Source organism: Halalkalibacter flavus, from assembly GCF_036663575.1.
GTDB lineage: Bacteria > Bacillota > Bacilli > Bacillales > Bacillaceae_D > Halalkalibacter > Halalkalibacter flavus.
In genome coordinates this window covers 173,015-225,877 of the sequence record NZ_JAWRVK010000003.1, presented here as the reverse complement: position 1 = coordinate 225,877, position 52,863 = coordinate 173,015, and the positions used below count along the sequence as shown (strand labels likewise).

Here is a 52,863-nt window from a genome sequence, read left to right as displayed (position 1 = left end):
TGGTTTTTCTTGCGATGAGCGGAGCCACCGTTTCTTTTAAGCCCTTTAGGGGTGGGGTTCTCCTAAAGGGCGCACGGCGCGCGGAGCCATTGCACTCTCCCTCGATTCACCACAAAAAGGCGCTCTTCCTTTTTGTGGTTTTTCTTGCGATGAGCGGAGCCACCGTTTCTTTTAAGCCCTTTAGGGGTGGGGTTCTCCTAAAGGGCGCACGGTGAGTGGAGCCATCGCACAAACTTCCTCTAGCCACTCCAAAAGGCGCCCTTCCTTTTTTGAAATCTAAAATAAAATTTCCCGCCCATTTCTCATGAAACTGGGCGTTTTACTTCTTTTTTCTGACTATTCTACATATGATATAGCAACCATAACCTTATCAATGCGAAGCTGTCAAAGGAGTGTGTGTCCATATGATGAGAGATTCGTTTGTTGAAGTGGAGTTTTCCGATGTTTATATCGAACTATCCAAACCAGCACTGCATCAGTTTATCAAAAGAATGATGAGCCAACATTACTCTCTCTTTTGGCGCTATGATGCAAAAACTATTTACCTCATGATTGAACTAGAGGATTCAGTCCACGAACTCCCTTTTATTCGAAATACTGAATTTCTCACCCTTTCAGCTGACAGTCTTCATGTTTATGATGATGTGTTAGCAAGTTCACTTGAAAAACTACTTCAACATGAAAAAGGCAATGGCATTGTCAAACGTTCCACAGAAGGTCCTCTCTATATTACTTCATACCAATCCGGTGATATTGAGTCGATGATCGAAATTGATGGGAGTGAAAAGGTCATGATGAACCGAAATGGATCGATGATTCAGTACAAAGATGATGGGAAATCACTTGAGCCACGTACCATATACAATATGATGAATTTAGAAATTGACTATGTCCTAATGGAACTACATGAAGCTTTGATTGACTCAGACGAATGGCTAATTGATTCTCACAAAAAGAAATTAAAGAAGCTACTGACTAGACGCGAGCAAGTGGAACAGCTACTATAACTAAATATAAGATAGAAATACTTGTTTCGCTGTTCGTTGTACAGCGAAAAATGCAAGCACCCCTGACGTGCTTGCATTTTTTCGGGACTCCCTCCACCTCTCCCCTGCCCAAACCATAAATATTCTTTTTAATTCTTCCACTAAGATAAATGAAATTACTTGTTGATAGACGGACTTTAACATACAATCGTATTGTTAATATTCTCCATTTAAAGGGAAGTTTTTTTATAAGAAAGGGAAGTCGCTATGTCAACAACTGTATTATCCAACCAAAAAACCCCGTTTGCTCGTGGGTTACTAGCTGGTTCTAGTATTGCAATTGGTTATTTACCAGCTGCTTTAACATTCGGTTTGCTGGCCAAAAGTACTGGATTAACATTTTTAGAGACGATGGCCATGAGTTTATTCGTTTATGCGGGTGCCGCTCAATATATGGCCTTAAACTTAATTGCAATTGGTACAGGAGCGTTTGAAATTATCTTTACTACATTTATCGTTAATATTCGTCATCTTCTCATGAGCGCCTCTGTCCGTGAGCGAATTGATGACGATCATCCGATTATCAAAGCTCTTTATTCATTTGGAATTACAGATGAAGTATTTGCAGTTACAACAACTCAAGAAGGCCACGTAAAGACAGGATTTATTATTGGTGTTTCAACAGTAGCTTACATAAGTTGGGTCATAAATTCAGGAATAGGTTACTTTGTCGGTACGATCTTACCACCTACCCTCCAACAAAGCATGGGGATTGCATTATACGCTATGTTTATAGCACTATTAATGCCATCACTAAAAAAGCATCGGAAAGTCGTATTTTTAGCCGTCAGCGCCGCTCTATTCAACAGTATTTTTTCGTTATTTCTCCCTAGTGGCTGGTCTATTATTTTAGCGACATTGCTATCCTCAGCAGGAATTGAATTTTTCTATAGAAATGGTGGTGACAACACATGAGCATGAATATGATGCTTATCATCTCAGGCATGGCCATTGTTACATATATTCCGAGAATGCTTCCTCTTGTATTTTTAGATGTAGAACGAATTCCTTCTTGGGTTCAAGCTATTTTACGGAATGTCCCCTATGCTGCTCTAGGTGCATTAATCTTTCCGGGTATTCTTACGATCAATGAAAACATATGGTACGGGGTTATTGGAGGAATAACTGCGATAATAATTGCCTATTTAGGTGCGAATCTTATAATAGTAGTGTTAAGCAGTATTGTTGCCCTTATGCTTTTGTCATTCATTATTTAACACATTTCATAGGCTTTCACAAAAGGTCAAACAACGGACCTTTTGTGAAAGCCTTTTTTATTGAATTCTGAAAAAGGAAATTCCTCTCTAATTTGTGTGTTCGCTTTTCTTCTCTACCTGAAAAAGATACAATGAAAGAATGGAATTTTCGAAATAGAGGTGAGACTTTTTATGAATAGCTCGCTTTTTCAAGAAGAGTCAGAGTTATATCAAGAAGTGGAACAAGATATTAGCCATACATACCATTTATTGACATCCTCAAGATATGTCAATAACCGTAACCTGGAATTAGTCTGTTCTGATGCCAAAACACGAGTAAATAAATTACGCAAAGATGATCCATTATCATACCTGCTTGTATATATGAATGGGGTTTATACATTATCTCTAAAAGCCAATAATCTTCATGAGTACGAACGTAGATTCAATTATTTTTTCCAATCAATAAGTCATGAAATTACTGAGTATTTGCTTACAATACAATCGAACGTGTACCGGCAGTTTCTCACTAAGTTGTTAGCGCTTGTTATTAAAGATCAACATGATCAATATGCCCCTTGGCCTTCCTTGCTTTTCAAAATCCTACACGAAACTCAGGCAGAGCATATTAATTATATATATGAACACTTGTCAAACGAAGTTGTTGCCGCTTCTTGTTCTCGTAAATTAGCTCATACCTACAGCTATGTAGCTTTACTCGCTGGAAAAGAGATCACTTCACTAACGTTACTTCAAAAAAACGTCGTAGCACTAAGTGAGCAAGATGTGACTTCCCATTTCCAAATACTGAAAGAACGAGGACGCTGGCGGACCATGAAACAATGGTTCCACGCATTGTTCCCTCAAAAGAAAAATGGCCATTATGGTTCGCTACAAAAGTTTGTAGATGAAATGAATTCTGCTTTACCAGTAAGTCCAAAAGAGCAGGAGTTAATTTGGGAAAGGTGGTTACAGTCACCAAATTTTCAAAGGTTTCAAATGTATATTAAACATTTATCAGAACAGCAACAACTTGCTTTAGTCGAACGGTTATTGCCCGAACTTGAAAAACGCCTTCACCAAATAGAAGCAGCAAAAACATATGAGAAGTTACTTCTTAGCTTTGAAAAATATGAATTGGCTGTTAGATACTTATTAAAACATGAGTGTGATCCTCTTAGATTACGTGAAGAAAAGTTAGAACTATTAAAAGCTGTAACGTCTTATGACATGGTACTGGCAAGACCTGTTTATCATCAATTTATTGTTAGGCTAGTCGAAAAGAAATCCCGGGTTTATTATGAGCAAGCTGCTCTATACTTAAAGGATCTTCAAGCATTGTATGTATCCGAACAAGATCAACTATTGTTTATGGAGTATGTAACTAGATTAAAGAAAATGTACCGAACGTACCGAGCGTTCGTTGAGGAGTTGAAGCGAATTGACCTCTAAAATTATTATACACGGTGGATGGCTACATGAATCTTTCTTCATATGGGGAGAGCGCCCACCCACATCTCGCTTTGACCAAATTGTTAATTTTCAATACCCTTTTTTGCATTCACCATTTAAACTCAAGCTTAAATTGTTTCAATTTGATCAATTATCATTTTACGGAACGTTTATTGATACAGAAAAAGCCATCATTGATGTCCCAATTCATAAAAGAGTGTACTCTTCTTTAGCTGGTGAGATGACTGTTTATCAGGCTCAGGAAAATATGAATCAATATTCTTTCCCAATAGAAGGGCTTGTTTTTCCTATAGATACTCTCATCACTTATTTTCCTTTATTTCAAACGTGGAAGGAAGAAGAGGACATCGAGCTAGCACCAGATTTTTTAAAGTGGATAGAGCTTTTTGAAAATGTCCAGGAATTTATAGTTGATGGCGCCTTTTCACCTACTCCATCAGGCCAATGGCAGTTAGAGCAGTTTCCGCACGAAGCATGGCTCGATTATATTCCTTTATCTGGAAGGTCCATTCGGGAAAATACGAGTTATATACAAAATAAATCAACTGGCATTCATGAAGCTTCGCAAATTGAAAATATCGTCACATTACTATCAGATGCCATGATTCGTCTATTACTACAACAGTCTCAAGTTCAGCATGAGTATTTCAATTGGCAAAATTCCTTAAACGAAAAATGGTTTCCACTTATCTCCCAGCTAAAAGAATCTGGTAAGCTCGATACAACCCTTTCAAATGAAGCATTTCAACAGCAAATTGGTTTGCTTCAAGCGAAGCCGTTTATTTCCGGTTTAGCATTGCAAGAACCTGATTCTAAAGATGGTGACTGGAAAGTGTCTCTTTGTATGGTCGACCGAAAGCGGCCTTCACTAATGGTTGAAATGGATCAATTGGAAAGAGGAGAACATCCGTGGCGCGAAAATCCAATTGCCCAACTCAAAGTTGATCTTAAAAAAGCACAAGACATACTTGATGTTTTAAAACCATTACGAATTTCAGCACCTACTTTGTTTCTAGAAGCAGAAGAGGCCTATGATCTATTTACAAGCTCAGATGATGTACTTGAACAAATAGGATTTCATTTGATAGTGCCTCGTTGGATGACAGAAAAGAAGAAACCACGTGTCAAACTAACGATGCAACAACAAGAGAGAAGCAGTGCTTCGAGTGAGCCCCTTCTTGATTGGCAGAGCGTTGCTTCATTCACTTATGATGTTGCTCTTGGAGACCACAAAATTAGTAAAAAGGAATTCGAGGAGTTTGTTGACGGACAACGCCCCTTCCTTTATTCAAATGGAGAATGGATGTCATGGGACCGGTCTTTAGCTGATAAATTATTAGACTATTTAGAAGGAATTCAAAAGGGAGCTTCCTTTTTAGAGGCTTGGCGTCTTGACCAACTTGATGACGAGGCAGAAATGGATTCAGATATTGATTGGGATGTTTCTTGGGGAAAAGAATTAACGCAGTCTATTAAAGAACTCTATACGTCTTCCCCTTCTTTAATAAACGTTCCTAGTGAATTACATGGAGAGCTTAGACCTTATCAACATGAGGGAGTCTCTTGGCTTGCTCACTTAAGAAGAACTGGGTTTGGCGGTTGCTTAGCTGATGATATGGGACTTGGGAAATCAATACAAACGATCGCATATATTCTCTATGTTCTTAAAGCTCAGCAAGATGCCGGGAAATCAAGTACGCCTTTTTTACTCATTTGTCCAACCTCTCTACTTTACAATTGGGTTCTTGAATGTGAGCAATTTGCTCCATCTCTACGGGTGTTTGTTCACCATGGGCCTACACGACTAGATGAGAAAGAGTTACAATCGTCGCACTGGGATATCATTATTACGTCCTATCAATTGGTCGTTAGAGACACTGAACTCTTTCAACAATACATGTGGAATGGGCTTATTCTAGATGAAGCACAACATATTAAAAATGTCGAAACAAAACAGCGACGAGTAATAAAAAGGCTTCAAGCCGTACATCGAATTGCATTAACCGGAACACCTATTGAAAACCGTTTAAGAGAACTTTGGTCATTACTTGATGTTTTAAACCCATCTTATTTAGGGTCATATCAGGATTTTCAGGCCAATTTTATGAGGCCAATCGAACGAGATCAGGATGAACGTCAGCTACGGAAGCTGCAGAAATTAATTCATCCACTCATTTTAAGACGAAAAAAGTCAGATCAATCTTTGCAACTCGGGCTCCCAAAAAAAGAGGAAAAAATTCATCATGTTCATTTATCAATAGAACAGGCAGCACTGTATCAAGCTGTTGTCGACGACATCGTGACAAAGCTAGCTGAGGTAACAGCATTCGAAAGACGTGCGCTCATTCTAAGAAGCCTTACTAAATTAAAACAGATTTGCAACCACCCTGCCCATTTCTTGAAAGAGCGTTCGATTAACGAACATGAATCAGGAAAGTGGGATGAGTTCTTAAAGCTGATTGAACGTCTTTCTGCAAACAAGGAAAAGGTCCTGATATTTTCTCAATACAAGGAAATGGGAGCGCTGTTAGCCAATGCTCTTGAAGAACGTTATAATCAAATGGTTCCCTTTTTGCATGGAAGCTTGACGAGAACTAAGCGCCAAGAAGCAATAGAAGCTTTTCAAACGAATGACAATATCAACTTTTTTGTACTCTCATTAAAAGCAGGAGGCGTTGGATTAAATTTAACCGCTGCGACAAACGTAATTCATTACGACCGTTGGTGGAACCCTGCAGTTGAAAACCAAGCAACCGACCGCGCTTATCGAATTGGGCAAACGAAGGATGTAACTGTTCATAAACTTGTGACCACAGGTACTCTTGAGGAGCGAATAGATCGAATGCTGTTGCAAAAACAAGAATTAGCCGATCAAATTTTAGCAGCTGGAGAACAACGTGTAACTGAATTATCTAATGAAGAAATCATTGAACTTATTCAACTTACTATTCCAGTGCGAAAGGAGTAAGCTGAAATGAAAGTACAAAATAAATCAACGTCATCCTATTGGTATGGAAGTGATATCAACGTTAACCTAACTAAACGACCTTCCGTTGCTATATCAAAAAACGAAGAATATAAAGCCTTAAAAAGAGCAATCCAAGAAGAAGCAAGAAAGAAATGGGGCAGACACGACACCCCATCTAAATAAAGAAAAGCTGGCTTAGCAGCCAGCTTCTTTATTTATTTAATTTCGATATCAACTTGTTTCTGAAACGTCCCATCCTCTGACCATGCTTTACCATCTATAGCTGCTAGAATGAGTTGCGCTTTTAATGTATACACACCCTCAGGAATGTCCTCAACGTTAATTCTTTCTTCAAATTCTTTTGATTCACCAGGTTCAAACGTCTCATGTATAAGAGCCATCGTAAACATTTTTCCTTCTGAATAACGATATACTTCCGTACCAGCTTCATCAAGTAAAACAAGTTCATATTTTTGGCCAGAAGAAAAATCAATCGCAGATGCTTCTTCCTGGTTATTTGTAACAGCAAGTTTTACTAGTAACTTATTGTCCGTTTGATCTGTCTCAACTGTAAAGATCCAATTTGAATCTACCAATTTCTCATCTCCTTCACCATTTGAAAGAGGTGCATTCGCCCCTTGTCCACAAGCACTAAGCAACATAAGTACCGACAAAAGCCATATCCATTTTTTCATTTATTTCACCTCTTTTATTCTTTTCGAAAGAAACCAAAAATCCCCGCAGTTTCGACTATGTTCGTAAAAGCATGAGGATCTACTTCTTGTATCACTTTCTTCAATTCATATAATTCATAGCGAGTAATAACAATCATTAATATCTCTTTATCTTCATACGTGTAGCCGCCTTTTGCTGGAATGCGCGTAATGCCCCGAGTTACTCGTTCATGAATAGCCTCTCTTAAAACTTCGGCTTGTTTTGTGACAATCATTGCAGTTAATTTCACATGACGAGTATAGATGGCATCAATGACTCGTGAGGAGACATACAAGGCAACTAGTGTATACAGAGCTTGTTCTGGATCAAATAGCAATCCGGCAGTAATGACGATAATACTATTTAAAATAAGAAAGTAGACGCCAACAGGACGGTCACTCACTCTTGATAATATTAACGCAATAATATCAAGTCCGCCAGAGGAAGCGCCCCATTTCAAAGTTATACCAGCTCCAAATGCCAATATTACTCCACCAAATACAGCATTTAGCAAAATATCTGGTGAAAATGCCCAAACAGGCAAAACTTCTAGGAAAAAGGTCGTTAGCACAACATTGACAAAACTGTAAATGGTAAAGCTTTTTCCAATCTTCAACCATCCTAAAATCGCAACAGGGATATTCAGGATAAAGAGCATAATCCCAGTTGAAAGTGGAATAACTGTAGCAAGCAATTGAGCTACCCCAGTAAACCCGCTTGCAAATACATTAGCTGGTATTAAAAAGAAGTTTAACCCTGCAGCCAAAAACAAGGCCCCAACTACAATAACAACAATCTTTTGAATTTCTTGTAGTGTTCTTGATTTCATTTATTAGGAAGACACCTTTGTTTGTAAATGCTGATTAAACCAATCAACCGATCTCAATACAGCTCTTCTCGACACTTTATGGCCAATTTTTTCTTCCGCTAACAGCTGAAGTTTGTCTGGGGTGTCTTCGTAATTAGCTAAAAGCTCATCATATAGCTTTTCGGATAGTGTATAAGGGACGACTTGATCGTCTTTCCCATGCCAAATAAACAATGGTCTACCTTCAAGTTTATCTAACTGCGTAGATAAATCAAACGGTTTTATCTTCCTTAAAACTTCTTCTTTCATTTTCTGTTCAATCATTAGACCGCGATTCTCAGCCGTCTTAATTAATCCATGAGCAAAAGCTTCATAATAGGCTGTCCCCATAAATGAAACAGCAGTTTTAATCCAAGGGTATTGAGTCAATGCCCCAAACATAGTAATTGCTCCCATAGACGTACCTATTACGCCGATTCTGTCTCCCTTTATTGTTCCACTTTCTTCTAATTCTTTTTTCATGAATCCTAACTCGTGAATAGATGTTAAAATAATCTCCCAAAAAGCTAAGTCTCGTTCGACCTTTGATTCTGCTTCACTACGTTCCCCGTGATACAATGCATCCGGTAATATAACTCTAAAACCCTTTTCAGCTAGTAAATAGGCTACATGTAAGTTATGTTCTTTTGCACTTGTAAATCCGTGAAAGAAAAAGATAGTTGGAACTTCTGGCTGTAAACGTTCTGATTCTTTCACTACATGTAACGATGGAACTTGTGCAATGGTTTCATTTTTTATTGTAATCATCTATTTCCCCATCCTTTTTCAAACAATTTATCTATTTATAGCATGTCCAATTTTTGTTAATTCACTTTACCAAAAACTAAGACATCATACAACTGATTAATCTCTCTATATTTATTTAGGCTCTTTTCGTAAAGATTGTTGCTGTGAAGAAATGTGTTGTTTTCTCGTAGTGAAATGGAGCGGAAGTCACTCGACTCCTGCGGGATGAAGAGGGAGGCCACTGAAAAACTTCCGTTTTTCGTGCTAATGAGAATTTGAATTAAAAAAACAGGCAATTTCCCTCCGTTATTGGATGAGAAATTGCCTTTTCCTTTTCTATTTATTACTCTTTCTCGTTTAAAAGCTTTAGTATTCTCTTGAGATTCACCGCAAATATCGTGGTAGCTGCTTGAATTTGCATACCAAACAGACCCGAGGATGATGCAATTTTTAACCCGTGTCGATGTTTTAACTCGCTATTTTTTGCTTCTATTTTATAACGTGACTTCGCCATTTGTTTAAACTCTTCTGTTTGTTGAAAGGCTTCTTGATCAGAATGTTCCTCTGATTTAATGGTCACATAATATGACTTTGTTTTTGCGCCTTTTTTATAACACCCTTCTTGAAATGGACAGATTTTGCATTTCTCAACATCAAATAGGTATCGAATTCGAGGATTAGTATCTTTCCCTTTTCGTTGATCATATTTTTTGTGAGTTGCCATATGTCCAGCTTTACAAACATACATACCGGCATCTTTATTGAATTCGAATTCATCATTTTTCCGTGTTCCGTGTGTAACGATAGGATGTAGTTTGGACACAAGATTCATGTTATTTGTTTTCGCAAATTGAATGTTATCTTTTTCAGAGTAGGCTGTATCTCCAATGAGTGTATCAATTTCCAAGCCAGTTTCTTGGCTTTTTTGAACTAATTCCTGTAGGTATTTCCCATCGCTTTTTTCCCCAGAAGTGACCATTGCTGCTGTAATAATTCGTTCTTCCGTCATAGCGAGGTGTGTCTTGAATCCAAAGAAAGAAGAGTCCTCTGCTTTGTGTCCAAGCCGTGCATCTGGGTCATTTGAATAACTGAGATGCTCTGTATAATCTTCTACTACTTCTTTTAACACATTTACTTTCTCTTTAATCGCTGGAATCTGAGCGATTTGCGGTTCTTTTTCCACAACAGAGATGACTTGGCGACAATACTCCAATTCATCCGCAACATCATTAGATGTTGTTTTAGCTGGAAACTTCTCCTTCATGGACTCATTAATCTGATAGACAGCTTTTCGAACATTTTTTGATTTTTCTTGTAAAAATTCCTGTGGGGATATTTGATTATAACGAGCTTTTGTATGTGTGGCATCCACGATGATGCTTTTACTCTTTATAATCTCCTTTTCTAAGGCAATCTCGACTGATTTTCGAATGAGCATATCTAATAAAGCCTCGTCTTTAAGGCGAAGCCTTCTGAATTTGGTTAGCGAACTTGGATCAATAACCGATTCTTCAGGTGCCATATTGAGAAAATATTTAAATGACATATCGTACTTAGAACGTTCAACTAAATCAACATCCGATAAATCATAAATCACTTTTAGTAATAGATATTTGAACATACGAACAGGCGGAATTGCATTCCGACCATTATCAAGGCAATAATTTGATTTTAACTCGTTTAGTATGAATGAAAAATCAACAAGTTCATTGATCTGACGAAGCATATTATCTTTAGGGACAACTAGTTCATAAATTCCCATATATGGACTGAGTGTTATTGTTTCTTCATTTGATATCATTAGATTCACCTACATCTATGTAATACCTAAATTATAAAATAAAATGACAGTGAAATGTTTGATGAAAATTAAACTTCAGACTGTAGACAAAGGCCTTTGAGTTTCATTTCTCAAAGGCCTTTTTACGCTATTTCTCCTATTTCTTTTGATCGTTGAAGAGTAGGGAATTTCTATCTTTCCGCTCAACAAAGCGGACGGGATGGGAGGGCCGACTCCTGCAGGAGGGAAGGGCAGGTTGAAATCCACCGGCGCAGCCGGTTAGTTCAACGCCCGCCTGCGGAAAGCGTGCCCCCCATCCCGGGAACGAGGTCGAAGCTCCTTTTCAAGTCCGAAATAAACGAGCACTTTTTCAGTGGCCTCATGAAGAGGTAGGGTCGAGACCCCACAGGCGCAGCCGAGGAGGCTCGACACCTCCTTGCGGGTGCGAGTGCTGGAGCGCAATGGAACGAACAATGTGGAGAACGCGTACCCTATAAAAACAACAAAGATGCGAAAACAGCCTTTTTTAAGAACAAATTTTTCTTACAAAAAAAGCCTGCTATGAACGTTCTCTCATAACAGGCTAAGCGTCATTTTCACCTTTGTTACAGAAGCTTTCTATTAGCTGTGGCTCTTCTGCTGCTTTTGATTGTAATGCTGTATACTTGTTAAGGCTCCTTCATCAACCATTTTATTATCTTCATAATCATACGGATGTGAATGTCCTATTTTCACTTGAGATTCTAAGTCTTTTTTACTTTTTCTTCCCGTTACTTTTTCATACATGCTGTGAGAGGCTTGAGTAATTTTGGCCCGTATGTCTCTTTTTCTGAGTAAAATTGTCGTTGCGCAAGCTGCCGTTGCGACTGCAATAATTGACTTCTTTGCCATTGTTATCTCCACCTTTTTTGTATGTTATAGAACTTTACCCGAAGTATTAATAACTAAACCTCGTTCATAACCGTCTTTCTTTTCGGACAATCTAAAGAAGAACAATGATGAAAGAGGTGAAGCTTCGTGTCTCGTACCGGTGACAATAATAAAAAGAAAAAAGATAACAATGCATTAAATCGTCAAAAAAATGAGCAAGCCCATGCAAACGCCGAACGTGGCAAGCATTCTTATTCCAAAACAACGGATCATCTGTAGGAATCAAAATTCTGCCATGGGGTGTCTCAAAAGGTCTGTTTTTTACCTTTTGAGACACCCCCAATGTAGAGGGCAAAAAAAGACCGCCTTTTACAGAGGGAAAAAACCTTTGTTAGCCCCCTCCATCGTCAGCGATCTTTTGACTTACTTCAATTCTTTTACATCTTTTACAATCCATTCTGAGCCGGACTTAACTTCGCCATCCCAAGCTAACATTCCACCAAAATAATTTTGTACGTTGGTAAATCCCTGATTTTGAAGATACAAAGCCACATTTTGACTACGATTTCCACTTCTGCAAACAAATAAATACGATTGCTCCTTATCTAATTGATCCATTACCATTGGAATGGTCTGCATTGGAATTAATGGCAAGCCAGGTATATGAGCTTCTTCATATTCTTCCACTTCACGAACATCAATAATAATCGGATCCTTCGAATTGCTTTTTATTAATTCTTTTAATTCTTCTACTTCAACTTGTTTAATTCCATCTTGTTCAAATGCCATAAAATCACCTCATACATTTTTCTTTACATTATCATAATTCAGTTTAGTCAATAGTGGTATTTCTTAATAACCACAATCGATAAATGTGTAACACTAATACTTTACAAACAGCATAAGTTGGTACAGCAATTAATAGTCCTATTAACCCAGCAAACCTTCCAGCAACTAGGAGCAAAAAGATAATCGTCAAAGGGTGTATTTGAAGCTTCCTTCCCATAACCTGAGGAGAGATTAAATTGCTCTCAATTTGCTGAACAATGACAACGACTCCAATCACTAACAGTGCCATCAGTGGAGAGTGCAAAAGTCCAACTACAACGGCCGGAATCGTTCCAATCCACGGGCCGATAAAAGGAATGACATTCGTAAACATGGCAACTAAAGCCAATACGAGCGGATAATCTAACCCAATAATTAAAAAAGCAATGTAAGCTAGGATACCAACACAAATACTCACAATGATTTGTCCTTGAATATAGGAACTCAAAGCAACATCCATTGCTCTAAGCACTTCTCGGCCTTCATTTTGTCTTTTTTCTGGCAGCAATTTAAGGAGTTGATTCGGTGCCTTCTCTCCCTCTTTTAACATATAAAACAACACAAATGGAATAATAACAATAATAAGCAATGCATTTGCTATAAACCCAATAAATGTTGCAATGTTATGACCTAAATTCGAAACGAAGTTATTTAAGTAATTTGCAAATTCCATCGTAATTTCTTCTAAAGAGAAATTTTCTCCCTCCTGAAATCTTGACACATATTCATTTGCTTGAAGATTAATAAACATATCACGAATTTCATTAATGAAAATAGGCATATTTCTAGTAAAGCTATGAAATTGCTTTTGTAATTCAGGGCCAATAAGTAACACTAACGCTGTTATTAGGCCAACCGCCCCAAGATAAAGAATCAAAATGGCGATCGCTCTTGGCAATTTCTTTGCTAATAAGTTTACAAAAGGACGCAGCAAATAATAAAGAACTCCGGCGAGAATAATTGGAGCAAACAATGTTTGAACTAAAACAACGATCGGACGGAACACCCAGTCAATTAAGGTGCCTAAATAAATGATAATAAATATAAGCGCGATTCCATACCCAATACGGAAAGCTTTCGTTTGTGGCATCAGCAAAATTCCTTCCTCATTAATCTTCCAATTATTGTACCATTTTTTTCTTCAATCTTCATTTCAAGCACTTTTTAAAAAGGTAAATCAAACTTTTCCTAGAATATACCTACTTCTCTAGCCTATTTTACCTATGTCGAAAATAGTCATTGAATTTCAACATGAATGATGTAGAATTTAATTGATAGAATTTTGATCGTGTTTTTACGAGAACAAGGAGGAATGAATATGAAAAAGAATTGGATGTTTCTTATACTACTAGGGTTATTCATCCTTATTCTTAGTGCATGTGGACAAGGTGCAGCTGGCAACGAAGAACTTCAAACCACTGATGGAATTGAAGCAGAAGAAAGCACTGATTTGGTAGAAGAAGATACTACCATTGAAGACAAGCAAGAAGAAGTGGAAACGGAAGAGCCGGCTGAATCCATTGAACCAGAAGAAGAAGAAGTAACAGCTTCTGAAGATGAAGAAGTCATTGAGGAAACGAAAGTTACTCCAATTGAGCTAGTTTTTTCTGATGACCAAGTAATGGACATGTATAGAGTCGAACGTCAATTAGAAGTAAGTGATGAAGAGCTTTTTAAAGCTACACTTGAAGCTTGGGTAGCTGGGCCAACAGAAGAAGGACTTGCCTCTCTTCTCCCAGAGGGAGTGGAAGTACTATCTGTTGAAGAAATTGAAGGAGTTGCTCATGCTTCTTTTTCTGAAGAATTACTACAAGCTAATGTAGGTTCTGGTACAGAGTATATGCTACTACAGCAAATTGCTCTAGCAATGAAACAGTTTGGCTTTAATGAGACACAAATTCTTGTCGATGGAGAAATCCATCCAGAATTGTTCGGTCACATTGATACGAGTGTACCAATTGTAGCAGAAAGCCTAGAAGACTACGAAAAATTAAATTAATCGCCAACAAGAATCACTCAGCGCTCGCTACATTGATTCAGGGGTACCCTAAAAGGTCAAAAATCTTCTAGGGTACCTTTTTTGTGCAAATTTTCCCTAATTTAAGTTCAACTGTGAATTGTGGTATGATACAGTACGTAATGAAAGTAGAGAATTGAGGGGTACAAAATGAAAACCGTCGTCACGACGTTGAATGCAAAATATATTCATACATGCTTAGCCTTACGTTGTCTAAAAGCGTATGCAGAACCTGATTTCCCAATAGAAATGGTCGAGTATACAATTAAAGACCCAGTCATGAACATCGTTTCTGACCTTTATGACCGAAAGCCAGATGTGATCGGATTCAGTTGCTACATTTGGAACATTGAAGAAACGATAAAAGTAATTAATATGTTAAAAAAAGTGATGCCAGAGACTAAAATTGTCCTTGGTGGCCCTGAAGTTTCTTACGATACAAAAGCGTGGTTAGAAACTCTTGAAAATATCGACTTTGTCGTTATTGGAGAAGGCGAGGAAACATTCAAACACTTGCTAGAAGAAATAAGCAGTACCCAAAAATACCATATGGTGTTTGGCCTTGCCTATCGTAAAGACTCAGAGGTTATCATTACAGCACCAAGACCAAAATTAAAACTCGATGACATACCAACACCTTATCGGTTTGAGGAAGATTTAGACGGCTTAACAAAGCGAGTCACTTATTTTGAAACGAGTCGCGGCTGCCCTTACAGTTGTCAATTTTGCCTATCTTCAATAGAAGTAGGTGTACGGTATGTAGACATTGAGAGAGTTAAGTCGGACCTTCTCTTTCTAATAGAAAGTGGTGCAAAACTTATTAAATTTGTTGACCGCACCTTTAATATTAAAAGAGATTATGCACTTGAGATTTTCCGTTTCTTAATTGAAAATCACCAAGGCTGTGTGTTTCAATTCGAAATTACAGCAGACATTATGCGACCAGAGGTCCTCTCTTACTTAAATGAGCATGCGCCACCAGGGATTTTCCGCTTTGAAATTGGCGTCCAATCAACGAATGATGCTACGAACGAACTTGTTATGCGCCGACAAAATTTTGAGAAATTAAAACGAACGGTGACTATGGTAAAAGAAGGCGGAAAGATTGATCAACACCTCGATCTAATTGCTGGTTTACCAGAAGAGGATTATCAATCTTTCAGGAACACGTTTAACGACGTATTTGCGATGCGCCCAGAAGAATTGCAGCTAGGGTTCTTAAAGATGCTTCGTGGAACAGGACTCAGGCTTCGTGCTGATCAACATGATTATGTATATATGGATCATTCTCCATATGAAATATTACAAAATAACGTCTTAACCTTTGACGAAATTATTCGTATAAAGCGAGTGGAAGATGTGCTTGAAAAATATTGGAATGATCACCGAATGGATCTTACCGTTGAATATTTAGTCGAACAAGAATTTGAATCTCCGTTTGATTTCTTTCAAGAGTTTGGTGACTATTGGGACAAACGAGGATGGGCACGAATCGGACATCAATTAGAGGACTTATTCAAAAGACTAGACCAGTTTTTGAACGCCCGTAAAACAAAAACAAAGGTAATGATAATACGCTCTTTTATGATGGTCGACTATTTTGAAAACCATAAGCATAAACCTCGTAAAACATGGTGGGACTTTTCGCTAACAAAACAAGAGCAATCTCACTATTTAAAGGTTTTGGCTGAGAACCCATTGTTAGTATCTGAAGATTTCGCTTCTCTCAAACTAACTGAGAAAGAATTACACAAACATACAATGATTGAAGCAATCCCCGTTCATTTTACAAATGGTACTTTTACAGAAAAATCCAGTTTACTGATTGCTTATTTTAATCCGAAAGCGAATCAATCAACGGTATTTACGGTTCCTCTTGAAAAGCTTGCATTAGCCATATCAGGAAAGTAGTACATTACTGGAGGGTCTCAAAGGCCAATAACAGGAGGCCACTGAAAAAGGTCGATTTTTACCTTTTTCAGTGGCTTCAATAACATACTTTTGAGACCCTCCCTTTTATGTTTATCAGCAATTAATTTATGTTCTCAAGAACCCTTTACTTTATTCAATAACTCGACAGCTGCTTTTGTCGGGCTAATCTGACCTCCTACAACTGCCTGTGTTAACAATGGTAACTCACTCTTCACCTTATCGTTTTCATAAAAATTTCTAAGAAGCTGTTCCTCTAACAAAGAATAAAACCAATTTGTTGCTTGTGCTTTTCTTCGTGCGTCAAATTGATTTGATTCCTTCATAAACTGAATAAACACTTGAACCGTATTCCAACATTCTTCAATGCCTTTACCTGTTAGTGAAGAAACCGTTTGGACTTTTGGTTCCCATCCTTCTGTCATTTCAGGTAACATATGAAGAATCCTGCTTAATTCTATTTTTGCTTGCTCCGCTTTTTCCAAATTGCTTCCGTCTGCCTTGTTAATGAGCAATAAATCTATTAATTCCATCAGGCCTTTTTTCATCCCTTGTAACTCATCACCAGCACCAGTTAGCATTAAAACTAAGAAACAATCAACCATTGAGCGGACGGACACTTCACTCTGACCAACCCCGACTGTTTCAACGATAATAATATCGTATCCAGCTGCTTCACATAGGAGTAGTGTCTCCCTTGTTTTTCTAGCTACTCCCCCTAATGTCCCTCCAGCAGGCGACGGACGGACAAAGGCGTTAGGATGTTTGGATAAACGCTCCATTCTTGTCTTATCTCCAAGTATACTCCCTCGAGATACCGAACTTGAAGGATCAACAGCTAATACAGCCACACGATGCCCCTTTTCACAAAGTATCATTCCCATGGCCTCAATAAAAGTCGATTTTCCAGCACCTGGAACACCTGTTACCCCTAGTCTTATCGAATTACCTGTTTCAGGGATAAGGTCTGTAAGAACATCTTGCGCAAGAGAAAAGTGCCTTTTGGCATTGCTTTCTATAAGGGTAATAGCTCTAGCTAAAATCGCTCGATTATTTCTTTTAACTCCTTCAATATACTCTTCTTTTGAAAGGGCACCACGCCTTTTATATTGCTGATCCATAAATCCTCCTCTCTACAATACAAAGGAGGTGTCCTTAGAAGCCACTACTTCGTTTGGACACCTTTATAAATTTTCCTTTCTATACTGGGGTTATTCCAACCAAACCTTTTGGGATAACCCTCTAGCTAGTTGTCTTCCTCATACCCCAACCGCCTGTTTAATTCAGTCATAATTTGTTTAGCAGCTACAGGAATGACAGTCCCTGGTCCAAAAATGGCAGCTGCTCCCTTGTCTTTTAAAAATTGATAGTCTTGAGCTGGTATTACACCACCAATAATGACAAGAATGTCTTCTCTCCCTAACTTCCAAAGCTCCTCTACTACTTGAGGAAGTAATGTTTTGTGTCCGGCAGCTAATGAGCTTACACCAATAATATGAACATCATTTTCGACTGCTTGCATCGCTGCTTCTTCTGGTGTTTGGAATAACGGTCCAATATCAACATCAAATCCCATATCAGCAAAAGCAGTTGAGATCACTTTTGCGCCACGATCATGCCCATCTTGCCCCATTTTTGCAATCATAATTCGCGGACGTCTTCCTTCTTCTTTAGCGAACTGATCAGTTACTTGACGGATTTCTTTCATCACTTCTTTCTCCCCAAACTCTGCACGATATACTCCGCTTATAGATCTAATTACTGCTTTATGTCGACCAACAACCTTTTCATACGCCAATGATATTTCACCGAGGCTTGCTCTTGCTCTTGCGGCTGCAATTGCGAATTCTAATAGATTCCCCTCTCCGCTTTCTGCCACTTTCGTTAAAGCATCAAGTGCTTGATTTACCTTATCTTCATTACGCTCTTTTCGTAACTTTTCTAATCGCTTTAATTGTGCATGACGAACAGCTGAATTATCAATATCTAATATGTCAAGATCCTCTTCTTGCTCAAGTCGGTATTTGTTTACACCGATAATTGTTTCTTTATTTGAATCTATTTGAGCTTGCCTTCTAGCAGCAGCTTCTTCTATGCGCATTTTTGGAAGTCCTGTCTCAATGGCTTTAGCCATTCCCCCAAGTTGTTCCACTTCCTCAATGTGAGACCACGCTTTTTTCATCAATTCAGCTGTTAATGACTCGACATAATAAGATCCTCCCCATGGATCTAATACATTTGTAATCCCTGTTTCAGTTTGTAAGTATAGTTGCGTATTCCGAGCAATTCTGGCAGAAAAATCAGTAGGTAAGGCAATTGCCTCATCCAATGCATTAGTATGCAGTGATTGCGTATGACCTAGGACAGCAGCCATTGCCTCAATACATGTTCGGATGACATTGTTATACGGGTCTTGTTCGGTCAAACTCCACCCAGACGTTTGTGAATGGGTTCTTAAGGCCAGAGATTTTTCATTTTTCGGTTCAAATGGTTTCATCAGTTTCGCCCACATCAGTCTGGCCGCTCTCATTTTCGCAACTTCCATAAAGTGATTCATGCCAATTGCCCAAAAGAATGACAGTCTCGGTGCGAATTGGTCAATAGCAAGACCAGCATTCATACCCGTTCGAACATACTCTAAGCCATCAGCAAGTGTATAGGCAAGTTCAATGTCCGCTGACGCTCCTGCCTCCTGCATATGGTAGCCTGAAATACTGATGCTATTAAACTTAGGCATATGTTTTGATGTATATTCAAAAATATCAGCAATTACTTTCATAGATGCCTCAGGTGGATAGATATACGTGTTTCGTACCATGTATTCTTTTAAAATATCATTTTGTATCGTCCCAGTTAACCTTTCCGGAGGCACACCCTGTTCCTCGGCTGCGACAATGTAAAACGCCATAATTGGCAATACAGCTCCATTCATCGTCATAGATACAGACATTTGATCAAGCGGAATACCATCAAATAAAATATTCATATCTAAAATGGAGTCAACAGCAACTCCCGCTTTTCCCACATCTCCAACAACACGTGGATGGTCTGAGTCGTATCCTCGGTGAGTAGCTAGATCAAATGCAATCGATAGCCCTTTTTGACCTGCTGCTAAATTTCTTCGATAAAAGGCGTTGCTTTCTTCTGCAGTAGAGAATCCTGCATATTGCCTGACTGTCCAAGGCCGAGTTTTGTACATTGCTGGGTACGGACCACGAAAGAAAGGTGCTATGCCTGAGACATAGTTTAAGTGTCTCATTTCCTTTATGTCTTCTTTCGTATATACAGATTTAATGGGTATTTGTTCTGCTGTTTGAAACATTGTCACATCCGTTAATTCCACATTCTTTTTATTTTTTATAAAAGATGGAAAAGGCATCTTATGAAAAGCTGGTTTCTTTATCATAGCTTGCTTCCCCCGATCTTTTCCTGTAAGTCAAATAAAAAATGGTAAGCATTCGTTTTGGCATGGATAGCTCCAGCCATACCTGCATCCATTAATTGTTTCATAAACGGTTCCTTTTGACGTCCAGCTATATATACCGTCTTAGTTTCTTGTGTAAGACCTTTAACAATTGACAGTGCTACATTCTCATAACTTTCATCACTCCCACATAAAACGACAAGTTTGTGTTGTTTTGCTAATTTGATTGCTTCTTCACTAGTTTCCATCGGATTAGAAACCTCAACTTGAAACCCACCGCATTGAAACAGCTCTTCAATAAAGTCAACTCTTGTTTTATGAGAGGCAATACTACCTAACCGAACAATATAGACAACTGGAATCTCTCCAATAGTTTCTTTGATTTGATTACTACGTGTGCGAAGTAGTTCGTACGGCTCTGCTAAACGTCGTTGTAAAATACGTTCAACTTCTACTGGTTGGCAAGGAGTTTTTAATTGGTGATGTATTTGGTGAAAGGGGATATTTTGTTGAACCAACTTTTCTACTTCGGCTATTGTCTTTGGTTTTTCTTGAATCATTTGTTTGTCTTTTTCGTTTAATGCATCGAAATACGCCTTCCGTTCTGCTTTTTTCGATCTTTGTTTTGGAGGTTTTTTTTCGCTACCTTTAACATATTGATTAACACCAACAATCGTTTGTCTTCTATCTTTCACGCTTTCCACTTGCTTTTCCCAACATATGTCGATCTTTGTTTGAACAAGACCGTTTTTTAATGACGCAAACATTCCCCCTTCCCTTTCTAACTCCTGAAAAATACCCCATGCTTTTTTTGCTATTTTTTCAGTTAAATGCTCTACAAACCAAGATCCACCTGCAGGATCTATTGTTGCTCCAATATATGCTTCATCTCGCAAAATCAACGAAGTGTTTCTAGCAATGCGGCTCGAGAATTCGGTTGGTTCTTGTACAAGCTCATCAATTGGGCTAACTGAAACGCTATTTACTCCAGCAACTGCTGCTGCAAAAGATTCACTAGTCCCTCGGAGTACATTCACATACATATCTTCCTTTGTTTTGGTAAATGAAGATGTGCGTGCATGAATCACCATTTTCTGTCCAGTTTCTTCTGCTCCAAATTCAGCCATTATCACCGCCCACAGTGCACGAGCAGCACGAACTTTTGCTATTTCACTAAAAAAATCTTTCCCAATTGAAAATGAAAACGTAATTGATTGTCCAGCCTCAGTTGCGGAAACTCCACGCTTCATTAAAGCTTCGATATATTCCACGCCCATCGATAACGTACTAGCTAATTCTAAAGCAGGGCTAGCTCCTCCATTATGAAAAACGTGACTTTGAGCGAGAACCGTACGTAAATCAGGGTGATTAGCTATTGCCCATTTAACCGCCCATGCCATCAAATCATAACTACGTTCTAATGGGTAATACATCCTACCTTCCTTCGCTAATTGATGAAGGGGATCAGAGGCGATCGTGCCTGTTAATCGATTGGTAACATGATTGATGGCAGCTAATAATGGAACACTAACAACCCCTGCATCAATATGAAACGGAAATTCGGAAAAGTCGATACCCTGAAAGGCTTTCTTTACATCATTTAAATCATATAGAGGAACAGTAGAGAATGGCTCTTCCAGGTTCGACTTCCCTCCATTTTTCATTTCATTTGAAATAAGAATATGAGCTACATTTTGCCCTTTAGTAAAATCTTGTTTTATTCGCTCATGCAATAATGCAGGAGTAGCTGCACCTAATTCTTGACTAATAGCCATTCGTTTTGGTTCTATAGTTATGCCTCTTACATAAGGGAACACTCCAGGTTGATTAACGAAAGTCTTGCAAGCTTCAAGATCTTTTAATTGATACATAGGTTGAAGGACAATATCATCAAGTAGCTTTGTAAGGAGCGTGTCTTCAAACGATTTCCCTTTTAAAGATTTTTCTGCAACTTTACGCCATTGTTCATACGTAGGAATTGGAAATTCATTAAATGTCATATCCATCATATTCGGCTGCCACTTTGGCTTCACCGTTCACTCCCTTCCTGACAATTAAGGCGTTAATATAGAAGCTACTGAAAAAGTCGTTCTTGCTTTTTCAGTGCACTCAGCTTCTATTACAAAGGGATATTTCCATGTTTTTTCTTAGGTAGTTGCTTCTTTTTCTTTTTTAACATTTCTAATCCTTGAGCTAAGCTTCGCCTTGTATCGCGAGGGTCGATTACGTCATCGACCATTCCATTTGCAGCTGCAATATATGGATTAGCAAACCGCCTTTTGTATTCGCTAATTTTTTGTTGGCGTTTTTCTTCTGGGTTTGAGCTTTCTTTAATTTCTTTTGCATAAATAATCGTTGCTGCACCTTCTGGTCCCATAACAGCTATTTCAGCATTAGGCCATGCAAAAACTAAATCAGCTCCAATCGCTTTACTATTTAAAGCAACATATGCTCCACCAAATGCTTTTCGTACAATAACCGTTATTTTTGGTACAGTTGCTTCGGAATAAGCATATAAAATCTTTGCACCGTGACGAATGATTCCACCATGTTCCTGTTGAACCCCAGGTATGAATCCGCTTACATCCTCAAATGTAATAAGGGGGATATTAAAACAATCACAAAACCTAATGAACCTTGAGCATTTATCTGAAGAATTAATATCAAGGCCACCTGCCATCATTTTTGGATTATTAGCGACAATTCCCACCGTTTCTCCTTCAATCCGTCCAAAGCCAATAACAATATTTTTTGCAAAATTCGGTTGAACCTCCATGAATACATCGTCATCAACAATTTTCTTTATTACTTTCCTCACATCATATACTTTTGTGCCATCGACAGGTACAAGATCAAGTAATTCATTTATACGTTCATCTATAGGCCGCTTTTCTATTGGTTCGATATAAGCAGCACGTTCCTCATAATTTGAAGGCAAAAATCGAATTAATGTCCGTACATCTTCTAATACTTCTTCTTCTGTTTTGCCAATGAAATGAGCATTCCCGCTTACACTTGAGTGAACCTTTGCCCCACCTAAATCTTCTGCATTGATCTTTGCTCCAGTTACACTTTCAATCACTTTAGGTCCTGTAATAAACATTTGGCTTGTTTTTTCTACCATAAACACAAAATCAGTGATCGCTGGAGAATAAACAGCTCCTCCTGCACAAGGTCCCATAATAACCGAAATTTGAGGAATTACCCCTGAGTAAATTGCATTTCGATAAAAGACATGACCATAGCCATCTAAAGATAAGACTCCTTCTTGAATACGAGCTCCACCGGAATCGTTCAAGCCTATCATGGGGGCCCCATTTTCAGCAGCTAAGTCCATAATCTTAGCAATTTTTTGAGCATGCATCTCTCCCAACGCTCCACCAAACACAGTGAAGTCTTGTGCAAATAAAAAGACAAGACTCCCATGAATTTTCCCATAGCCTGTGACAACTCCTTCACCAGGTGCTTGATCTGAACAAAAGGCATCTCCACGAAATTCAATAAAAGGATTGAGCTCAATAAATGTTCCCTCATCAAGCAAATAATCAATTCGTTCTCTAGCTGTTAATTTTCCTCGTTCGTGCTGAGCATCAATCCGCTTCTGTCCTCCGCCTTGTTTTATTCGATCACGACGGTCTTCCATATCTTGAATAAAGTCATACATATCCATATGAACAACCCCTTTTAGCTTGTTTCCAACTCACTCCTAAGGAAAAAGCGTGCATATTCTGGTTTCAGACTCGCCTCTTTTGTTAAGACAGCATTCATGACTAAATCGGCATATATGTTTGCAATTTCTTTTATTGAATACTGACCAGTTTCCTTGTACCACTTGTATGTCCAGTTTGTCATTCCGAAAATAGCCATTGACGTGATCGGGACAGGGATTTCCTTTCTAAACTCCCCACAAGCTATCCCTTCTTCAACAAGACTAAACATCATATTTTTGTAACGCCTTCTCTTTAATTTAATTGTCTCAAAGTATTCTTTATTTAAATAAAGAGACTCTTGATAAAAGACCGTTACATGCGGTCGATACAATTCAAACATCATTACAAAAGATCTAATTGTTTCATATAGTCTTTCAGCAGGAGTGGAGTAACGATTGTATGCATCTTCTGCTTTATCTAGGATGTATGTAATGAATGAGTCATGTACGGTATATAACAGTTCATCTTTTGATTTAAAATTATGGTAAAATCCCCCTTTGGATGAACCACTTTCCTTCACAATTCGGTCTACGGTTACAGCATGAAAGCCGTTCTCTTCAAAAAGAAGGAGAGCAGTTTCAATAATCCGTTCCTTTGTAGGCTTTTTCTTCATTCGTGCTCTCACCACCTTCCCAATATTTGTTCAATTGAATATAATACACAAGGTTAATAACTTATTGAACTAAATTAACCGACTGGTTAGTCTGCTAAAATTGTACAAAAAGTTCAGATTATTGTCAATGTTATTTTGTAAACGCTTTCAGTTTTTTTCTTTAAGATTTGCTTGTTACATGTATATGGTAAGTGGGAATAATAAATGAAAAAAATAAAAAGGAGACTTATCACATGACATATCATCCTGAGCGAATGAAAGTGTTGCTAACGCATGACCGTTTTTTAAAGTCAACATATGAAGAAGTATTACATTTTACAAAAGACGAAGAAAGTGCTCTTCACTATTTATTTACTAGCTATATTACAACTGAGCCTATTTTTAAAAATGCTTATGAACAATTAACATAACTTATTTGAACGTAAAAAGGAGGATGCTAGAGTAATTAGCATCCTTCTTTTTTCTTATTCAAATGTTAAGTGTAGTTCAAAACCGTTATCTTTAACAGTTTTCCCTTCACTATGTAATTGTATCCATTGGTTGTATTCTGTAGTCAATTGGTGAAATTGCTTTTCGTCTTTTTGACTTAATGCTTCATCAATCAAGCCTTTTAGACGTTCTTTTTTAAAGTGATAGAGCGAATATTCTATGACAGCCTGTGCGTATAAGGATTGCACAGTATCTTCTGAACGTGATTGTAAACTTTTAATCACTCGTAACTGTTTTGTAACCCTTGGATCCATTGCAAAGTCGTTTATCATTTCAATCCCTCCTACTTTCTGTTAGTATTTAAATTACCCCGTACATACTAGTTTCAAACATACCTTACTGAAATATCTGATTTTTTACAGCTCATAGTCTTTTAAGCTACTTTATTGATTAACTTATAAATCACTTATAAAAAAAGAAAGATGATTCTAAACGATTGCTTTGAATCACCTTTCTTTTCCTATTTAGATGATAAAGTTGATGTAGTTGAATGGACCTGTTTGCTGCGCGATTATTTGAAAAGGTTTGTTTCCTGTAACTGTTCAAACAACTCACTAAACAACTATTGCTTAAATCATTATAGATATTGACTATTCCTGACTTCTAAGTTGTTCTGCCCTAACAGCCCGTTCAGCATTAGTTAACTTCGGACACGAGTAACAGTAGTTGCCTTCAGCCTTTAAATAACTCATGCAGCATGCTCCTTTGATCCTTACTTTCGTATTTGAATCTTGCCAACTATCCACATAGCGAAACGTTAAATCAAACGGATTTCGTTTTAAATTAAAGGTATCTGCTGGTAAAGTTTTTAACAACTCATGGTCTCTTTCAATTTTGTGCTCTATTGAAGGTTCACTTTTCCATGTGTTCAAGCGATTATAATAAGGGTTAGTGATCAACCCCCAAACTTGCTGCTTAGATAGACCAGATGTTTCTGAAATTTGTTGAAATAAAGGTTGTAGCCCTTCTATTAACTTTGTTATTTTTTCCTTTCCAACTTGGTCTCTATCTTCCGTTTTTATTTCAATCAGTTGTGGCTTAAGTATTTGAAAATGCACTTCTTCCCCTTCTTCAATAAAGTGTATGCCTTCGTAATGAAGCCACTTATTATGAACAAAGTATGTATACAAATGGGCAGTTATGAGATTTCCAAACCATTTCATCAAGTTCGCCCCACCAAGACGGACGTCAGTTGCATTAAAGCAATTCGTTCTCCCTTCTACAATTTTCTGCATCATTTCTGTATTTAGCATATCCTGAGTAGAAACCCCTTCCAAGTTAATTGAGAAGTCTACAGGCTCAATAAAAAACTGTTCTTTCAAAACGGCTAGTATAGGTTCCATTATTCAATCTCCGTCCTTAAGAAATTTATAATATTTACGTTAATTGTAACAAATTACTTTATGAATGCGCACACATTTAATCTCTTATGTCTATACTATAATATGGTTGCATGCAACAGAACAATTAGAGGAAGGTGCACATACACTTTTTGAAACTTTGATGTAATCGCGATATATCATTGGTTTCTTAAGTAGTTAGAGAACGCACTTCCTCTCTTTTTTAGAGAAAGCCTGGCCAAAAGTAAAAAGGCCACAGAAAATTGTTCTTTTTGAACCATTTTTTCAATGACCTCACTTTTTTTACATTCCAGGCACTCTTACTTTTTCTTTAGGTTGATTATTTCCGTATATTTTCTTTGCAATCTTTGGAGCTAATTGAAATAAAAGAATTCCAAAAATAGCTGATGATAAAATAAATACACTACTAAATGCTTTAATGGGGCCTGTAGCTAATGCTGCAATAATAATCGAAAACTCTCCTCGTTGAGTGAGTGAGAAACCAGCACGTAATGCTACCCTTTTTGACAACCCATACCATCTTCCTCCATAAATCCCTATTATGATTTTCGCTAGAACTGACCACATAAACAAAAGGAAGAGCAATCCAACCATAGGAATTCCTTCGTCAAAGGTAATCGTTGTACCAAAGTATAGGAAGAACAAAGGAAGTGTCAAGTCTCGAATTGGAATAATCATTCCCTCCAATTGATGCGTTCTTCGGACTTCAGCAATGATTATCCCTGCTAAAAAGGCTCCTAACACTTCGGACAGATCTAAGTATAGCGCAAGCCCCCCATAAAAAAGGGCTAATCCTATAATAAACAGAATAAATACATCTCTTGTCATGTGTTTATCAAAAAATGGTCCAAGCTTACTAAATAGAAAACGACCAATTAATATAGCCCCTAATGTTAGAACAAAGACTTTTCCCATGAGTACCGTCATCGACCCAAGTGTTAAATCATTACCAGATGTCAAACCGACTAATATTGCAACGAGAACAGGTGCTACTAAATCTTCAAAGATTAATAGACCTAAAATAAACTCAGACTCGGGGTTAGCCATTCTCTTTGAGCTTTCTAATAGTTTGGCGGTTATTGATGAACTTGTTGCATAAAGGACACCACCAACAATCAAAGATGTAATAAAATCTAAGCCAAATAGCAAACAAATACCTGTTGTCACACCTAAACACAAAACCACATCTAGTGTACCTGCTGGAGTCACCTTTTTTGCCACCTGAGTAAGTTGCTTTATTGGAAATTCCATGCCTAGCATAAAAAACACTAAAACTATTCCAACTTCCCCTACAAAATGTAACAAATGTGAATCTATTAAAAGCCCACCTAGAGCAATTCCTAGTAATATATAAATAATTACTTCAGGTATTTTATACCTTGAGCCAAAGAACCCAGTGATAAAGAGTAGTAAGAGAACAAGCCCTGCTCCAAGCATTTCGGGTATTCCCACTAAGACTACACCGCCTCTCCTTCACATAACCTTTCAAATTGAGCAATTTGGTCACTTTTCCCAATTGCCATAATTGTATCTCCTATTTCTAATCGTTGGTCTGCTTCAGGACTGGCGATCACCTCACTACTACGAAAAATACCAACGATTGAGACTCCTGTTCGCTTGCGAATTTCTAAATCCTTAATCGTTTTGCCTGCAACCGGGGCACCTTTTTTAATTTCAACCCATTCGGTAACAATTTGGCTACGGAACAGTTTCATTTTATCATTTGATACGGGCTGAAATACCGCACCTAATAATTGAGCCCCGAGTTCTCTCGTTTCATCTGCTGTTAAATCGATTGAGAAATCCGCCTCATCATCATCTGCATCTTGAAAGAAATAGAGCTCCCTTTTTCCTGTATGATGAATGACAAGAACAATCATGCTCCCTTGAGCTGTGACAATTGACATCTTCTTCCCAATTCCAGGCAAGTCAGCCATCCTTACATCCATTTTGACTCCCTCCTTATCGCATCTTTACATTCCCTCGTCTTCAAAACGTTTTAAATCATTCTTGTGTCCAATAACAATTAAAATATCACCTTTCTCAATTTGATCTGTTGGCGTCGGTGCAATATTAATATCCTCTCCTCGCTTGATCCCAAGAATCGTACAACCATACTTTGCTCGTACATCTAAATCAATGAGCGATTTATTTGCTACTTTATCTGTTGCAATCAGCTCCACAATGCTATAATCTGCTGATAATTCAATGTAATCAACAATTTTTTCTGAAGTAAGATGTTGTGCAATTCTTATTCCCATATCTTGTTCTGGATGGACAATCCGGTCTGCACCGATCTTTTCAAGTACTCGTTCATGATAATAGTTCTGCGCTTTTACCCACACATTTGCCACACCAAATTCTTTTAATAATAACGTACATAAAATACTCGACTGAATATCATCACCAATAGCAACAATGACATAATCAAAATTACGAATACCTAATGATTGTAATGCCTTTTCATCTGTTCCATTTGCAATGGCACTATGTGTTGAATGTCTTGTCATATCAGTTACTTTCTCTTCCTTTGAGTCAATCGCTAACACTTGATGACCAAGCTTATAAAGTTCTTTACATACACTGCTCCCAAACCGACCTAAACCGATAACAGCAAATTGCTTCTTTATCATCTTTCTTCTCTCCCATTCCACCAAAAATAAACAGATAAAAATTATATAACTCTTTCATGCTAACAGTAATATAATATGCTATGTCTTTGAATGAATTATTTTATTATATACTAAATCAATTATATAGGTTTCCTTTTGTTGGCTAATTTAACCCTTATTTATAAAAAAACCTGAATTACCTATATTGCGATAATTCAGGGTTGTTCTATTAACCTAATACTTTTTTTATTGCTTCAAGAACACGATCCGCTTGAAATGGCTTCACGATAAAATCTTTTGCTCCAGATTGGATTGCATCAATGACCATGGACCGCTGCCCCATTGCAGAACACATAATCACTTTGGCTCCACTATCAATTTGTTTAATTTCTTTTAACGCTTGGATTCCATCCATTTCTGGCATTGTGATATTCATTGTTACTAAATCTGGACTTAACTCTTTAAATTTCTCAACTGCTTCTGCTCCATTTGCCGCTTCGCCAGCTATCTCAAATCCGTTTTTTGAGAGAATGTCTTTTATCATCATTCTCATAATTGCTGCATCATCAACGATAAGTATAGATGCCATATAATCACCTCATCTAATTTTTTTACTAGCTTTTTCTTATGGGAACGTTTGGTAAGTTTACTGGATTATTGTGGTTTCAAGCTTTTCATTCCGTATGAGATCTAGAACATTTTCCATATTATGCGTCAAATGAGCCAAATCCTCGAACCCCATAGTTGCAACCATACCTTTAAGTGTGTGGGCTGACCTGAATACTTCTCCGACAATCGATAAATCATTTGGGGCTTGTTCAAGCCTTAGAAGATTATCATTTATCGCTTGTAGATGCTCTTGACTCTCATCAAGAAAAACATCTAAATATTCTGCATTTATCAAGCCGTTCACCTCTATATATCTTCGACTTATTTAAAGCTTTTATTTCATCACATCATAATTTAATTATAGAATAATCTGTAACTATAGGAAATAAGAAATAGTTTTATTGTCTTATACTCTCTATTCTTTTATCATTCTCTTGCGCTTATATCCATAATAAAATACAAATATTGTAATACATTATCATCAATAAGGAAGGGGTGTCTCAAAAGGTCATACCTCTTGAGACACCCCCTTCTTTTTTCTATAGAGTAAACGCCTCATACTCTGCTTTTTTCGCTTGTTTTGTACGAAGAGTACGTATGGCTCGTATTGCTTTTCGTACAGCTTCTTCTTCCTCTACGTTCTTTCTAATCGTGTGGAGAGGTTTTTCTTTGTCTCGAAACACGAATAATGACATCGTCTCAATCGATTGACCTGTTTCTTGCTCATAAGCTAATTTGTATAAATAAAGCTGTGACCAGTAGAGATCTACTAATTCACTTCCTGATTGATAGATCTTATTTGTTTTAAAATCAATAATATGACATCCACTATTCCTTCTCGTCACTTTATCAATTTCTCCGATAATATCTACACCTTCAATCGAAGTAACAAACGACCATTCTGTCTCAAGAGTCTCTCCAAGGCCCTGTTTTACTTCATCAGTGTAACTATTCATGAGTATACTCATTTCGCGCTCATACACTGACATGTTGGTCCCTTGCTCTTCTTCTTCACGAACAGCTTCTCTAATCGCTGCTTCGTTCGTTAATCCATTATCTCGTAATTCACATGCTCGATGAACAAGTGTTCCAAGTTTGGATGAGTCGATAGAAACCGAAGAAGTTTCTTCTGTGACTATTTCACTTTTATCGACTATGGTTGTGTCTGGAAGACCAACGACATAACGATAAAAATAAGCGACGGGATCTTTTATAAAAACCATTACTTCTGATACAGATAACGTGAGCGGTGTGCTCGGAGACTCTATCACCATTGGAATCGAATAAGGTTCTGACTTTCTTGATATCTGTGCCTGCTCCTTACATTCATCTGTTTGAATGACCTTCTCAGATAGACTTGTCTCTTCTAAAGCAGTTACCGTTAATGAAAGCCATGTATGAGAAGTATTAGATTCCTCGCCCATCATATATAGGTAGTCACGTGCTCGAGTCATCGCTACATAAAACAACCGCTTTGCCTCTTCTCTCGCTTCTAAGTTCGCTTTATCCTTTACAAGAGAAAAGCCTGGCGTTTGGTACACTATTTTTTCGCCATCAAGTTCTGTTGCTTCTTCTTCAAGATTCATGACGATACCTAGTTCAGGATGGAAACGTATGCTTCCTTTATCACCTTGAACAGATCTCTCTAACTGAGGTAAACAAACAATGGGAAACTCTAATCCTTTAGAAGCGTGTACTGTCATAATTTGCACAAGATCCCCATCTACACGCTCGACTTCCGATTCTCCTTCTTTTTCACTTAAAATAATACGCTCGTCTAACTCCGCTAAGATCGTTTCTAGATCGCTTTTTTGGCTTTCTAAAATCGTTTGAATAAGCTTCTCTACATTTCGTACTTTTTGTAGCCCATTCGCTTGAAGCATAAGTGTAGTTTGCAAGCCTGTCTCCATAAAGATTGAGCTTAATGTATGATCTAACGACTGGTCAGTTCGGAAAGGGGTCCATCGATACAGCCAATTTCGGACCATTTTACATGCTTCTTGAATCGTTTCAGGTAATTGTCCATATGCTGAATGAGATTCATCATAAATAAGCTGATATAGCGGTTCTGTTTCTTCTACTTGTTGTTTTAGTAGCAAGAAATCATTGACGGTCAGACCACACATTGGACTTCTAAGAACAGCTAATAAGTGCAACTCTTCAAAAGGACGGTTTAACCACCTTAATAGCGTTATGTAATCTAGAACCTCTTGTCTTTCATAGAATCCTACACCACCACTTACGACATAAGGTATTCCTTTATTTATGAGAGATCTCTCTAAAGAAAGAAGGTGAGAGCGTGCCGGAATTAGGATAGCTATATCTCCAAAACAAGGCTCTGTCCATTGTTCACCACTATAAACAGAAGGCTCCTTCGTTTCAACCATCTCAACAATTCGATTGGCTAACACGTCATAGGGCGATAAATCTTGTTCTTCAATCTCTCCTAGAGTAATGAGCTCCACCCTTTTTTCCTCTTCAAATTGACCAGAACGGTTAGCTTGTAGTGGAGCATAAACCGTTTCATAAGGCTTCTTACGTTCCTGCACCATCGCACTAGAGAAAAGCTCATTTACAGCTTCAATAACTGGGGCCGTCGTCCGATAATTTTCATTCATTAGAATGACTTCTCCATCACTTCTTGTCTCAGCAAGTTCCTCTCGTGCATTCATTAAAGAAACATCGGCTCCTCGGAACCGGTATATCGATTGCTTCTGATCTCCTACAATAAATTGAAACTGCGGGTCAATTCGCTCTAACATTTCAAGCTGCAGTTTGTTTGTATCCTGAAATTCGTCGACCATGATATGGCGAAATTGTCTCTGACAAGCTTCTTTAATTGACTTATTTTCAAGTAGTGCTACTGCTTTTTGCTGCAAATCAGAAAAATCAAGAACTCCTGCCATTTTCTTTTCATGGTCATATCGAATTGAGAACTCCTTTAGTAGAATGATAAATTTCTCTATTAATACCTTTGTCTCTTCACTAGTAGCTACTTCTCCACCTATTTCACTCCAACAATCTTTTAATGGCTTCCAGTGCTTTGTATGGAGTTCAAAAAGTGCTGGAGCTTTTTCATTCCACCGCTTATCTGATCTTGAAGGCATAATTTTACTTATTGCCTCCACATAGGCATTTGGATTATTTGGATTAGGCAGAGTTTCAAAACCAGCAGTAATCTTCTCTACATGACCTCTTTGAGCTTTCGTAAGATCGTCCAATGACGGAAAATCAAGAATACAGTTTTTAGCATTTGCGTGAAACTCTTGAACTAAGCTGACTTGTTCTTGTAGCTTTGCTATCCTTTGCACTTCAAGCATTTTTTCCACCTTTAAGGAGGCGACAGCTTCTTCTCCTAGAACAAATTCTCGAATATCATTGTGTACTTGCTCAATTAATTCAAACAATCGGTTCTTAGTCATAATTCGAAGAAAAGGCCATGCCGGTTCATGAAATGCTCGCTCTTCCAAAAGCTTTGTCATGATCAGTCGTTTGCGACTACGTGCTTCTACATCATCAATAACACGACTTTGCGGAACTAAATCTGCTGCCATCGCATGTTGAGAAAGCAATCGTTGACAAAAGCTATGGAAAGTGGATATATTTGCACGCTCCATTGCTTCCTTTTGTTCAAACCAAAATAACTGCTCAAGCTTCTCTTTTGCTTCCCTTTCTTTTTCTGCCAATCTTTTTCGAATTCGGTCCTTCATTTCTCTAGCTGCCTTTTCTGTAAATGTAATCGCAACGAGCTCATCAACAGTAGCCCCAACAGGATGATCAGGGGACTTTAAACGAAGTTCACATAAATGAATAAACCGTTCTGTTAATACGCGAGTTTTCCCTGAACCTGCTCCAGCTGAAACTAAGATTAATGCTTTCTCACTCGTTATCGCCTGTAATTGAGCATCATTAAATTGCATAATATAATTCCCCCTCTCTTTCTTATATTCGTTACCTTTTTGCTTGCTCTCGCTTTTCATCCGTTACCCGACAGACCGTTCGGTAAGAACAAAATGTTGAACATTCAAGTGGTTCTACTGGAAAGTTCGTTTGCATCCCTTCCCAAATTTCAGTTATTCGCTCCTTTAGTTGATGATCAATAAGAAATTGCTCTGTTCCTAATTCATCTTCTCGGTTACGACAAAATGAAGATACATTGTATCTCGATGATTTTCCTACATGCTCTGTTCGCCACATTCCATTCCCTGCCCGCTTGCTAGGCTCTTTAAGGGAGATGTAGGTTGCACCATCAGCTTGTACCACTTTTTCTTCTAACCGCTCGATCTCCTCACGTATTGCAAAAGCATATAAAGGTAGCTGTAGCTTTAACCCGGATTGAACATCCTCCATCTTTACACTCGCTTGACCTGATTTATAATCGTAAACAACGATGGCATTATTTAAACGATCAATTCGATCGGCTTTCCCTGTTAGTACCAATGTTTTGTCATTTGATAACGGCAATTCAAACCGGATTGGCTTTTCTATTGCCATAATTTGCATTTGTTCAAGGTCGGCGTTATCAAAGAAATGTTTTCGTTCTGCTTGCCACCAACGTCTTAGCCGTTTTTGCCATTGTTGCTTTGTTATTTGTAAGTCAAAACGAGATATTTCTGGACTTTGCTTTTCAATTTGCTCCCATTTTTCTTCAAAGAGTTCATCTATTCGTTCTGGAATATGTGAAATCCCTTCTCTTAATGCAGCAAAAGATTGACCAACAGCCTTTAATTCCTTATAAATTTCTTCGATAATGGAATGCATTAAATCACCAATATCAAGTGGGGAGACTTGCTCTTGAATTGCTTGTGGTTCAGGAACTTGTAACACTCTTTCCATTCCGTAACGGAACGGACATCTTGCATAACTTTCAAGAGCGGTGACAGAAACAACAGGTTTTACGGATTGACCTTGATAAAGTGAAATCGGCTCATGTCCTTTTTCTAATCGTGAAAGTCTTTTCGTTATCTCTTTCACCTCATCTGGAATACCTTCTACTAAGCATCCTTTTCCAACATGATAGGCTATTTTCTCTATTTGATCTTCAAAAGTGAATGCATACTCGCTTCCCATCCTATTCTCCCAAGTCCAATTATGGGATTCTTCTATACCTTCTAGTAACGTGGATGGTAATAACGGATGGTTCGCATCTATACCTTTTACATACGTGAATGATATCGATTTTGCAACATAACGCAATTGTTCAAAATACGCTTGCTGTTTTAAACGGAAATGCTCTGCTGTCGGTGGACTAAAGCGAACCGCACTCCCAAGTAAGTCTCGTTCGTGAACATAGCCACTTAAATGGTGAGGAGCAGGAAACGAACCTTCATTCATTCCAACAACAAACAGTTTTTCTCCGCGAAACAAACTCACATCTCGCCAAGTATAAATGGAAATTCCTCGCTTGGCAGCTCTCTCTTCAAAAAGCTGTAAACTTTCCCCAAGCTTATGAATCCATTCAACAAATAAATCATGAGTCATCATTAAGCTTTCTAACCCTTTATCATGGAGTAACAACTCATATTGATAAAGGTGTTCAGCCAATTTCTTTAAAGCTTTGTATTCCCCTGCAATTTCTTTTAACTTACTAACATCTTCCATTAGGCTGAATTGCTCTTCCCAGTATGTGAAAAATGGCAACCCATCAATTACATTTCGCAATTGGTTAATATAATCGATAAACCGTTCACTTTTTTTCCACTGAAGTTGAGAAGTAGCCTCAAACAGCTCTTGATGTTCCTTTTTAAACCACTCACCCGTTTGTAAAAAGGTCTGCTTTTGTTTCGCAAATTCTAATCCGCTCACTTGATAGAGACGTAAAACTTGTTCCACTAGCGGGAGCTGTTCCCATTTTGAGGTAGGGACCGTTGTATTTTTTAAAGCAGTTTGCATAAATGCATGGCTAGACGTTGTAGACAATTTGCGTTTTTTTGCTTTGTTCAGAGGTACATCATACATATCCGTGTATTTCGTCACTTCATTCATACCATTTCTTTCATCAACGACCAAAATCCCCATTTGATCATAGGCTAGATCAGACGATCGAATCTCTTCCATCACTCCACGCCACTGTTCTTCATTTGTAGAGGCAGCGATTAATTTTCTTTGCTCTATATTTACAGTCGTCTCTTCCCTGCTTACTCTCTTATCGATAAATCCAATCGACAAAAGCTCCTTTACAGTCTGTTCAACAATATGAAAGTGAGGATGATTCGGAACAAAGACTGTTACCGAAATCCCCGCTAGCTTTAAGGCTTCTATGAACAACATTTGAAGAGGACTAAAATCATAGTATCCATCAATTACAATGGATGATATTTCTATTTGATTAGGAACTTTTTTTAGTTGCTTGATTGCATGCAAAATAATATTTTCTGGGTCGAACATGGTCCTATCTAATACGACACGGTCCTCATACCTTTGAAATAGATCACTGATTGGCATAAGTGATTGTGGAATATCCGTTACGTTCAATCCTAGCCGCTTCAATTGTCCGTATGTGTCAGCATAAGCACGAGCCTTCCCTGAGACGACCTCCTCTCCACGAAACGTTACCTCGTCTCTTACAAATTGAAGAAAGAAAAGAGTTCGTTCTTCCTCTGACAAAGAAATATAAGAAATATTTGTTTGATTTAAGATAAAGCTGGCAATATCGTCAAAAGTGGTAATGAGCAACCCCGGCCTTTTTCTTCGTGCTTCTTGCAACCACATCTGAGATGGCAGCACATAAAAAACGTTACCTTTTTCTTTTGTAAGCTTAAACGCATGTTCTAATCTTTCTTGATCGGCAACGTCCTTTACATGTGTACCGTAGACAACATGTTCGCTCATTTATAGCCCTCCCTTCGCATATCTAAATGATTTATACCATCTAACAAATAAATATCTGATATTGGTTTAAAACCAAACGACTCATAAAACTCCTGCAAATATTGCTGCGCATGAATAAGGATTCCTTTCTCATGTAACTCGGTTTCTAAAAAGTCAATCGACTTAGTTAACAATGCTTGCCCATATCCTTTTCCTCTTCCACTTTCTTTAACAATGACACGACCAATAGAAGCATCTGTAGCTACTGTTCTTTTTTGAAACAGACGACTATATGCTACGAGCTCTCCATTTATTCGACCTAACAAATGAAATGCCTCTTGATCCTTTGTATCTAGCTCTTGATAAGGACAATCCTGCTCAACCACAAAGACTTCTATCCGTAAACGAATCAATTCATACAATTCACTAATTGATAACTCATCAAATTTCTTTACCGTCCAATTCATTACACAAAATTCCTCTCAGTATAGTCTCTTTCTATTTTACCACTACGCTAGGAACGCTAAAAAGAAAAACGAAAGAGCAATACTTACAAGCAAAAGGAGCTCCTGCAAAAGAACGTATACAGCTCTTCCGTTTAGCGTGGGATTTAACCATGAGCCCTTTTGGTTCACGGCAAACGCAATATGAACGATATTTCTTTGGCGATCCCATTCGTCTTTCATCGTGTCTTTATCAGGCATATGATAAAACAGAGTATGATCAAATTCAATCATTCCTTAAAAAGAATGTAGAATCAAAAAAACTAGCTAGAGGGCATCCTCTAGCTAGTTTTTAAAATGTAAGAATTCGAAATGCAAGTAACAAGACAATGACGAGCGAAGCTACTAAGATCCCCCAGTACATAGGTGCTTTCGAACCAAGTGTCCCTTTTTTCGTACGGACAAGTATCATTTCCATAGCGTAAATGAGGACAATTGCAAGAACCCCTTTGAGCACATGCGTTAGCGGGAATCCCCACATAAATAATAAGTAAATTCCGGAAAAAATCATTACGATGTAAAATAAACGGACGATCATATGTAGAATTTTCGCACCTTTATTCACGCCAGCTCTTAACAAGAAATAGGTAATCAAAAATAACACAATAAGTAGCCACCACGAATCTACGTGTGCATGCTGCATACCTGTTTGCAAACCAATCCCTCCCTTAAAAATAGCATTCCAACCCATTATAATCCAAGTGAACAAAAAATCATAATATGAGGCTATATTTGCCATACAATTTTCAAGGAATGCTGTTTTTTTACAGACCAGCAACAGCCGATGAGTCATACATACCGCTATATATACTTATTACCATTGAAAGAAAAAACCTAATGACAACGTTACAGCTGTGTAAGATACAACTCCTATTGTAAAGGTAACAAAATGAGCTTCATCATCAGGAGGCAATTCATACTTCAGTACATTTAAAATCATGGCACCTGCAATAAAAGCAAAAATAATCGATTCTGTTAAAGGCGATAAACTTACCATCACCCCCATGATCCAACCTGCAACAATACCTACTGCAAGGACATATCTGCCAACTTTATTATAAATATCTGCATATTCCCTCCATAAATCATGGGCAACTGCAATAAAATGCATTCCAACAGCAAGACCATAGAACACAGCTTGAACACCTAATACATTATGCGAGATAACTGTATACGCCACTAACATATTATAAAAACCAAAAAAAAGAATCTGCAGCCAAAATAGTGCTCTCGCTTTTTTTGTTTTATTCTTATGCTGAGCTTTTCTTACAACCTTTTGTATTCCATAAAAGATTAAAACACCAATCAAACCGACGAAATACAACTCTGACTCCATCGTGAAATAATCACCATATTTTTTCACCAAAATTTGTTCCTTGTGTAAGGTTGGAAGTACATATACGAATACATAAGACACGGCTAATCCACCCGAAAAAGAGAACCATTTTAGCCGATTAATACGGTTAGACGGAATTAATTCGTTAGCAAATAAGTGAATGAGGATGAAAGCAAAACCCATAATAAATACATCAAGTGACATAGTAGGGATACTCCTTTAAAGTATTCTTATTTTAGAGTATCTACATATTCACGTAATAAAAAACACCCCTCGATCGTGGGTGTTTTCAGAATTATATTAATCTATAAGAAATCAAGTAGTGCTGTTGCAATAGAGAAATAAATTAATAAACCTAGAATATCATTTACTGTCGTAATAAACGGACCTGATGCAATTGCTGGGTCTAGTTTTAATTTATTAATAACAAGGGGAACCGTAGCACCAATAACCGTTGCGATACTTAATGTGCAGAAAATGGAAAAACCAACGATTAATGCTAAGATCCAATGGCCATGAATAAGAGTAACCGTAATTCCTAAAACAACCATACAGATCAAACCAAGCATTAGTCCTGTTCCAAACTCACGTCTTACCATTTTTCCTATACTGCCTTTTTTTATTGTCCCTAGTGCTAGACCACGTACTGCAACAGCTAGTGACTGAGTTCCAGTGTTTCCAGCAGAGTCCATAATCAGTGGGATAAATGCAGCTAACAAGACAATAGCTTCTAACGTTTCTTCAAATGTTCCAATCACTTCAGCAGTAATCAGTCCAAAGAACATTAACATGATAATCCATGGCGAACGTTTTCTAGCTGCTGTAAAAGCACTAACATTGACGTCTGTTGCCCCTTTGGCTGCTGAAATTTCTCCTAAGTCCTCTGTTGCTTCTTCTTCGAGAATATCGATCACGTCATCAAATGTTACAATTCCGATTAAGTGATTCTGTTTAGAGACAACTGGTGCCGCTAAGAAGTCATACTTTTTAATGAGTTTCGCTACATCTTCTTGGTCCATATCATCTTGTACAGAAACAACTCGAGTGCTCATAATGTTTTCAATTACTTCATCGGCAGGAGCAGTTATGAGATCTCTTAACGAAATAACACCTACTAATTTCTCTAATTGATCTACAACATATAAGTAATAAATCGTCTCAGCATCCGGTGCATCATTACGTAATTTCTCAATTACATTTGAAGCAAGATCGCTTGAAGAAATGCTGACAAATTCCTTTGTCATGATTGCCCCAGCCGTTTCCGGTGCATACGACATTAACTCTTTTACTTCCTTTGCTTCCGCTTTGTTCATTTTCATTAAGATGTCTTCTGCTTTTTCACCCGTCATTTCAGCTAAAAAGTCAGCTACATCATCTGCAAACATATTGTTAAACATTTCAGAAGAATAAGCCTCATCTAGCTCTAAATAGGTGCGCTTTTGCTCTTCTACTTCTAACCCCTCAAAAATATGAGAGAAATCTTCTGGAGATAAATAGTCATACACTCGTTTACGAGTTTCTTCCTCTAATTTCACGAAGATATCGACTTGATCAGTTGGGTGTAGTTCTAAAAAGGTTTCACGAAATTGCTCCCGATCTTCAGCTTGCAATGTATCTAAAATTAACTTTTCGTATTCTTCACGATTTTGTTCATCTAATCTAACCATGGTAATTCCTCCTTATGCTAGGAGGCCCATACGACCTTTTCCGTGTGAAGGGAATGGACTTCCATTACGCTTATTGTTTTTCTGTTTTGGTAACATATACATCTTGAATTTAGTTGAACTACTCTCCTCATCCATTCCACATCACCTCCATATCAAAACATAATAAAAACACCATCACAAAAGGAGGGTGCATTAGTCATAGCTAATCAACCGTGTTAACAAACACTTCACAGTTCCTCCATTCGTAGAGCTTTAGCACTGTGCGGCATAGGATTAATCCAGCTACATTAAAAACCACCTTATGTCGATGGCCTCTGTTGACCCATTGGCGTCTTTAGACATTTTTGGGCAGCAGCATATCTCCAGCACAGGAGCCTCACCTAACGAGGCGTATTCACTTCATCATGTTCCCATTTCACCTTAAGTTGACAGTTGGCAAAATAATTTTAATCATCAAATTATATGTCCTAAAGGCAAATTTGTGAGTAAATTGGGCCTTATTCATCATACTCCTAAGCCATTCTTGCTGTGACATGACTGGATGTCACACCCTTATAACAATCATATAATTGACAAGATTCAGGTTCAGGACTACTATCCAATTCATATCACCCCCAGGCTTAGAATTTTAATCAATCTTAACCTCGCTTTGAGATGCCTTATAACAACAACAAAAAGACACCTTCAACCGAATGAAGGTGTCTTTTACATGACAAAATAAGGCAGTACCACAGGATAACAAACAACATTATCACGATGACACGGCAAAAAAGCCTTTTAGCTTCCTCCATTCGTAGAGCTTTAGCACTGTGCGGCATAGGACGAATCCAGCTACATTAAAAACCACCTTATGTCGATGGTTTCTGTTGACCCATTGGCGTCTTTGGACATTTTTGGGCAGCAGCGTATCTCCAGCACAGGAGCCTCACCTAACGAGGTATTTAATTTACATTGATGACTTTACAGCAAGATTCTATACGTGTCAACTAGAATGATAACTTTTTTCTATTCAGTCTTACTTCTCACTCTTAAAGTACAGCAAATTGCTTTGTTAATAATTGGTCAACTTTATGGACCATATCCTTAATAGAGAAAGGTTTTATTATGTATTTAACTTGTGGTCCCTGACAACAACCTTCTTCTATCTTTGGATTTGTCGTTGCAAATAATATAGGAGCTGTTACTCCTTTCTTTTTCAACTGCTCGCACAATTTTACCCCGTCGATATCATGAAGATCGACATTAATAATAATCAGGTCGAATGGATAGAGTTCCGCATGTAAAAATTGGTCACCGCTCTCAAAAAGTGAAACTTCTTTTCCTCTTGACTCTAAATTATAACAGATTAACAATGCATGAGACGGTTCGTCTTCCACTAACGCAACCTTTGGCGCGGTTTCCAATCTAGAATTCAAAAAACATCCACTCCCTATTAAAGATCCTTGCTTCTTTGTTATTGAACTATGAATCTTATTTACAAGATATTTACACTTCTATCATAGTTACTTTACGTCAATTAATCAATTGTTTCTTTTCATCTTCAATTGGCAAAGGGGATACAAACAAGATGAATAGGAAAAAACCAACGACAGAAAATATTCGCTGGCTAATGTAACTTTCGTTAACAAATTAATTTAAGTCGAAATGCTTTCCATTTACTTCATAAACGACCCACTCAGCAAGATTCGTCGCATAATCAGCAATTCGTTCAATATATCGACCAATAAAAGCTAATTGTGTAATTTGATCAATTTCGATATGGTCTTCATTCAATTTAAAAAGTTCTCTAATTAGTTCTCCATATAACGAATCAACCTTATCATCCATTGTAGCGATTTTTTGGGCGAGCATTAAGTCCGTTTTTCTATATGACAGTAATGATTTATGAATCATTTCTTGAGCAATTGTAAACATAGCTACAATCTTTACTTGATATGGTAGGAGACTATCCTTTTTCATTCGTTTTGATTGCTTGGCAATATCAACAACTAAGTCCGCTACCCGTTCTAAATCACTTGATATTTTTAACGCTACAATTAATTTCCTTAGATCTGTTGCAACAGGCTGCTGCCTGGAGATTAATCTTGTCACTTGATCATGCATTCCAACCTCTAACTGATTGATAAGGTAATCATCTTGAATGATTCGTTCCATATTTCCTGTGTCTGAAGAAGCAAATGCTAGAATCATTTGATCAATGACACCTTCGACCCGCGTTCCCATTTCTAGGAGATGGTCTTTGACTGAATCAAGTTGTGAATGGAAACTTTCGCGTATAGCCATGGTTCACCTTCTTATCCGAATCTTCCTGTAATATAGTCCTCTGTACGTTTATCCGATGGATTCGAAAAAATCACATCCGTTTGATCATATTCAACAACTTCTCCGTTTAAGAAAAACGCTGTTTTATCAGAAATACGAGCAGCTTGCTGCATATTGTGTGTAACGATAATAATCGAATATTCCTTTTTCAATTCTTGAATTAATTCTTCTACTTTTAGTGTCGATTTAGGATCAAGAGCAGATGTCGGTTCATCCATTAAAATCACATCTGGTTCAATTGCCAAACAACGAGCAATACAAAGACGCTGTTGCTGCCCTCCAGATAGACCATATGCATTCTCATGAAGCCTCTCTTTTACTTCATCCCAAATGGCAGCCCCGCGAAGACTCTTTTCCACGATTTGATCCAAAATCTTTTTGTTTTTAATTCCATGAATCCTAGGTCCATATGCAACATTATCATAAATAGACTTCGGGAATGGGTTTGGCTTTTGAAACACCATTCCTACACGGGTACGTAGATCTTCTACCTGATAGGATTTATCGAGAATGCTTTTTCCACGGTACGAGATTTCTCCTGAAATACGTACGGATGGAACCAATTGAACCATACGATTTAATGTTTTTATATAAGTTGATTTCCCACATCCTGAAGGACCAATAATAGCCGTTACCTCTTTTTCATAAATAGCAAGATTAATATTTTTTAGAGCGTGATCCTTTCCATACCAAAGGTTTAAATCTTTCGTGTCATACACAACCTTTTTATCTAGAACTGGATTTTCTACTGAACCACCATTTTGGTTATACTCTACATTCACTTTCTGTGACAAAGCCATCATTTTTACCCCCTAAAAAATTAATACCTTTGTTGAAATTTATTTCGAATCACAATGGCAATTGAGTTTAATAAGAATAGAACAACGAGCAAGACAACAATAGTCGCAGCAGCCAAATTTGCATACTCTGCTACAAGTGATGAGTCAAGCGTCCAATAATAAATTTGCATTGGCAATACTGTAAACCGGTCCATTATTCCACCAGGGAAAGGAATCAATAGAGCCGGAATTCCAATCACAACGAGTGGAGCTGTCTCACCAATTGCTCTTGATAATGACAAGATCGCTCCTGTCAAAATTCCTGGTAAAGCTGCTGGTAGAATGATATTTTTGATTGTCTGCCATTTCGTTGCTCCCATTCCAAATGAAGCTTCACTTAAATGAGCTGGTACCGCACGAATGGCCTCTTGACTCGCAACAACAACAATTGGCAATACCAATAATGACATCGTCAAGCCACCAGCTAAAATAACATTTCCAAAGTCCATGGCACGTACAAAAATTGTTAACCCTAAAATCCCGAATACGATTGATGGTACTCCTGCTAGATTGGATATATTTGTTTGAATAATAGAATGGATACGACCTTTTTTCGCATAACATTCTAAGTAAATCGCTGTTCCTACACCTACAAACATTGTAACTGGTGCAACAACAAGCATGAGCCACAACGTACCAAGAATAGCACCCATAATTCCAGCTCGATCAGCATGCGTTGAGAGTCTTCCCGTTAGGAAATCTATGTTAATCCAGCCTAGCCCGCCTGAGGCAACTCTGAAAATCAATACAGCTAGAACGACAAGACCAAATAATGTTGATAAAAGAAACACGGTTTTGGCAAATGTATTCAGTAATAGACGTGAGTTCATTCTTTTTTGAACGAGCGCTGTGTCAACATATTTCATAATTAATATTCCTCCTTAAACTTACGAGAAATATATCTTGCTAGTAAGTTCATCATGAATGTAAAGACAAATAATGTCGCGGCTACAGCGTATAAACTGTAATATATAGTAGATCCAGCAGGCGCATCCCCACTAGAAACCTCAACAATATATGCAGTCATCGTCTGCATAGATTGAGTAATGTCGAAAGTAAAGTTTTTGGAGCTTCCACTTGCAATTGTGACAATCATCGTTTCACCTATAGCACGTGAAATCCCAAGAACGAATGAAGCTATAATTCCAGACATTGCAGCTGGCATAATGACTTTTCTAGTCACTTCTAACTTCGTTGAACCAAGGGCTAAGGCTCCTTCTCTCATTGAATTAGGAACAGAACTCATCGCATCTTCAGATAATGATGCTACCATTGGAATAATCATAATTCCCATTACAATTCCTGGACTTAGTATATTTGTTGCTTGTAGTCCTGGAATGAATTCTCGCAGTATTGGTGTTACAAATGTAAAAGCAAAGAATCCATACACAATCGTTGGAATCCCAGCTAGAATTTCAAGCATTGGTTTTAATGCTCTTCTTACTTTATCTGATGCATATTCACTTAAATAAATCGCGGTCATAAGACCAATCGGAACCGCTACAAACATAGCAATAACTGAAGAAATAATCGTACCCGTTAATAAAGGCAAAACACCAAACTCTGGATTTTGACTAAGTGGTCTTAAAACTGTCCCTGTAAAAAAGTCAACGAAAGGAATTCTACTAAAAAATTCTACTGTCTCACTTAACAATGTAAAAATGATTCCAACTGTTGTTAAAACAGAGATAGTTGCAATTGCAAGAAGCACTTTTGGCATAACCTTTTCTAACACATTGGTGATGCTTCTCTTGCTCTTCTTTTCCTCAATCATCTCTCTAACATTAACAGCGTTCCTTTTTTTTAAAGCGCTGTTTGTTTCCATCATCTGCACCCCTTTTAGCCCATATGAATCAGTTAAATAACGGAGAAGATGAGAACAACGAAATGCCCTCATCCTCCCAGTCTTACAAAAATTACTTTAGTCCTTCTAAAACTTCAACGTACGCCTGTACTTCCTCTTCTGGTAATGGAGCAAAGCCCGTTTGACCAGCAAATTCATTCACATTATTAGCTACAAACAGTGCAAAGTCTAAAACTTGTGGGTTTGCTTTCGCTTGATCGACATTCAAGTAAGTGAACACTGGACGTGTAAATGGTGCATACGCTCCATCTTCACCAATTGTCTCAAGTGTCGGCTCTACAGGACCATTGCCGAAATCAACGTTTACAGCTTGTAATTTATCTTGATTATTCACGTAATAACCAAAGCCAAAGAATGCAATTCCATTTACATCTTCTGAAACAAGGTTAACAAGTGTAGAGTATTCTTGTTGTAAGTTAACTCCGTCTACTAAATCTTCTTTTTCAAGGATTTTCTCATAGAAAAACTCATACGTTCCGTGATTTTCATTTGGTCCCATCGCGTGAATCTCTTCATCAGGGAACTCCGGACGAATATCAGACCATTTCTTTACCCCACCATCATGATGGAAGATAGAAATCAATTCTTCTTTCGTTAACTCTGTTGCCCAATCGTTTTCCTTGTTAATAACAAATGTTAATCCATCTAACGCTACTTTCATTTCCATTACTTCAAAACCAGCAGCTTCTGCTTCCGCTGACTCTTCATCTTTAATTTGACGAGATGCATTGTTAAAGTCTGTTCCGTTTTCTACTAAGAATCGTCCAAACCCAGCACTTGTCCCAGCACGACTTACTTCAACAGAAACATTTTCTTGCTCTGTGTACATATATTCTTCAGCAACTACTGACATTAAAGGGTAAACTGTACCTGAACCATCAACTACCACACTTCCCTCTAATTCCGCTGCTAGCTCTTCTGTCGTCTCATTTCCATCTGTTTGCTCAGATGCATTTTGATCATTTGCCTCAGTTGTTGTCTCCTCATTCCCGCTACCACAAGCAGCAGCCACAACCATTAGCGCTACCATTACTACAAACATTAAAAGTTTCTTCACTTCATTGTCCTCCCTTTTTCTATCTGCATATGATTTCGTGAGGAACCAACTCCCTCTCACAATTGCCAGTATAGTAGAGGAATGTTAAGCCGGTATGGTCATAATGTAAAGGTTTTGTAAAAGAGCCATTACCAAAAGGGAAACCGCCTTTTGGTAATGGCTCTTTGCGCTGTGCGGAGCCGCCGTTATGTTTTAAGCCTTTTAAGCGATCTTCTTAAAAGGCGCACGGCGCGCGGAGCCAGCGCACCATGTTCGCACTCTTTCATTCAAAGAGGCGGTTTCCCTTTTGGTACTTGCTCTTTTATCACATTTATAAAACACAAAAAAGACTCAAGGCTGAAAAGTATCCTCAAGTCTATTGAATAAGGGAATATGTCAGAAATAAAATGTATTTGCAAAAACTTTATGCTCTTCCCCCACTAAAAGAAATCATAGAAAAATGGTTTGTTCCTCGGAGCCAGATCTTCAAATGCACGTATCGATTCCTCACTTCCAGTTACTTTTCCAATTTCCATTAATTCAAGAGGCCGTTTGTAACCTAAAAGAATGGCTGATAATGTATTAATTGATAAGTGGATGACACGAGCTTTCCTTTCTTCTAATTCCCTCGTGTCTAGAACTGTCACAGCACCTTTTTTTAATAGGAATGTTTGGTTATTCCAAGGTGCATATTCGTCTTTGACTTGTAAAACCACGTCATTATCTATACTATTCCAAGTAAACGTAGACTGCTTCAAGAACTCTTCAACATCAACAAGACGCGCCATAAAATATGGGGTAGTCTCCATTTTCACTCGAGGCTCATGTAACGAAAACAACAGCGGCTCTCTTTCATCTACAATCATTTCAAGATCCTCGATCATAGAATCATGCTGGCATATATAATTCCAAAGACCTCTTCTCGCTTCGGAATTCAAAGCAATAAATTCTCCCACTTTCATTTTTTTCTCTTTTACTGTGTACATTATATACCCTTTTGGTTCATTCGCATCATCAAAGAACATAGCTATATGTGTGTTTTTTCCTATTTTCTCCCACCAATCTTCTTTACGAACTAGCATCCCCGTAAATCCTTTAGCATAGTGCTCATAAATTCGATTCAAGTTTGAAATTGGCAAGCTATCTGAAAAACGCTTTATTCTTCCAAGCGATTCACTTTGAAACCTCAAATCTGACTTTTTTATCGAAACCGATAACCGATTTGCAAACAATTCCCACCCATATTCACGATAGAATGGAACTGAAAATGGATATAACATCGAGACTAAATACCCCTCTGTTTTCATCTTTTCTAAAATATGAGTGAGCATTCCTTTTACTAAGCCTTTTCTTCTATACTCAGGGTAAGTTGCAACACCGGCAATTCCACCCATAGTTATCTTTTTTTCACCTATAAAAACTTCAAAAGGAAGGAAATGCAATTTAGCTATTAACTTTTCATCTTCTACGACTCCAATAACTTGATGATGTTTTTTCATTTGTTCAATTCGTTCATTCACTTCATCTTTCGGGATATTATATTGAAACGCATATTCTGATAATCGAACTGCTTCAAAATACTTATCTTCTTTAATAGTTACGATATCCAAATTTATCGCTCCTTGCTAGTCATTTTTTTATGATATTTAAAATTATAATTACTGCCTCCCAGATATTCTCCTTTTTTTAGTGATTACCTTCTAAGAACAAAAAAGATCCATTCTAAGAAAACTTAGTAATGAATCTTGAATTTGATTTATTTTACAATTAAAACAGGTAGTTCCACTCGCTTTGCAATTTTATGACTAACACTGCCTAAAACCATTGTTTGTAGCTTATTCAATCCACGCGAACCAACCACTACACAGTCATATTCCCCTTTATTAGCAAAATTAACAACAGTTGGACCTGGTTCACCTTGAACGATATGTACGTTATATTCAACACCTTCTTTTTTCAGAAGATTTACAATTGGAGTTAACTTTTCTTTCCGTTTTCTCTCGATTTCAAACTTACTATTATTCGTTAATACATCTGCTTTTGAAGTATAACCATCGACAGCATATACGACATCAACTTTCCCATTATTGAGTTTAGCTAGACCGGCCGCTTTTTCAGCTGCACGAAGCGAATGTTCAGACCCATCTGATGCTAGTAAAATACTTTTAAACATTTCAATGTCCTCCTTTGCCAATACGTTCCTTACTTTCTTTTTATCGTAATCAAATTTAGGAAAGATGTAAATAAAGTTCTTAGATTCTACTTATCAAAAAAGTAAAGACAGAGGTTCTCACCTCTGTCTTATTAATGTCCCGATGCTTTAGATAAACCACCGATTTTATCTTTTAATTTTTCACTTTCTGCATTTAACCCTACATATTCAACCTTAATGCCATTTTGTTCAAACTTACCTTCAATCTTATCAAGAGCTCCAATGGCTGAGTCATCCCATAAATGAGCGTTGGTTAAATCAATCTCAACTGCTTTCACATCTTGCTTATAATCAAACTGATTAACAAAGTCCGTTACAGAAGCGAAGAAAATTTGACCGTAAATTTTATAAACTTGCTTATCTAAGTGGTTAATGTACTGTTTTTCAACATCAACTTTAGAAATTTTTGCTGCAAAGAAAATGGCACTTAGAAGTACACCTGCAAATACACCATATGCTAAGTTGTGAGTAATAACAACTGTTGAGACTGTTACGACCATAACAATGGCATCTGTACGGGGCACCTTATGAATGTTACGAATAGAACTCCAGTCAAATGTACTGAATGATACCATAAACATAACACCAACAAGTGCAGCCATTGGTATTTGTACAACTAATCCTCCAAGAACAAGGATTAAGAACATTAAGAACACGCCTGCAACTAAAGCAGAAAGGCGTCCTCGTCCACCAGACTTCACGTTAATAACCGACTGTCCAATCATTGCACAACCAGCCATTCCTCCAAAGAAACCAGTAACAATGTTGGCAATTCCTTGTCCGCGGCTTTCCTTATTTTTATCACTCTCTGTATCTGTCATATCATCAACGATATTCGCTGTTAATAGTGACTCAAGTAAACCAACAATAGCAAGTGCAAGAGAATATGGTAATATAATCATTAACGTTTCTAAGTTAAATGGAATTTGTGGAATTAAAAACATTGGTAGTGCTTGCGTTAAATTCCCCATGTCTCCTACTGTACGCAGATCAAACCCAGCAAAAATAACAACCGCTGTAATAATAACAATGGCAGCTAATGCTGAAGGCACTACTTTAGTAATACGTGGCAACCCATAGATAATCACTAGCGTTGCAGCGACAAGGGCATACATTAACCATGTTGCATCAACAAACTGTTCTAATTGAGCCATAAAGATTAAAATGGCTAAAGCATTAACGAAACCAACCATTACAGAGCGAGGAACAAATTTCATGATTCTCGCTAGCTTAAACACACCAAATAATATCTGCAAGATCCCTGTCAGAATCGTTGCTGCTAGTAAATATTGAAGACCATGTTCAGCCACCAATGTTACCATGACCAATGCCATTGCACCTGTTGCAGCAGAAATCATTCCTGGACGCCCTCCGACAAACGCAATGACAACGGCAATACAAAATGACGCATAAAGCCCAACCATTGGGTCAACACCTGCAATAATTGAAAAGGCAATTGCTTCTGGAATGAGCGCAAGGGCAACAACGATGCCGGCCAATACGTCGCCTCTTACATTCCCAAACCATTCTTGTTTAATAGATTGAATGTTCAATCTAACACCTCTTTCCTATTAAGTTTTTTAGTTCGACTTTTGACTCTCACAAAAGTCGGGGTCCGTTGATAACAAACGTATTCTACCACCATCCCACAAAATTTCAAACTCTAATGTAAGCGCATAATACAACTTATTTACTCAATAGATCTCTAATTTCCTCTACTATCCTCTCATTTCGGTGAACATATCATAAAATCGCCCAATCTAACCATGAAATAATAACCTATTTGTAATTGCCGCGAGCAAAAAAGAAAATGTCCCCAGCTAGCAGGGACACCTCACCGTTAATTTTAATGCGCTTTCTCCAGTACATACTTAATAAAACAATCTCTATGAACTTCCTTTTCAAGTATCTTTCGAACATAATACGGATCGTTTAGTAAACCGTTCTCTTTATCTGAGGCAATCCAATCTTTCGCTTTCGGATTTTCTATTAATTTTCTAAACCAATCTTCCTTTTCTAACTCTTGCCATAATTGCTCAATATTTGGTTTGCTTTTTCTAAAGAATGCTTTTTGTATTAATTGAATAAACAAACCACCCATTAATAAACATAATAATATCAAAACTAGCATTTGTATCTCCTCATGTATAATTTACGTAATCAATTCAAGTTTATTTTACTATGAAAAATGAGTAAATTGGTGGAAGAACATTGAAAAAAACATACCAACTAAAGAGGAGATTGGTATGTTTTCCATTCAGAAACTATAATTTTTTATTTTTTAACAATCTTAGTCCATTTAACATTACAAGGAGTGTCGCACCCATATCAGCAATAATTGCAATCCAAAGTGTAAGCCAACCAGGGATAACAAGAAGTAACGCTACTAGCTTTAACACAAGGGAAATCGTAATATTTTGCTTAATAATTGTTCGTGCTTTTCGACTTAATTGGATCGTAAACGGAAGCTTAGATAAGTCGTCCTTCATAAAAACAATATCAGCTGTTTCTAACGCGACATCAGATCCAGCTCCACCCATTGCTATGCCAACATTAGCTGTTGCTAATGCAGCAGCATCATTAACGCCATCCCCAACCATTGCAATCTGATTTCCTTTTTCACGTATAGCTTCGACGTACGATACCTTTTCATTTGGCAGCAAATTTGCTTTTACATTTGTCATTCCAACTTGACTTGCAATCATATGAGCAGATTTTTTATGGTCTCCCGTTAGCAAAATGGTTTCTCGAACGCCCAAGTTATGAAGAGATTGGATCAAATCCTTGCTTTCTTTACGTATAGAATCTGCCAGAGCGAGCAAGCCAAACACCCGTTGTGTTGTCGCGAGAATGACGACTGACTTAGCTTCATCCTTAAATTGACGAATCTTTTCTAGTTCTTGGTTGGTTATATTGGTTATCTGTTTTATAAACGCGTCGCTGCCTACGTAATATGTTACCCCTTCAATTTCCCCCAAGATTCCTTTACCTGTTTCTGATCGAAAATTTGTTACAGACAATAACTCTTGACCAATTTTACTTTCTACATGTTTCACAACCGCCACAGCAAGCGGATGCTTTGAATTTTGCTCTAGTGATGCCATTACTTTTAAGAACTCGTATTCATTTTCATTTTCTGAGACCCAAATGTCTGTTACTTCTGGCTTCCCTTTTGTTAACGTCCCTGTCTTATCAAATGCTATCGCTTCAATTCTTCCTGCTTCTTCTAAATGAATGCCACCTTTAATAAGCACCCCATGACGTGCCGCCGTTCCAAGAGCAGTAACGATTGAAACTGGTGTCGAAATGACTAAAGCACACGGACAACCAACAACCAAGACAGCAAGACTTTGATAAATCCAACTGCTCCACTCCCCACTAAAAGCCAGTGGTGGAATAATTGCAACCAGAATGGCAATACAAATGATGATCGGTGTGTATACTTTTGCAAAGCGATCAATAAAAGCTTCTGCTGATGCTCGCTTCGCCTGTGCTTCCTCAACCAATTTCATCATCTTTGAAAGCGTTGAGTCTTCATTGCGCTTGGTAATTTCTACTTCTAATTGACCTTCTTCATTTATTGTTCCAGCAAAAACGGCATCACCTATTTGTTTTTCAACAGGAATCGATTCTCCTGTAATCGCAGCTTGGTTAATCGACGAGGCTCCTTTGATCACTTTGCCATCTACAGTTACTTTTTCTCCAGGTCGAATCATAACAATTTCACCAACAGCTAGCTCTTTTACATCTATATCGATCCAGGACCCCTCTCGCCAAACTTTAGCTGTTTTTGGAGTGTGTTCAAACAGTGAACGAATAGACTTACGTGCTCGGTCCATTGAGTACGTTTCAAGCATTTGGCTTATTGCAAAAAGAAAGACAACGGTAGCCCCTTCACCCCATTCACCTATAATAGCTGCTCCTATAACGGCAATCGTCATTAACGTTTTCATGTCAAACCGTGCATGAGAAAGATTTTTCAACCCTTGTAGGAAAAGACGATACCCCCCTATTGCCATTGATGATGCATAAAAGAAAATGGCAAGTAATCCTTCCCCATACAACCCTTGAATAATAAACCCACTAAGTAAAAGGAGCCCAGAGATAATGTTTTTCCAAGTAGCTGGCGATTTCCACTTAGAACTACGTTCGATTTGCTCATCCTCTTGAAATAGTTTCAGATTTTCAAAGGCTCCCTCTTTTTCTACAGCTTTTTTCGTTACATTTCCAACTACCGTAATGGTGGATGCTTGAAAGTTAACTTTGGCCTTTGTGACTCCAGGTATTTTATTTACGTTCTGCTCAAACTGAGCAGCACAACTAGCTCAGGAAAATCCTTGTACTTGATATTTTGTTTCCTTACTCATTGGCCCACCTCCTCATTTTGATGAGCAACCGCCGTCATTAATAATGTTCTAATATGTTCATCATCAAGAGAATAGAAAACGAGCTTTCCTCGTTTTTCACTTTTTGCAATCCGAAGATTTTTAAGGTGCCTGAGATGATGAGAAGCCGTTGCATTCGTTGTACCGATAATCGATGCAACATCACAAACACAGAGTTCCGCCGATTGGCAAAGTGCATACGCTATTTTAACGCGTGTTTCATCGGCAAGAACTTTAAACATATCGGCAAGGACGTCAAAACGTTGATTCGCTAACTGATCTTTTACCTCTCCTACTACTTTTTCATCGTAGGAAAATACTTCACACATATCGCTTTGTTGCTTCTGCTTGCTCATCTTCATCATCTCCACTTCATTCAAACACTCATTTGATTATTAGTATATTATAAATTCTAAGAAAAGTGCATGAAAAAAGCGAGTAAGGAGATTTCCATTACCCGCTTGGTCTTAAATGCTGAACATTATTACATCCATCTTTAAACCTATTTTGTTAAACTTTTTAATTGTTCGTAGCCTTTAGCTAATTCAATTTGCCACGGAATAACGGCCACTTGATTCGTTTTTTCAGAGGAAACAATCTGCATCCATTTTAGTTCAGAGCGTGAGCGAGCTTTTAATATTGGATCCATTGTATTA

The 52,863-nt window shown here is 37.8% G+C and carries 48 protein-coding genes, 2 pseudogenes and 2 riboswitches (1 of these 52 running past the window's edge); of the genes and pseudogenes, 11 read left to right on the top strand and 39 right to left on the bottom strand.

What is annotated here, in order from left to right; genetic code table 11:
• Positions 1 to 404 precede the first annotated feature (404 nt).
• The 6 genes from SAY88_RS03640 to SAY88_RS03615 all read left to right on the top strand — a co-directional run bounded on the left by SAY88_RS03640 (position 405) and on the right by SAY88_RS03615 (position 6,866).
• Positions 405 to 1,007 (top strand): hypothetical protein, encoded by a 603-nt coding sequence (locus SAY88_RS03640; protein WP_250097069.1) that lies wholly within the window; start codon positions 405 to 407, stop codon positions 1,005 to 1,007.
• Positions 1,008 to 1,253: 246 nt separating this feature from the next.
• Positions 1,254 to 1,961 (top strand): AzlC family ABC transporter permease, encoded by a 708-nt coding sequence (locus tag SAY88_RS03635; RefSeq protein ID WP_332629372.1) that lies wholly within the window; start codon positions 1,254 to 1,256, stop codon positions 1,959 to 1,961.
• Positions 1,958 to 2,263 carry an AzlD domain-containing protein gene (locus SAY88_RS03630; RefSeq protein ID WP_332629370.1) on the top strand — a complete coding sequence of 102 codons (306 nt, stop codon included), beginning with the start codon at positions 1,958 to 1,960 and terminating at the stop codon, positions 2,261 to 2,263. The genes SAY88_RS03635 and SAY88_RS03630 overlap by 4 nt, the downstream gene beginning before the upstream one ends.
• Before the next feature lie 171 nt (positions 2,264 to 2,434).
• Positions 2,435 to 3,694: a hypothetical protein gene (locus tag SAY88_RS03625; protein WP_332629369.1), complete on the top strand. Its 1,260-nt coding sequence runs from the start codon at positions 2,435 to 2,437 to the stop codon at positions 3,692 to 3,694.
• Positions 3,684 to 6,683, top strand: a complete 3,000-nt coding sequence (locus tag SAY88_RS03620) for a DEAD/DEAH box helicase (protein ID WP_332629368.1) — start codon at positions 3,684 to 3,686, stop codon at positions 6,681 to 6,683. The genes SAY88_RS03625 and SAY88_RS03620 overlap by 11 nt, the downstream gene beginning before the upstream one ends.
• Before the next feature lie 6 nt (positions 6,684 to 6,689).
• Positions 6,690 to 6,866 carry a hypothetical protein gene (locus SAY88_RS03615; protein WP_332629366.1) on the top strand — a complete coding sequence of 59 codons (177 nt, stop codon included), beginning with the start codon at positions 6,690 to 6,692 and terminating at the stop codon, positions 6,864 to 6,866.
• A gap of 32 nt (positions 6,867 to 6,898) precedes the next feature.
• On the opposite strand, the gene SAY88_RS03610 is transcribed toward SAY88_RS03615, so the two are convergent.
• From SAY88_RS03610 to SAY88_RS03590, 5 genes are all read right to left on the bottom strand, one after another.
• Entirely contained in the window at positions 6,899 to 7,378 is a 480-nt protein-coding gene (locus tag SAY88_RS03610) for a BsuPI-related putative proteinase inhibitor (RefSeq protein WP_332629365.1), read from the bottom strand.
• Positions 7,379 to 7,392: 14 nt separating this feature from the next.
• Positions 7,393 to 8,226 carry a YitT family protein gene (locus SAY88_RS03605; RefSeq protein WP_250097062.1) on the bottom strand — a complete coding sequence of 278 codons (834 nt, stop codon included), beginning with the start codon at positions 8,224 to 8,226 and terminating at the stop codon, positions 7,393 to 7,395.
• A 3-nt stretch (positions 8,227 to 8,229) separates the two neighbouring features.
• Positions 8,230 to 9,012, bottom strand: coding sequence for an esterase (gene yjfP / locus SAY88_RS03600; protein WP_332629363.1), 783 nt, complete (start codon positions 9,010 to 9,012; stop codon positions 8,230 to 8,232).
• Between the two features lie 322 nt (positions 9,013 to 9,334).
• Positions 9,335 to 10,792, bottom strand: coding sequence for an IS1182 family transposase (locus tag SAY88_RS03595; RefSeq protein ID WP_332629362.1), 1,458 nt, complete (start codon positions 10,790 to 10,792; stop codon positions 9,335 to 9,337).
• Positions 10,793 to 11,392: 600 nt separating this feature from the next.
• The gene (locus tag SAY88_RS03590) at positions 11,393 to 11,662 is read right to left on the bottom strand and encodes a hypothetical protein (protein WP_332629361.1); all 270 of its coding nucleotides are present in this window, start codon (positions 11,660 to 11,662) and stop codon (positions 11,393 to 11,395) included.
• A 126-nt stretch (positions 11,663 to 11,788) separates the two neighbouring features.
• Between SAY88_RS03590 and SAY88_RS03585 the strand changes: the two genes are divergently transcribed.
• Entirely contained in the window at positions 11,789 to 11,920 is a 132-nt protein-coding gene (locus SAY88_RS03585; protein ID WP_332629360.1) for a DUF3941 domain-containing protein, read from the top strand.
• 144 nt (positions 11,921 to 12,064) lie between these two features.
• On the opposite strand, the gene SAY88_RS03580 is transcribed toward SAY88_RS03585, so the two are convergent.
• Entirely contained in the window at positions 12,065 to 12,430 is a 366-nt protein-coding gene (locus SAY88_RS03580; protein ID WP_332629359.1) for a rhodanese-like domain-containing protein, read from the bottom strand.
• 43 nt (positions 12,431 to 12,473) lie between these two features.
• Positions 12,474 to 13,559, bottom strand: a complete 1,086-nt coding sequence (locus SAY88_RS03575) for an AI-2E family transporter (protein ID WP_332629356.1) — start codon at positions 13,557 to 13,559, stop codon at positions 12,474 to 12,476.
• A gap of 228 nt (positions 13,560 to 13,787) precedes the next feature.
• On the opposite strand from SAY88_RS03575, the gene SAY88_RS03570 reads away from it, so the two are divergent.
• Positions 13,788 to 14,468 (top strand): GerMN domain-containing protein, encoded by a 681-nt coding sequence (locus tag SAY88_RS03570; protein WP_332629354.1) that lies wholly within the window; start codon positions 13,788 to 13,790, stop codon positions 14,466 to 14,468.
• Between the two features lie 168 nt (positions 14,469 to 14,636).
• The gene (locus SAY88_RS03565; RefSeq protein WP_332629351.1) at positions 14,637 to 16,397 is read left to right on the top strand and encodes a B12-binding domain-containing radical SAM protein; all 1,761 of its coding nucleotides are present in this window, start codon (positions 14,637 to 14,639) and stop codon (positions 16,395 to 16,397) included.
• 134 nt (positions 16,398 to 16,531) lie between these two features.
• Here SAY88_RS03565 and meaB read toward each other — a convergent pair whose 3' ends face one another.
• The 5 genes from meaB to SAY88_RS03540 all read right to left on the bottom strand — a co-directional run bounded on the left by meaB (position 16,532) and on the right by SAY88_RS03540 (position 24,162).
• Positions 16,532 to 17,536, bottom strand: a complete 1,005-nt coding sequence (gene meaB, locus SAY88_RS03560) for a methylmalonyl Co-A mutase-associated GTPase MeaB (RefSeq protein ID WP_332629349.1) — start codon at positions 17,534 to 17,536, stop codon at positions 16,532 to 16,534.
• A gap of 125 nt (positions 17,537 to 17,661) precedes the next feature.
• Positions 17,662 to 19,821, bottom strand: coding sequence for a methylmalonyl-CoA mutase (gene scpA, locus SAY88_RS03555; RefSeq protein WP_431308832.1), 2,160 nt, complete (start codon positions 19,819 to 19,821; stop codon positions 17,662 to 17,664).
• Positions 19,818 to 21,872, bottom strand: coding sequence for a methylmalonyl-CoA mutase family protein (locus tag SAY88_RS03550; RefSeq protein ID WP_332629346.1), 2,055 nt, complete (start codon positions 21,870 to 21,872; stop codon positions 19,818 to 19,820). Before SAY88_RS03550 ends, scpA begins: the two co-directional genes overlap by 4 nt.
• Positions 21,873 to 21,958: 86 nt before the next feature.
• Positions 21,959 to 23,509 carry an acyl-CoA carboxylase subunit beta gene (locus tag SAY88_RS03545; protein WP_332629345.1) on the bottom strand — a complete coding sequence of 517 codons (1,551 nt, stop codon included), beginning with the start codon at positions 23,507 to 23,509 and terminating at the stop codon, positions 21,959 to 21,961.
• 14 nt (positions 23,510 to 23,523) lie between these two features.
• Entirely contained in the window at positions 23,524 to 24,162 is a 639-nt protein-coding gene (locus SAY88_RS03540) for a TetR/AcrR family transcriptional regulator (RefSeq protein ID WP_332629344.1), read from the bottom strand.
• Between the two features lie 233 nt (positions 24,163 to 24,395).
• On the opposite strand from SAY88_RS03540, the gene SAY88_RS03535 reads away from it, so the two are divergent.
• On the top strand, positions 24,396 to 24,572 hold the full coding sequence (locus SAY88_RS03535; RefSeq protein ID WP_332629342.1) for a hypothetical protein: 177 nt from the start codon (positions 24,396 to 24,398) through the stop codon (positions 24,570 to 24,572).
• Between the two features lie 54 nt (positions 24,573 to 24,626).
• On the opposite strand, the gene SAY88_RS03530 is transcribed toward SAY88_RS03535, so the two are convergent.
• The 10 genes and pseudogenes from SAY88_RS03530 to SAY88_RS03485 form a co-directional block, all read right to left on the bottom strand.
• Positions 24,627 to 24,923, bottom strand: coding sequence for an IDEAL domain-containing protein (locus SAY88_RS03530; RefSeq protein WP_332629341.1), 297 nt, complete (start codon positions 24,921 to 24,923; stop codon positions 24,627 to 24,629).
• A gap of 318 nt (positions 24,924 to 25,241) precedes the next feature.
• Complete coding sequence (locus SAY88_RS03525; RefSeq protein WP_332629340.1) at positions 25,242 to 25,994, bottom strand: (2Fe-2S)-binding protein; 753 nt, start codon at positions 25,992 to 25,994, stop codon at positions 25,242 to 25,244.
• 300 nt (positions 25,995 to 26,294) lie between these two features.
• On the bottom strand, positions 26,295 to 27,464 hold the full coding sequence (locus tag SAY88_RS03520) for a cation:proton antiporter (protein ID WP_332629339.1): 1,170 nt from the start codon (positions 27,462 to 27,464) through the stop codon (positions 26,295 to 26,297).
• Between the two features lie 5 nt (positions 27,465 to 27,469).
• Positions 27,470 to 27,961, bottom strand: coding sequence for a cation:proton antiporter regulatory subunit (locus tag SAY88_RS03515; protein WP_250097046.1), 492 nt, complete (start codon positions 27,959 to 27,961; stop codon positions 27,470 to 27,472).
• 24 nt (positions 27,962 to 27,985) lie between these two features.
• Positions 27,986 to 28,645, bottom strand: coding sequence for a potassium channel family protein (locus SAY88_RS03510; RefSeq protein WP_332629338.1), 660 nt, complete (start codon positions 28,643 to 28,645; stop codon positions 27,986 to 27,988).
• A 208-nt stretch (positions 28,646 to 28,853) separates the two neighbouring features.
• Positions 28,854 to 29,213, bottom strand: a complete 360-nt coding sequence (locus tag SAY88_RS03505; protein WP_332629336.1) for a response regulator — start codon at positions 29,211 to 29,213, stop codon at positions 28,854 to 28,856.
• Positions 29,214 to 29,282: 69 nt separating this feature from the next.
• Positions 29,283 to 29,528 (bottom strand): annotated as a pseudogene (locus SAY88_RS03500) (Hpt domain-containing protein); the annotation flags it as partial.
• A 244-nt stretch (positions 29,529 to 29,772) separates the two neighbouring features.
• Complete coding sequence (locus SAY88_RS03495) at positions 29,773 to 33,153, bottom strand: UvrD-helicase domain-containing protein (protein WP_332629334.1); 3,381 nt, start codon at positions 33,151 to 33,153, stop codon at positions 29,773 to 29,775.
• Between the two features lie 31 nt (positions 33,154 to 33,184).
• Complete coding sequence (locus tag SAY88_RS03490) at positions 33,185 to 36,064, bottom strand: PD-(D/E)XK nuclease family protein (protein ID WP_332629333.1); 2,880 nt, start codon at positions 36,062 to 36,064, stop codon at positions 33,185 to 33,187.
• Positions 36,061 to 36,510, bottom strand: a complete 450-nt coding sequence (locus SAY88_RS03485) for a GNAT family N-acetyltransferase (protein WP_332629331.1) — start codon at positions 36,508 to 36,510, stop codon at positions 36,061 to 36,063. The genes SAY88_RS03490 and SAY88_RS03485 overlap by 4 nt, the downstream gene beginning before the upstream one ends.
• Positions 36,511 to 36,572: 62 nt before the next feature.
• On the opposite strand from SAY88_RS03485, the pseudogene SAY88_RS03480 reads away from it, so the two are divergent.
• Positions 36,573 to 36,842 (top strand): annotated as a pseudogene (locus SAY88_RS03480) (4-hydroxyphenylacetate 3-hydroxylase C-terminal domain-containing protein); the annotation flags it as partial.
• Here SAY88_RS03480 and SAY88_RS03475 read toward each other — a convergent pair.
• The 17 genes from SAY88_RS03475 to arsA form a co-directional block, all read right to left on the bottom strand.
• Complete coding sequence (locus SAY88_RS03475) at positions 36,839 to 37,201, bottom strand: DUF1516 family protein (RefSeq protein WP_250097038.1); 363 nt, start codon at positions 37,199 to 37,201, stop codon at positions 36,839 to 36,841. The pseudogene SAY88_RS03480 and the gene SAY88_RS03475 sit on opposite strands and share 4 nt — an antisense overlap.
• Before the next feature lie 159 nt (positions 37,202 to 37,360).
• Positions 37,361 to 38,086: a DUF3270 family protein gene (locus tag SAY88_RS03470; protein WP_332629329.1), complete on the bottom strand. Its 726-nt coding sequence runs from the start codon at positions 38,084 to 38,086 to the stop codon at positions 37,361 to 37,363.
• Positions 38,087 to 38,187: 101 nt separating this feature from the next.
• Positions 38,188 to 39,549 carry a magnesium transporter gene (gene mgtE, locus SAY88_RS03465; RefSeq protein ID WP_332629326.1) on the bottom strand — a complete coding sequence of 454 codons (1,362 nt, stop codon included), beginning with the start codon at positions 39,547 to 39,549 and terminating at the stop codon, positions 38,188 to 38,190.
• Between the two features lie 12 nt (positions 39,550 to 39,561).
• Positions 39,562 to 39,684: a hypothetical protein gene (locus SAY88_RS03460; RefSeq protein ID WP_332629324.1), complete on the bottom strand. Its 123-nt coding sequence runs from the start codon at positions 39,682 to 39,684 to the stop codon at positions 39,562 to 39,564.
• A gap of 94 nt (positions 39,685 to 39,778) precedes the next feature.
• Positions 39,779 to 39,944: riboswitch (M-box (ykoK) riboswitch) on the bottom strand.
• A 383-nt stretch (positions 39,945 to 40,327) separates the two neighbouring features.
• Positions 40,328 to 40,493, bottom strand: a riboswitch (M-box (ykoK) riboswitch).
• An 84-nt stretch (positions 40,494 to 40,577) separates the two neighbouring features.
• Complete coding sequence (locus SAY88_RS03455; protein WP_332629322.1) at positions 40,578 to 40,964, bottom strand: response regulator transcription factor; 387 nt, start codon at positions 40,962 to 40,964, stop codon at positions 40,578 to 40,580.
• Positions 40,965 to 41,178: 214 nt separating this feature from the next.
• Complete coding sequence (gene phoU / locus SAY88_RS03450; protein WP_332629320.1) at positions 41,179 to 41,832, bottom strand: phosphate signaling complex protein PhoU; 654 nt, start codon at positions 41,830 to 41,832, stop codon at positions 41,179 to 41,181.
• Positions 41,833 to 41,843: 11 nt separating this feature from the next.
• Positions 41,844 to 42,674: a phosphate ABC transporter ATP-binding protein PstB gene (gene pstB / locus SAY88_RS03445; RefSeq protein WP_420842504.1), complete on the bottom strand. Its 831-nt coding sequence runs from the start codon at positions 42,672 to 42,674 to the stop codon at positions 41,844 to 41,846.
• Between the two features lie 17 nt (positions 42,675 to 42,691).
• Positions 42,692 to 43,576, bottom strand: a complete 885-nt coding sequence (gene pstA / locus SAY88_RS03440; protein WP_332629317.1) for a phosphate ABC transporter permease PstA — start codon at positions 43,574 to 43,576, stop codon at positions 42,692 to 42,694.
• 2 nt (positions 43,577 to 43,578) lie between these two features.
• The gene (gene pstC / locus SAY88_RS03435) at positions 43,579 to 44,535 is read right to left on the bottom strand and encodes a phosphate ABC transporter permease subunit PstC (RefSeq protein ID WP_332629383.1); all 957 of its coding nucleotides are present in this window, start codon (positions 44,533 to 44,535) and stop codon (positions 43,579 to 43,581) included.
• Positions 44,536 to 44,626: 91 nt separating this feature from the next.
• Positions 44,627 to 45,616 (bottom strand): PstS family phosphate ABC transporter substrate-binding protein, encoded by a 990-nt coding sequence (locus SAY88_RS03430; protein ID WP_431308835.1) that lies wholly within the window; start codon positions 45,614 to 45,616, stop codon positions 44,627 to 44,629.
• Between the two features lie 434 nt (positions 45,617 to 46,050).
• Entirely contained in the window at positions 46,051 to 47,220 is a 1,170-nt protein-coding gene (locus SAY88_RS03425; protein ID WP_332629313.1) for a GNAT family N-acetyltransferase, read from the bottom strand.
• A 146-nt stretch (positions 47,221 to 47,366) separates the two neighbouring features.
• Complete coding sequence (locus tag SAY88_RS03420) at positions 47,367 to 47,783, bottom strand: universal stress protein (RefSeq protein WP_332629310.1); 417 nt, start codon at positions 47,781 to 47,783, stop codon at positions 47,367 to 47,369.
• Between the two features lie 131 nt (positions 47,784 to 47,914).
• A complete protein-coding gene (locus SAY88_RS03415) occupies positions 47,915 to 49,375 on the bottom strand; it encodes a SulP family inorganic anion transporter (protein ID WP_332629308.1) in 1,461 nt (486 codons plus the stop codon).
• A 293-nt stretch (positions 49,376 to 49,668) separates the two neighbouring features.
• Positions 49,669 to 49,953: a hypothetical protein gene (locus SAY88_RS03410; protein ID WP_332629306.1), complete on the bottom strand. Its 285-nt coding sequence runs from the start codon at positions 49,951 to 49,953 to the stop codon at positions 49,669 to 49,671.
• A gap of 133 nt (positions 49,954 to 50,086) precedes the next feature.
• Complete coding sequence (locus tag SAY88_RS03405) at positions 50,087 to 52,189, bottom strand: heavy metal translocating P-type ATPase (RefSeq protein ID WP_332629304.1); 2,103 nt, start codon at positions 52,187 to 52,189, stop codon at positions 50,087 to 50,089.
• Positions 52,186 to 52,563, bottom strand: a complete 378-nt coding sequence (locus SAY88_RS03400; protein ID WP_332629302.1) for an ArsR/SmtB family transcription factor — start codon at positions 52,561 to 52,563, stop codon at positions 52,186 to 52,188. The genes SAY88_RS03405 and SAY88_RS03400 overlap by 4 nt, the downstream gene beginning before the upstream one ends.
• Before the next feature lie 146 nt (positions 52,564 to 52,709).
• On the bottom strand, positions 52,710 to 52,863 hold the 3' end of the coding sequence (gene arsA / locus SAY88_RS03395) for an arsenical pump-driving ATPase (protein ID WP_332629300.1). Its footprint extends 1,613 nt past the window's final position; the window shows 154 of its 1,767 coding nt (coding positions 1,614–1,767); its start codon lies beyond the right edge, outside the window; its stop codon occupies positions 52,710 to 52,712.

What these genes read in the sequence shown, in the direction of transcription:
- SAY88_RS03640 (WP_250097069.1), top strand. Translation starts at nt 405, where the DNA reads ATGATGAGAGATTCGTTTGTTGAAGTGGAGTTTTCCGATGTTTATATC.
- SAY88_RS03635 (WP_332629372.1), top strand. Translation starts at nt 1,254, where the DNA reads ATGTCAACAACTGTATTATCCAACCAAAAAACCCCGTTTGCTCGTGGG.
- SAY88_RS03630 (WP_332629370.1), top strand. Translation starts at nt 1,958, where the DNA reads ATGAGCATGAATATGATGCTTATCATCTCAGGCATGGCCATTGTTACA.
- SAY88_RS03625 (WP_332629369.1), top strand. Translation starts at nt 2,435, where the DNA reads ATGAATAGCTCGCTTTTTCAAGAAGAGTCAGAGTTATATCAAGAAGTG.
- SAY88_RS03615 (WP_332629366.1), top strand. Translation starts at nt 6,690, where the DNA reads ATGAAAGTACAAAATAAATCAACGTCATCCTATTGGTATGGAAGTGAT.
- SAY88_RS03610 (WP_332629365.1), bottom strand. Translation starts at nt 7,378, where the DNA reads ATGAAAAAATGGATATGGCTTTTGTCGGTACTTATGTTGCTTAGTGCT.
- SAY88_RS03605 (WP_250097062.1), bottom strand. Translation starts at nt 8,226, where the DNA reads ATGAAATCAAGAACACTACAAGAAATTCAAAAGATTGTTGTTATTGTA.
- yjfP (WP_332629363.1), bottom strand. Translation starts at nt 9,012, where the DNA reads ATGATTACAATAAAAAATGAAACCATTGCACAAGTTCCATCGTTACAT.
- SAY88_RS03595 (WP_332629362.1), bottom strand. Translation starts at nt 10,792, where the DNA reads ATGATATCAAATGAAGAAACAATAACACTCAGTCCATATATGGGAATT.
- SAY88_RS03590 (WP_332629361.1), bottom strand. Translation starts at nt 11,662, where the DNA reads ATGGCAAAGAAGTCAATTATTGCAGTCGCAACGGCAGCTTGCGCAACG.
- SAY88_RS03580 (WP_332629359.1), bottom strand. Translation starts at nt 12,430, where the DNA reads ATGGCATTTGAACAAGATGGAATTAAACAAGTTGAAGTAGAAGAATTA.
- SAY88_RS03575 (WP_332629356.1), bottom strand. Translation starts at nt 13,559, where the DNA reads ATGCCACAAACGAAAGCTTTCCGTATTGGGTATGGAATCGCGCTTATA.
- SAY88_RS03570 (WP_332629354.1), top strand. Translation starts at nt 13,788, where the DNA reads ATGAAAAAGAATTGGATGTTTCTTATACTACTAGGGTTATTCATCCTT.
- SAY88_RS03565 (WP_332629351.1), top strand. Translation starts at nt 14,637, where the DNA reads ATGAAAACCGTCGTCACGACGTTGAATGCAAAATATATTCATACATGC.
- meaB (WP_332629349.1), bottom strand. Translation starts at nt 17,536, where the DNA reads ATGGATCAGCAATATAAAAGGCGTGGTGCCCTTTCAAAAGAAGAGTAT.
- scpA (WP_431308832.1), bottom strand. Translation starts at nt 19,821, where the DNA reads ATGATAAAGAAACCAGCTTTTCATAAGATGCCTTTTCCATCTTTTATA.
- SAY88_RS03545 (WP_332629345.1), bottom strand. Translation starts at nt 23,509, where the DNA reads ATGGATATGTATGACTTTATTCAAGATATGGAAGACCGTCGTGATCGA.
- SAY88_RS03540 (WP_332629344.1), bottom strand. Translation starts at nt 24,162, where the DNA reads ATGAAGAAAAAGCCTACAAAGGAACGGATTATTGAAACTGCTCTCCTT.
- SAY88_RS03535 (WP_332629342.1), top strand. Translation starts at nt 24,396, where the DNA reads ATGACATATCATCCTGAGCGAATGAAAGTGTTGCTAACGCATGACCGT.
- SAY88_RS03530 (WP_332629341.1), bottom strand. Translation starts at nt 24,923, where the DNA reads ATGATAAACGACTTTGCAATGGATCCAAGGGTTACAAAACAGTTACGA.
- SAY88_RS03525 (WP_332629340.1), bottom strand. Translation starts at nt 25,994, where the DNA reads ATGGAACCTATACTAGCCGTTTTGAAAGAACAGTTTTTTATTGAGCCT.
- SAY88_RS03515 (WP_250097046.1), bottom strand. Translation starts at nt 27,961, where the DNA reads ATGGATGTAAGGATGGCTGACTTGCCTGGAATTGGGAAGAAGATGTCA.
- SAY88_RS03510 (WP_332629338.1), bottom strand. Translation starts at nt 28,645, where the DNA reads ATGATAAAGAAGCAATTTGCTGTTATCGGTTTAGGTCGGTTTGGGAGC.
- SAY88_RS03505 (WP_332629336.1), bottom strand. Translation starts at nt 29,213, where the DNA reads ATGGCATCTATACTTATCGTTGATGATGCAGCAATTATGAGAATGATG.
- SAY88_RS03495 (WP_332629334.1), bottom strand. Translation starts at nt 33,153, where the DNA reads ATGCAATTTAATGATGCTCAATTACAGGCGATAACGAGTGAGAAAGCA.
- SAY88_RS03490 (WP_332629333.1), bottom strand. Translation starts at nt 36,064, where the DNA reads ATGAGCGAACATGTTGTCTACGGTACACATGTAAAGGACGTTGCCGAT.
- SAY88_RS03485 (WP_332629331.1), bottom strand. Translation starts at nt 36,510, where the DNA reads ATGAATTGGACGGTAAAGAAATTTGATGAGTTATCAATTAGTGAATTG.
- SAY88_RS03470 (WP_332629329.1), bottom strand. Translation starts at nt 38,086, where the DNA reads ATGTCACTTGATGTATTTATTATGGGTTTTGCTTTCATCCTCATTCAC.
- mgtE (WP_332629326.1), bottom strand. Translation starts at nt 39,549, where the DNA reads ATGGTTAGATTAGATGAACAAAATCGTGAAGAATACGAAAAGTTAATT.
- SAY88_RS03460 (WP_332629324.1), bottom strand. Translation starts at nt 39,684, where the DNA reads ATGGATGAGGAGAGTAGTTCAACTAAATTCAAGATGTATATGTTACCA.
- phoU (WP_332629320.1), bottom strand. Translation starts at nt 41,832, where the DNA reads ATGGCTATACGCGAAAGTTTCCATTCACAACTTGATTCAGTCAAAGAC.
- pstB (WP_420842504.1), bottom strand. Translation starts at nt 42,674, where the DNA reads ATGATGGCTTTGTCACAGAAAGTGAATGTAGAGTATAACCAAAATGGT.
- pstA (WP_332629317.1), bottom strand. Translation starts at nt 43,576, where the DNA reads ATGAAATATGTTGACACAGCGCTCGTTCAAAAAAGAATGAACTCACGT.
- pstC (WP_332629383.1), bottom strand. Translation starts at nt 44,535, where the DNA reads ATGGAAACAAACAGCGCTTTAAAAAAAAGGAACGCTGTTAATGTTAGA.
- SAY88_RS03430 (WP_431308835.1), bottom strand. Translation starts at nt 45,616, where the DNA reads ATGTTTGTAGTAATGGTAGCGCTAATGGTTGTGGCTGCTGCTTGTGGT.
- SAY88_RS03420 (WP_332629310.1), bottom strand. Translation starts at nt 47,783, where the DNA reads ATGTTTAAAAGTATTTTACTAGCATCAGATGGGTCTGAACATTCGCTT.
- SAY88_RS03410 (WP_332629306.1), bottom strand. Translation starts at nt 49,953, where the DNA reads ATGCTAGTTTTGATATTATTATGTTTATTAATGGGTGGTTTGTTTATT.
- SAY88_RS03400 (WP_332629302.1), bottom strand. Translation starts at nt 52,563, where the DNA reads ATGAGCAAGCAGAAGCAACAAAGCGATATGTGTGAAGTATTTTCCTAC.